General features: G+C 64.0%; 55 protein-coding genes (1 of these 55 only partly in view). 28 read left to right on the plus strand and 27 right to left on the minus strand.

What is annotated here, in order from left to right; genetic code table 11:
- Window positions 1–289: 289 nt before the first annotated feature.
- The 6 genes from AC0CMF_RS14720 to AC0CMF_RS14745 all read right to left on the minus strand — a co-directional run bounded on the left by AC0CMF_RS14720 (window position 290) and on the right by AC0CMF_RS14745 (window position 6,373).
- Window positions 290–1,456 (minus strand): thiolase family protein, encoded by a 1,167-nt coding sequence (locus tag AC0CMF_RS14720; protein ID WP_374631379.1) that lies wholly within the window; start codon window positions 1,454–1,456, stop codon window positions 290–292.
- Between the two features lie 4 nt (window positions 1,457–1,460).
- Window positions 1,461–2,909: an AMP-binding protein gene (locus AC0CMF_RS14725; protein WP_122522662.1), complete on the minus strand. Its 1,449-nt coding sequence runs from the start codon at window positions 2,907–2,909 to the stop codon at window positions 1,461–1,463.
- Complete coding sequence (locus AC0CMF_RS14730) at window positions 2,906–3,466, minus strand: biotin transporter BioY (RefSeq protein ID WP_050474133.1); 561 nt, start codon at window positions 3,464–3,466, stop codon at window positions 2,906–2,908. The genes AC0CMF_RS14725 and AC0CMF_RS14730 overlap by 4 nt, the downstream gene beginning before the upstream one ends.
- 205 nt (window positions 3,467–3,671) lie before the next feature.
- Window positions 3,672–5,048, minus strand: a complete 1,377-nt coding sequence (locus AC0CMF_RS14735) for an ammonium transporter (protein WP_050474132.1) — start codon at window positions 5,046–5,048, stop codon at window positions 3,672–3,674.
- Window positions 5,049–5,060: 12 nt separating this feature from the next.
- The gene (locus AC0CMF_RS14740) at window positions 5,061–5,399 is read right to left on the minus strand and encodes a P-II family nitrogen regulator (protein WP_026355689.1); all 339 of its coding nucleotides are present in this window, start codon (window positions 5,397–5,399) and stop codon (window positions 5,061–5,063) included.
- 401 nt (window positions 5,400–5,800) lie between these two features.
- Complete coding sequence (locus AC0CMF_RS14745; RefSeq protein WP_374631382.1) at window positions 5,801–6,373, minus strand: DUF924 family protein; 573 nt, start codon at window positions 6,371–6,373, stop codon at window positions 5,801–5,803.
- A 141-nt stretch (window positions 6,374–6,514) separates the two neighbouring features.
- Between AC0CMF_RS14745 and AC0CMF_RS14750 the strand changes: the two genes are divergently transcribed.
- Complete coding sequence (locus AC0CMF_RS14750; RefSeq protein WP_122522658.1) at window positions 6,515–6,778, plus strand: sulfurtransferase TusA family protein; 264 nt, start codon at window positions 6,515–6,517, stop codon at window positions 6,776–6,778.
- Here AC0CMF_RS14750 and AC0CMF_RS14755 read toward each other — a convergent pair whose 3' ends face one another.
- Window positions 6,779–7,078 (minus strand): 4a-hydroxytetrahydrobiopterin dehydratase, encoded by a 300-nt coding sequence (locus tag AC0CMF_RS14755; RefSeq protein ID WP_374631384.1) that lies wholly within the window; start codon window positions 7,076–7,078, stop codon window positions 6,779–6,781. It lies immediately after the preceding gene.
- Window positions 7,079–7,259: 181 nt separating this feature from the next.
- On the opposite strand from AC0CMF_RS14755, the gene AC0CMF_RS14760 reads away from it, so the two are divergent.
- Entirely contained in the window at window positions 7,260–7,724 is a 465-nt protein-coding gene (locus AC0CMF_RS14760) for a low molecular weight protein-tyrosine-phosphatase (RefSeq protein WP_374631386.1), read from the plus strand.
- A gap of 6 nt (window positions 7,725–7,730) precedes the next feature.
- On the opposite strand, the gene AC0CMF_RS14765 is transcribed toward AC0CMF_RS14760, so the two are convergent.
- On the minus strand, window positions 7,731–8,588 hold the full coding sequence (locus tag AC0CMF_RS14765) for a phosphatase PAP2 family protein (RefSeq protein ID WP_374631388.1): 858 nt from the start codon (window positions 8,586–8,588) through the stop codon (window positions 7,731–7,733).
- Window positions 8,589–8,781: 193 nt separating this feature from the next.
- Here AC0CMF_RS14765 and AC0CMF_RS14770 point away from each other — a divergent pair, with 193 nt between their 5' ends.
- Window positions 8,782–9,393, plus strand: coding sequence for a 2-hydroxychromene-2-carboxylate isomerase (locus AC0CMF_RS14770; protein ID WP_374630704.1), 612 nt, complete (start codon window positions 8,782–8,784; stop codon window positions 9,391–9,393).
- A 3-nt stretch (window positions 9,394–9,396) separates the two neighbouring features.
- On the opposite strand, the gene AC0CMF_RS14775 is transcribed toward AC0CMF_RS14770, so the two are convergent.
- Together AC0CMF_RS14775 and AC0CMF_RS14780 are read right to left on the minus strand one after the other, a co-directional pair.
- Window positions 9,397–10,284 (minus strand): cation diffusion facilitator family transporter, encoded by an 888-nt coding sequence (locus tag AC0CMF_RS14775; RefSeq protein WP_050474126.1) that lies wholly within the window; start codon window positions 10,282–10,284, stop codon window positions 9,397–9,399.
- A gap of 138 nt (window positions 10,285–10,422) precedes the next feature.
- Complete coding sequence (locus AC0CMF_RS14780) at window positions 10,423–11,166, minus strand: DUF1223 domain-containing protein (RefSeq protein WP_082675908.1); 744 nt, start codon at window positions 11,164–11,166, stop codon at window positions 10,423–10,425.
- Between the two features lie 281 nt (window positions 11,167–11,447).
- On the opposite strand from AC0CMF_RS14780, the gene AC0CMF_RS14785 reads away from it, so the two are divergent.
- From AC0CMF_RS14785 to AC0CMF_RS14820, 8 genes are all read left to right on the plus strand, one after another.
- Window positions 11,448–12,209, plus strand: a complete 762-nt coding sequence (locus tag AC0CMF_RS14785; protein WP_050474124.1) for a GntR family transcriptional regulator — start codon at window positions 11,448–11,450, stop codon at window positions 12,207–12,209.
- A gap of 346 nt (window positions 12,210–12,555) precedes the next feature.
- Window positions 12,556–13,584: a TRAP transporter substrate-binding protein gene (locus AC0CMF_RS14790; RefSeq protein WP_094462516.1), complete on the plus strand. Its 1,029-nt coding sequence runs from the start codon at window positions 12,556–12,558 to the stop codon at window positions 13,582–13,584.
- Window positions 13,585–13,727: 143 nt separating this feature from the next.
- The gene (locus tag AC0CMF_RS14795) at window positions 13,728–14,237 is read left to right on the plus strand and encodes a TRAP transporter small permease subunit (RefSeq protein WP_058898492.1); all 510 of its coding nucleotides are present in this window, start codon (window positions 13,728–13,730) and stop codon (window positions 14,235–14,237) included.
- 7 nt (window positions 14,238–14,244) lie between these two features.
- Window positions 14,245–15,576: a TRAP transporter large permease gene (locus AC0CMF_RS14800; protein ID WP_374630708.1), complete on the plus strand. Its 1,332-nt coding sequence runs from the start codon at window positions 14,245–14,247 to the stop codon at window positions 15,574–15,576.
- Window positions 15,573–16,772, plus strand: coding sequence for a mandelate racemase/muconate lactonizing enzyme family protein (locus AC0CMF_RS14805; protein WP_374630710.1), 1,200 nt, complete (start codon window positions 15,573–15,575; stop codon window positions 16,770–16,772). Before AC0CMF_RS14800 ends, AC0CMF_RS14805 begins: the two co-directional genes overlap by 4 nt.
- 34 nt (window positions 16,773–16,806) lie before the next feature.
- Window positions 16,807–17,568, plus strand: a complete 762-nt coding sequence (locus AC0CMF_RS14810; protein WP_374630712.1) for an SDR family oxidoreductase — start codon at window positions 16,807–16,809, stop codon at window positions 17,566–17,568.
- Window positions 17,569–17,585: 17 nt separating this feature from the next.
- A complete protein-coding gene (locus tag AC0CMF_RS14815) occupies window positions 17,586–18,626 on the plus strand; it encodes an L-idonate 5-dehydrogenase (RefSeq protein WP_374630714.1) in 1,041 nt (346 codons plus the stop codon).
- 44 nt (window positions 18,627–18,670) lie between these two features.
- A complete protein-coding gene (locus AC0CMF_RS14820) occupies window positions 18,671–19,645 on the plus strand; it encodes a 2-hydroxyacid dehydrogenase (RefSeq protein ID WP_374630716.1) in 975 nt (324 codons plus the stop codon).
- Window positions 19,646–19,743: 98 nt separating this feature from the next.
- Here the strand turns inward: AC0CMF_RS14820 and AC0CMF_RS14825 are convergent, their stop codons facing one another.
- From AC0CMF_RS14825 to AC0CMF_RS14850, 6 genes are all read right to left on the minus strand, one after another.
- A complete protein-coding gene (locus AC0CMF_RS14825; protein ID WP_374630718.1) occupies window positions 19,744–20,361 on the minus strand; it encodes a DsbE family thiol:disulfide interchange protein in 618 nt (205 codons plus the stop codon).
- Window positions 20,358–20,543, minus strand: a complete 186-nt coding sequence (gene ccmD, locus AC0CMF_RS14830; protein WP_186393114.1) for a heme exporter protein CcmD — start codon at window positions 20,541–20,543, stop codon at window positions 20,358–20,360. The genes AC0CMF_RS14825 and ccmD overlap by 4 nt, the downstream gene beginning before the upstream one ends.
- Window positions 20,544–20,550: 7 nt before the next feature.
- Window positions 20,551–21,318, minus strand: coding sequence for a heme ABC transporter permease (locus AC0CMF_RS14835; RefSeq protein ID WP_058898484.1), 768 nt, complete (start codon window positions 21,316–21,318; stop codon window positions 20,551–20,553).
- 143 nt (window positions 21,319–21,461) lie between these two features.
- Window positions 21,462–22,133, minus strand: a complete 672-nt coding sequence (gene ccmB, locus AC0CMF_RS14840; RefSeq protein WP_472482056.1) for a heme exporter protein CcmB — start codon at window positions 22,131–22,133, stop codon at window positions 21,462–21,464.
- Window positions 22,130–22,807 carry a heme ABC exporter ATP-binding protein CcmA gene (ccmA, locus tag AC0CMF_RS14845; protein WP_122522689.1) on the minus strand — a complete coding sequence of 226 codons (678 nt, stop codon included), beginning with the start codon at window positions 22,805–22,807 and terminating at the stop codon, window positions 22,130–22,132. Before ccmA ends, ccmB begins: the two co-directional genes overlap by 4 nt.
- Window positions 22,808–23,005: 198 nt before the next feature.
- Window positions 23,006–25,798 carry a bifunctional aconitate hydratase 2/2-methylisocitrate dehydratase gene (locus AC0CMF_RS14850; RefSeq protein ID WP_123195452.1) on the minus strand — a complete coding sequence of 931 codons (2,793 nt, stop codon included), beginning with the start codon at window positions 25,796–25,798 and terminating at the stop codon, window positions 23,006–23,008.
- 518 nt (window positions 25,799–26,316) lie between these two features.
- Here AC0CMF_RS14850 and acnA point away from each other — a divergent pair.
- Window positions 26,317–28,995 carry an aconitate hydratase AcnA gene (acnA, locus tag AC0CMF_RS14855; protein WP_374630721.1) on the plus strand — a complete coding sequence of 893 codons (2,679 nt, stop codon included), beginning with the start codon at window positions 26,317–26,319 and terminating at the stop codon, window positions 28,993–28,995.
- A gap of 272 nt (window positions 28,996–29,267) precedes the next feature.
- Here acnA and AC0CMF_RS14860 read toward each other — a convergent pair whose 3' ends face one another.
- A complete protein-coding gene (locus tag AC0CMF_RS14860; protein WP_374630723.1) occupies window positions 29,268–30,413 on the minus strand; it encodes a hybrid sensor histidine kinase/response regulator in 1,146 nt (381 codons plus the stop codon).
- 236 nt (window positions 30,414–30,649) lie between these two features.
- Here AC0CMF_RS14860 and AC0CMF_RS14865 point away from each other — a divergent pair, with 236 nt between their 5' ends.
- A complete protein-coding gene (locus AC0CMF_RS14865) occupies window positions 30,650–31,615 on the plus strand; it encodes an AEC family transporter (RefSeq protein WP_374630724.1) in 966 nt (321 codons plus the stop codon).
- 2 nt (window positions 31,616–31,617) lie between these two features.
- On the opposite strand, the gene gluQRS is transcribed toward AC0CMF_RS14865, so the two are convergent.
- Together gluQRS and AC0CMF_RS14875 are read right to left on the minus strand one after the other, a co-directional pair.
- A complete protein-coding gene (gene gluQRS / locus AC0CMF_RS14870) occupies window positions 31,618–32,475 on the minus strand; it encodes a tRNA glutamyl-Q(34) synthetase GluQRS (RefSeq protein WP_374630726.1) in 858 nt (285 codons plus the stop codon).
- Between the two features lie 73 nt (window positions 32,476–32,548).
- Complete coding sequence (locus tag AC0CMF_RS14875) at window positions 32,549–37,366, minus strand: NAD-glutamate dehydrogenase (RefSeq protein WP_058898478.1); 4,818 nt, start codon at window positions 37,364–37,366, stop codon at window positions 32,549–32,551.
- An 86-nt stretch (window positions 37,367–37,452) separates the two neighbouring features.
- Between AC0CMF_RS14875 and AC0CMF_RS14880 the strand changes: the two genes are divergently transcribed.
- The 7 genes from AC0CMF_RS14880 (at window position 37,453) to AC0CMF_RS14910 (ending at window position 43,123) form a co-directional block, all read left to right on the plus strand.
- On the plus strand, window positions 37,453–38,022 hold the full coding sequence (locus AC0CMF_RS14880) for a peroxidase-related enzyme (RefSeq protein ID WP_374630728.1): 570 nt from the start codon (window positions 37,453–37,455) through the stop codon (window positions 38,020–38,022).
- Window positions 38,023–38,125: 103 nt separating this feature from the next.
- On the plus strand, window positions 38,126–39,076 hold the full coding sequence (gene argC, locus AC0CMF_RS14885) for an N-acetyl-gamma-glutamyl-phosphate reductase (protein WP_374630730.1): 951 nt from the start codon (window positions 38,126–38,128) through the stop codon (window positions 39,074–39,076).
- A 55-nt stretch (window positions 39,077–39,131) separates the two neighbouring features.
- Window positions 39,132–39,737, plus strand: coding sequence for a 3-isopropylmalate dehydratase small subunit (leuD, locus tag AC0CMF_RS14890; RefSeq protein ID WP_123195458.1), 606 nt, complete (start codon window positions 39,132–39,134; stop codon window positions 39,735–39,737).
- A 150-nt stretch (window positions 39,738–39,887) separates the two neighbouring features.
- The gene (locus AC0CMF_RS14895) at window positions 39,888–41,183 is read left to right on the plus strand and encodes a hemolysin family protein (RefSeq protein ID WP_050474105.1); all 1,296 of its coding nucleotides are present in this window, start codon (window positions 39,888–39,890) and stop codon (window positions 41,181–41,183) included.
- Between the two features lie 146 nt (window positions 41,184–41,329).
- Window positions 41,330–41,596, plus strand: coding sequence for a hypothetical protein (locus tag AC0CMF_RS14900; RefSeq protein WP_050474104.1), 267 nt, complete (start codon window positions 41,330–41,332; stop codon window positions 41,594–41,596).
- Window positions 41,597–41,789: 193 nt separating this feature from the next.
- Window positions 41,790–42,119, plus strand: coding sequence for a hypothetical protein (locus tag AC0CMF_RS14905; RefSeq protein WP_160318762.1), 330 nt, complete (start codon window positions 41,790–41,792; stop codon window positions 42,117–42,119).
- Between the two features lie 113 nt (window positions 42,120–42,232).
- The gene (locus tag AC0CMF_RS14910) at window positions 42,233–43,123 is read left to right on the plus strand and encodes a protein-methionine-sulfoxide reductase heme-binding subunit MsrQ (protein WP_374630734.1); all 891 of its coding nucleotides are present in this window, start codon (window positions 42,233–42,235) and stop codon (window positions 43,121–43,123) included.
- A 4-nt stretch (window positions 43,124–43,127) separates the two neighbouring features.
- Here the strand turns inward: AC0CMF_RS14910 and AC0CMF_RS14915 are convergent, their stop codons facing one another.
- Together AC0CMF_RS14915 and AC0CMF_RS14920 are read right to left on the minus strand one after the other, a co-directional pair.
- Window positions 43,128–43,586 (minus strand): Crp/Fnr family transcriptional regulator, encoded by a 459-nt coding sequence (locus AC0CMF_RS14915; protein WP_208991452.1) that lies wholly within the window; start codon window positions 43,584–43,586, stop codon window positions 43,128–43,130.
- Window positions 43,587–43,653: 67 nt separating this feature from the next.
- Window positions 43,654–44,337: a response regulator transcription factor gene (locus AC0CMF_RS14920; protein WP_050474100.1), complete on the minus strand. Its 684-nt coding sequence runs from the start codon at window positions 44,335–44,337 to the stop codon at window positions 43,654–43,656.
- Between the two features lie 192 nt (window positions 44,338–44,529).
- Here AC0CMF_RS14920 and AC0CMF_RS14925 point away from each other — a divergent pair, with 192 nt between their 5' ends.
- The 4 genes from AC0CMF_RS14925 (at window position 44,530) to ftsY (ending at window position 48,673) form a co-directional block, all read left to right on the plus strand.
- Complete coding sequence (locus AC0CMF_RS14925) at window positions 44,530–45,072, plus strand: L,D-transpeptidase family protein (RefSeq protein WP_374630736.1); 543 nt, start codon at window positions 44,530–44,532, stop codon at window positions 45,070–45,072.
- A gap of 146 nt (window positions 45,073–45,218) precedes the next feature.
- Window positions 45,219–46,139: a diaminopimelate epimerase gene (gene dapF, locus AC0CMF_RS14930; protein ID WP_374630738.1), complete on the plus strand. Its 921-nt coding sequence runs from the start codon at window positions 45,219–45,221 to the stop codon at window positions 46,137–46,139.
- Window positions 46,136–47,404 (plus strand): tRNA (N(6)-L-threonylcarbamoyladenosine(37)-C(2))-methylthiotransferase MtaB, encoded by a 1,269-nt coding sequence (gene mtaB / locus AC0CMF_RS14935; protein ID WP_374630740.1) that lies wholly within the window; start codon window positions 46,136–46,138, stop codon window positions 47,402–47,404. The genes dapF and mtaB overlap by 4 nt, the downstream gene beginning before the upstream one ends.
- Before the next feature lie 33 nt (window positions 47,405–47,437).
- Complete coding sequence (gene ftsY / locus AC0CMF_RS14940) at window positions 47,438–48,673, plus strand: signal recognition particle-docking protein FtsY (RefSeq protein ID WP_374630742.1); 1,236 nt, start codon at window positions 47,438–47,440, stop codon at window positions 48,671–48,673.
- Between the two features lie 419 nt (window positions 48,674–49,092).
- Here the strand turns inward: ftsY and AC0CMF_RS14945 are convergent, their stop codons facing one another.
- Window positions 49,093–49,554 (minus strand): hypothetical protein, encoded by a 462-nt coding sequence (locus AC0CMF_RS14945; protein ID WP_374631440.1) that lies wholly within the window; start codon window positions 49,552–49,554, stop codon window positions 49,093–49,095.
- Window positions 49,555–49,808: 254 nt separating this feature from the next.
- Between AC0CMF_RS14945 and queC the strand changes: the two genes are divergently transcribed.
- The 4 genes from queC to queF are packed head-to-tail and all read left to right on the plus strand — an operon-like array spanning window position 49,809 to window position 52,072.
- Entirely contained in the window at window positions 49,809–50,498 is a 690-nt protein-coding gene (gene queC, locus AC0CMF_RS14950) for a 7-cyano-7-deazaguanine synthase QueC (RefSeq protein WP_082675905.1), read from the plus strand.
- Entirely contained in the window at window positions 50,491–50,877 is a 387-nt protein-coding gene (gene queD / locus AC0CMF_RS14955) for a 6-carboxytetrahydropterin synthase QueD (RefSeq protein ID WP_374631438.1), read from the plus strand. The genes queC and queD overlap by 8 nt, the downstream gene beginning before the upstream one ends.
- Window positions 50,874–51,602: a 7-carboxy-7-deazaguanine synthase QueE gene (gene queE / locus AC0CMF_RS14960; protein ID WP_374631436.1), complete on the plus strand. Its 729-nt coding sequence runs from the start codon at window positions 50,874–50,876 to the stop codon at window positions 51,600–51,602. Before queD ends, queE begins: the two co-directional genes overlap by 4 nt.
- A 2-nt stretch (window positions 51,603–51,604) precedes the next feature.
- Window positions 51,605–52,072: a preQ(1) synthase gene (gene queF / locus AC0CMF_RS14965; RefSeq protein WP_472482065.1), complete on the plus strand. Its 468-nt coding sequence runs from the start codon at window positions 51,605–51,607 to the stop codon at window positions 52,070–52,072.
- A gap of 195 nt (window positions 52,073–52,267) precedes the next feature.
- Here queF and AC0CMF_RS14970 read toward each other — a convergent pair whose 3' ends face one another.
- The 5 genes from AC0CMF_RS14970 to AC0CMF_RS14990 form a co-directional block, all read right to left on the minus strand.
- Entirely contained in the window at window positions 52,268–52,900 is a 633-nt protein-coding gene (locus AC0CMF_RS14970; RefSeq protein ID WP_374631410.1) for a CbiQ family ECF transporter T component, read from the minus strand.
- Between the two features lie 7 nt (window positions 52,901–52,907).
- Window positions 52,908–53,678, minus strand: a complete 771-nt coding sequence (locus AC0CMF_RS14975; RefSeq protein WP_374631412.1) for an energy-coupling factor ABC transporter ATP-binding protein — start codon at window positions 53,676–53,678, stop codon at window positions 52,908–52,910.
- An 83-nt stretch (window positions 53,679–53,761) separates the two neighbouring features.
- Window positions 53,762–54,406 carry a DNA-3-methyladenine glycosylase family protein gene (locus AC0CMF_RS14980; RefSeq protein WP_050474090.1) on the minus strand — a complete coding sequence of 215 codons (645 nt, stop codon included), beginning with the start codon at window positions 54,404–54,406 and terminating at the stop codon, window positions 53,762–53,764.
- Entirely contained in the window at window positions 54,403–55,458 is a 1,056-nt protein-coding gene (locus tag AC0CMF_RS14985; RefSeq protein ID WP_374631414.1) for an ATP-dependent carboxylate-amine ligase, read from the minus strand. The genes AC0CMF_RS14980 and AC0CMF_RS14985 overlap by 4 nt, the downstream gene beginning before the upstream one ends.
- Window positions 55,459–55,503: 45 nt before the next feature.
- Window positions 55,504–55,719, minus strand: partial view of an outer-membrane lipoprotein carrier protein LolA gene (locus AC0CMF_RS14990; protein WP_050474088.1) — the final stretch only. It continues 438 nt past the right edge of the window; only the last 216 of its 654 coding nucleotides appear in the window; the start codon falls outside the window, past its right edge; it ends in the stop codon at window positions 55,504–55,506.

The following is a 55,719-nucleotide window of genomic DNA, read 5'->3' on the forward strand; positions in this document are numbered from 1 at the left end:
TACCGAACTCTCATCCGGCCATCAAAGCCACCCTGTCGGGAAGTCTCGGGAACAGCGTCCCCGCCGCCAGCGACGTTGCCGCCGTCGATGAACAGGCTTATACGCAGCTCCCCTGCCCCCGTCAACAACCTTCTGTCCGATTTTTTTGCAGCCGCTGATTATTTTTGCGGCTCCCGTGTGGATAAGCTGGCTTACAGGCCCGCAAAAGCCGCAGAAATCAGCCGTGAAACGGGAAAAATGTTTATCAACAGGCACTTGCCGCGCCGCGAAAAATTCTTCGCAGGCGCATTCAAACCCGTGTGGACTGCAGAAACAACGCCGTTCCGAGCCCTCCGGCGGCGGCAATCGCAGCCAGTCCTATGCCCTTGCGCGGCCCCCTGGCGAGGATATGGGCGAGCCGGACCGCCAGGATGGCACCGGATGCGCCAATGGGATGACCACGTGCGAGCGCCCCGCCGCCCTGATTGACGCGCAGATCATCAAAGCCAAGGCCGAGTGCCCTGCGGCTCACCATCGCCTGAACGGCGAAGGCCTCCATCAGCTCCACAACAGAGATGTCTTCAAGGCTCATGCCGGTGCGGCGGAAGAGCTCCAGCGCCACCTCATGCGCCCCCGCTGCCGGATTGCCCGGATCGCCGCCGGTCATCACCCCCTGCCCCACGGCAGCCAGAGGCATCAGACCCCGGCGCTCTGCTTCCTTGCGGCTCATCATCACAAGGATCGCAGCTGCATCGGCTTCCACGGCGATGGTCGATGCTGTCAGCCCATAGGTGTTCCCACCCGCAAGCACGGGAAGCCGGGACTGCAGCCTTGCATCAAGCGGACGTGTGAAGGCATCCGCGGCAAGCCCAGACAGCGGAACGGTCTCGGCTGCAAGGTCTCCGGCCGCCTGAGCCCGCAAGGCGGCCTGATGGCTGGCACGGGCATAGGCTTCCTGTGCTTCACGGCTGATTTGCATATGCATCGCCAGCCTGGCTGCGGCCTCTGCCGGATCCGGATCAGGAAACGGCGGCGGCGCAAAGGCCGGGCGGTCATAGGCAACAGGCACGGCGCCCTTCTGCAGCGGGCGGTGCATGCGGACCGGCGCGCGGGAGAAACTTTCAACGCCCCCCGCAATGACCACATCCGCCTCCCCGGCCCGGATGGCGCGGGCTGCGAGGATCACCGCGTCAAGGCCGGAGCAGCATTGCCGGTCGACGGTCATGGCGCTGACGGTTTGCGGCAGGCCCGCGGCCAGGGCCACCAGCCGGGCGGGATTACCGCCCGCGCCCAGCGCATTGCCAAGGATCACCTCGCTGACCGCCTCCACGGGCAGCCCGGCATCAGTGAGGGCTGCCTGCAGCACGGGCGCGCCCAGTTGCGCCAGGTCCAGCCGCGCAAAGGCGGCGCCGCGCGGGGCCACGGGCGAGCGCCGGGCAGCCACAATCACGGGGTCATGCGCCGTTGTGCCGGTCATGGCCTCACCTCGTCTGCAGCCGGGCATGGACAGCCCGTTCCAGCGCCGGAAGATCCGTCTTGCCGCCCGGCGTCAGGGGAAAGGCCTCGAACAGGAGAAAGGCACGCGGACAACGGACACGGCCAAGGGCCGTCAGCACGGCGCGCCGCAGCAGGCCGCCGTCCTTCAGACGGTCAGCGGCCTCCGGTTCCGGCCAGATGGCAGCTACCAACTTCTGCCCGCGCAGGCGGTCCGGCGCGCCGAAGACTGCGGCAGCCGTCACGCCGGGCACGGCGCGCAGCACCTTCTCCACCTCTTCGGGAAAGATATTGAGGCCGGAGCTGTTGATCATCCGCTTGTCGCGGCCGGCGAGATAGAGAAAGCCCGTCTCATCAAGCCAGCCCCGGTCACCGATGGTCAGCCAGCCGTCCTGCCAGCGCACTTCTTCCCCGCCGCCGCAGATATAGCGATCGAACAGCAGCGGGCTGCGCACCCACAGATGTCCGGCCTCTCCTTGTGGCAGGACGCGGCCCTGCCCATCGCGGATCTCCACCTCCACTCCGGGAAAGGGCCGCCCGACGGACGCTTCCGGCGCCGTGCCCTCCTGCAGGGAGATGAAGCTCATTTCGGAGGCGCCGTAGAACTCACAAGTCCGCACGCCGGGCAGACGGCGGGTCAGCATCTGCCGGTCCTCCGGTTGCAGCTTGGCGCCGCTCGACAGGACAAGCCGCAAGGACGGTGCGGCCTCCACTTCGCGCAAGATCAGCTGCAGTTGGGTCGGCGTCGCATAGAGTATGGTGGTGCCGCCTTGCGCCAAGCGGCGGGCCACGACCCTCGGCTGGAAGCGCGGCATGACCTCAACGCCCGCTCCGGCGCAAAGCCCTTCGACCGCCGCATAGAGATGCAGCGAATGCACCAGCCCGCCGCAGACCAGCACCTTGTCCTGAGGTGAGGTGCCGAAGGCAGCAGCGCTCAGGCGGAAACTTTCCATCCAGGAGCGGTGGGTGCGGGCAAAGCCCTTGGGCACACCCGTCGAGCCGGAGGTGAAGCCGGCATAGAAAAGATCTTCCGGCGCGGGAAAGGGCAGCGGCGTCCCTGCCGTTTCCTTCCGTGCCTCCGCCTCTGCCATCAGCGCCGGAAAACCGGCGGCATCAATGACAAGATCAGGCGCAGAGGCGGCAAGGATCTGATCGCACAGGGCACCGGGCCATGTGGTGTCGAGCATCAGGGCAATGCCCCCGGCGCGGCCTGCAGCGAAGAAGGCCAGCAGGGCCTGCAAGGGATCTTCCAGAAAGATACCAATGCGCGGCTGACGGGAGGATGCAGCAGGCAGGCGCCGGTGCAGCTGAAGGGCCAGCGCTTCGACCCGGGCTTGCAGCGCTGCGAAAGTGAGACTTGCCCCGCCGCAGACAAGCGCGGTCTGGCCGGGGCGGGTGGCCGCGTGATGCGCCAGCGCCGCCCCGGTGAAACTCATGGCCGGCTCAGCAGGGCGCGCGGCAGGCCGCGGGCAACCGTCTGCGCCACCACGGCGGTGATCGCGACCTTGATGAGGTCACCCGGCAGATAAATGGCCGTGCCGGCCAAGGCCTTGGCGAAGGGCAGATCGGCCAGGATCATCAGGCCCGGGATGCCGAAGAGATAGACAACGCCAACGCCGCCCACAGCTGCCGAGAGGGCAGCGGCGGCAAGCACCGGCAGATTGCGGCTGCGCTCCATGATGAAGCCGGCCACGAAGGCGCCGATGGGCCAGCCGATGAGGAAGCCTGCGGAAGGTCCGGCAAAGACGGCAAGCCCCCCGCGCCCGCCGGCCAAAAGCGGTGCGCCCAGCGCCACGACGAAGAGGAAGAGCAGCATGGACAGGCCGCCGCGCACGGAGCCCAGCATCACGCCGGCCAGCATCACGCCAAGGGTCTGCGCGGTGATGGGCACACCTGCCAGGAACGGAATGGCGAAGGGCGGAAACTGCCCCAGCACCGCAATCAGCGCCGCATAAAAGGCGATCTGCACCAATGCATAGTCTTTGCTTGCCATGATCCTGGCTCCTCTGCCCGTCAAAACTGCTTATTCACTCACCACCCAGTGACGGGCTTTTTAATGCGGCGGCGGCGCCAGTGCAAATCCGCAGAAGAGAGGATTGCATGCCGGAGGATGAGGAACGCTCACAAAAAAGCCCGGGGCACGTGCCCCGGGCTTGAGGTTTGGCCATATGGCCTGCTCCTGGGAGAGCTGGTCCGGATCAGAGGCGCTGGGAGCCCTGACCGAATTCCGGATAGGCTTCGACGCCGATTTCCACCTTGTCGAGGCCAAGAGCCTCTTCCTCGGGGCTGACGCGGATGCCGACGGTGGCCTTGAGGATCACCCACAGGACCAGCGAGGCAACGAAGGCGAAGGCACCGTAGGCGGCAACGCCGATCAGCTGCGTCACATAGGAGGTCTCGCCATTGGACAGCGGCACAACGAGAGTGCCCCAGATGCCGCAGACGAGGTGGACCGGGATGGCGCCGACAACGTCGTCGATCTTCAGCTTGTCGAGCAGCGGCACCACGAAGACGACCAGCGCGCCGCCGACGGCACCGATGAAGATCGCCTGTGCAACAGTCGGGTTCAGCGGCTCGGCGGTGATGGACACGAGACCGGCCAGCGCACCGTTGAGGGCCATGGTGACGTCGACCTTCTTGTAGAGGATCTGCGTCAGGGCCATGGCGGCGACCACACCACCGGCAGCAGCCATGTTGGTGTTGGCAAAGATGCGGGAGATGTCGGTCACGTCACCGATGGTGCCCATGGCGAGCTGCGAAGCACCGTTGAAGCCGAACCAGCCGAGCCACAGGATGAAGGTGCCGAGGGTGGCCAGCGGAATGGACGAGCCCGGCATCGGGATGACCTGGCCGCTGGAGGTGTACTTGCCCTTGCGTGCGCCGAGGACGATGGCACCGGCGAGAGCCGCCCAGCCGCCGACGGAATGCACCAGCGTGGAACCGGCAAAGTCGGAGAAGCCCATCACCGACAGCCAGCCGCCGCCCCACTGCCAGGATCCGGCAATCGGATAGATCAGGCCGGTCAGGACGACCGTGAACAGCAGGAAGGGCCACAGCTTGATGCGTTCGGCCAGGGTGCCGGAGACGATCGAGGCAGCGGTGGCGACGAAGACCATCTGGAAGAACCAGTCGGAGGCCGTCGAATAACCGGTGTCCAGCGCATTGCCGCCGACCGGATCGAAGGAATAGGGGCCGAAGGAACCCATGAAACCGCCGTCGACGCCGGTGTACATGAGGTTGTAGCCGGTGAGCCAGAACAGGATGCCGGCGATGGAATAGAGCGCAATGTTCTTCAGGCACTGCATCGACACGTTCTTGGACCGCACGAGGCCCGCTTCCAGCATGGCAAAGCCGGCCGCCATCCACATGACGAGGAAGCCGCCCAGAAGGAACAGCAGCGTGTTGAAGATATAGGCCGTGTCGGCGGCCAGGGCATAAGCCGGCGCCTCGGCGGCGGCAGCGGCGGTTTCAGTGGCAGCTTCTGCAGCCGGTGCAGCGGTCTGGGCAAGGCCCGGATCGGCCATCAGACCGAGGACCGCCATGCCGATTGCGGCATAAGCGAAAGACTTCTTCATGTTACTCACCCCTCAAAGCGCTTCTGTGTCGGTTTCGCCGGTGCGGATGCGAACCACCTGATCGATCGAATAGACGAAGATCTTGCCGTCGCCGATCTGGCCGGTCTTGGCGGCGCCGGAGATGACTTCCACGACCTTGTCGACGGACTCGCTGGAAACAGCGACTTCGATCTTGAGCTTCGGCAGGAAGCTCACCGCATATTCGGTGCCGCGGTAGATCTCGGTGTGGCCCTTCTGGCGGCCGTAGCCCTTGACCTCGGTGACGGTGAGTCCCTGGATGCCGATGCTCGTGAGGGCGTCACGCACCTCGTCGAGCTTGAACGGCTTGATGATGGCCATCACAATTTTCATGCTCGTTACCCGTTTCCCCTGCTTGTCACCGGTCCGGGACTGGACCGGTCTGGCCACCTGGCCCGCATCCTCTGCGCTTCAGGTGGAACCTGCGCTGAGGGCGGACCGGGCCGGCTTTCCCCTTCTCTTAAACAAGGACCGTGCCAACTTTGGCCAGGGGCAGGAAAATGCCCGATTTCCGCCAGATTCATGGAAGGGGACGCGGGGGAGACGGGCAGTTGACCGTTCAGGAGGCAAATACAGAGCGGCAGATATGCCTATTTTCTATTCAAATCTCAAAATTTGCACACAATGTAAGCAAAACTGAAAAGCAGAAACGCCACCGCTGCTTTTTAAGGCAGCGGTGGCGTCCTGTTTGAGGAGAAAACTTCTGGATGGAGGCAGAAAGGCGGGGCCTGAGCTCAGGCCGAGAAACCGCCATCGGCCAGATAGGCCGCCTCTTCCGCCGTCGTCTCACGCTCGAGCACATGGTTGCGGTGCGGGAAGCGGCCAAAGCGGCGGATCACGTCGAGATGGACGAGGGCATAGAGATAGAACTCCTTGTCCCCGAGGCGGCGGAACAGATCGACGGATTTCTCCTGCTCGGCCATGTCCTCCGCATGTTCGAACGGCAGGTAGAAGAAGGCCCGGGCATCCTTGGGAAAGGCTTTGTCGAAGCCCCTGGCCAGTGCGGCCGTGGCGATGATCCGGGCTTTTGCGTCCGTTGCGAAGGCGCGCTTGTCCTGCCGGTAGACATTGCGGGGGAACTGGTCGAGCAGCAGCAGCAGGGCCAGCGTGCCATGCGGTGTTTCCTGCCAGTGATCCAGTGCGCCCGAGGCCGCATCATCCATCAGCGGCACGAAATGGCTGCGTATCTCCGCGTCAAAAGCATCACTGCGGGTGAACCAGGCCTCGCTGCCGGCCTCCCACCAGAAGTCAAGAACGGTAACGGGATCAGCGGCGGAGGCTTGGGTGGGAGTGGGGGCGCCGGTCACGGGTGGTTTCCTTCTTGTTTGCAATCTTTCAGGTCTCTTCCAATGTCGGCCATTTCGGCGGTGTTTCAAGCCTTTGCGGCTTGACGCAGTGTTCACGGCAGGACAAGAGCTGAAGCCGGACGAAAAACCGCGCAGGGCATCATGACGGCACCAGACACATCGGAACCGGGACAGCATCTTGACCTCAGGGGCCTCAAGTGCCCGCTGCCGGTGCTGCGCAGCCGCAAGGTGCTGGCGGGTTTGAAGCCCGGTGCAGTGCTTGTGGTCGAGGCAAGCGACCCGATGTCGGTGATCGACATTCCGCATATGTGCAACGAGGATGGGCACGCGCTGCTGGCCCAGGAAAAGCATGATGACGCCCTGCGCTTCACCATCCGCCGGGGCGCACAGAAAAACGCAGGCTGATCAGGTCATCCGCGCGGCGATACGGTCCATTTCCGTGGCCAGCGCAATGTCCAGCGCCGTCAACCCGCCTGCATCGTGGGTGGACAGTGTCACCTCCACCGTGCGGTAGACGTTCGACCATTCCGGATGATGGTTCATCCGCTCCGCCACCAGCGCTACCTGCGCCATGAAGCCGAAAGCTTCGACGAAACCGGCAAAGACAAAGCGGCGGGTGATGGCATCGCGCCCCTCCACCAGCCGCCACCCGGTGAGCTGGTCCAGCGCTGTCACGCGCTCCCCGTCCGTCAGACGTGCCGCCATCTGCATCTCCCGTCTTGAAATCCGCCGCGTCACGGACATCTTCTCCCGCGTCCAACCGAATATAGGCCAGGAGACGACGCTGGCCAGCATTGCATCACACCAAGGCCCGGACGCCGGGCGGGCTTGACCGGATCCCGGTCTGTCAGGCTCATCAGCATTTGGATCACACAGGAGCCCAGCCATGACCTCTGTTCTCTTCGTCTGCCTTGGCAACATCTGCCGCTCACCGCTGGCAGAAGGCGCGTTCCGCAAGGTTGTGGAGGATCTGGGCGCCGGCGGACGGGTGCTCATCGATTCGGCCGGAACCGGCGGCTGGCATCAGGGCGAGGCGCCGGACCCGCGCTCCATCGCCGTAGCGGCCCGCAACGGCATCGACATTTCCGCCCAGCGCGCAAGGCAGGTGGTGAAGGCCGATTTCAGCCGCTTCGAGCACATCCTGGCCATGGACAGCAGCAATCTCACCAATCTGCGCAAGCTGAGCCCGGCAGAGGCCCCAGCCCGCCTCCGGCTGTTTCTGGAAGCAGAGGGAATGGATGTGCCCGATCCCTATTACGGCGGCCCGGCCGGATTCGAGACCGTCTTCCGCATGGTGATGAGAAGCGCGGAGGATCTTGCGGCAGAACTGGGGCTTGGCCGAAGAGGCTGACCCGATTCAGCGGAACTTCGCCACAAAGGCCCGCAGCGCCCGGCCGATTGCAGCCAGAAGCGGCGGCACGGCGCGGCGCAGGCGCAAGCCCGCCGCAGACAGTCCGGCATCAAGGCTCTGATCCTGCGCCCAGCGCGGCGTCTTCACATAGAGCAGCCAGTAGACCGACAGGAGCACCAGGAAGGTCAGTCCCCAGGCCAGCAGCGTGTCGGAGAGAAAGTGACCGCCGAAGGCCACCCGGTTCACCGACAACGCCAGCATCAGCGGCAGAATGGTCAAGACCACCGCCGGGCGCCAGCTTTTCGGCACCACGAAGGCCAGCGCCATCAGCCACATGCTGGCCGAGCCTTCGCCCGAAACAAAGGAACAGTTGGTGCTGCACCAGTCCGTCTTGAGCCACACCGGCATGAAGGGCAGGTCTCCGCCGAACTGCTCCACCATCACCGGGCGCGGACGGCCCCAGTTGTTCTTCAGGATGGTGTTGACCAGGATGCCCGGGCCCAGCACCAGCGTGGAGAGCAGAAACACCGGCTTGCGCAGCGGCATCAGCGGCGGCAGCTCCGGCAGCAGCAGCTTGAGAAGCAGCACAAACCCGCAGATGAGGGCCACCGTCTGCACCAAATAGGGGCCGAGATAACGAAGCTTCTGCAGGAAGGGCGAGGACGCCGCCGTAAAGCCTTCGCCGGGCGTGTAGAACAGGCCGCTGGCCAGAAGATCGAGCCCCGGCACGGCCAGAAACACCAGCGACACCACACCAATGAACGTGAAGGCTGCCCCGAACGGATGAGCGCGGCACCAGCGCACACTGGTGCAAATCAGAGTGCGGGCACGGGAGAAGGCGGAAGGAGCTGCGTGATCAGTCATTCGGGCTCTCTAGCCTATTTTCTCAAGCTCGGCCAATATCTGCTTAACGGCGGGCGCTGTGAACGGACCAGATGTCATACCAACTCTCGATGAGCTTGCCTCATCAAGAGTTGGTCAAGCCTGTGCGGCGCCTGAGCAATTTCAAGGCGTGATGCGTCAGCATCTCAACGCCTTGATATAAGAGGAATTTTCCATGCAGCAACGGCCGAGGCTCGATTTCTGGTTCGAATTTGCCTCCACCTACAGCTACCTCACCGCCATGCGCATCGAGACCGTCGCCAAGGACCGGGGCATCGATCTGGTCTGGCGGCCATTTCTGCTCGGCCCCATCTTCGCCCGGCAGGGCTGGGACACCTCGCCCTTCAACCTGTTTCCGGCCAAGGGCCGCTACATGTGGCGTGAGATGGAGCGCCTGTGCGAGGACATGGGCCTGCCGCTGACCGTGCCCGATCCCTTTCCGCAGAACGGCCTGATGGCGGCGCGCATTGCCCATGCCGGGCGGCTGGAACCCTGGATCGGCAGCTTCGTGCGCGCTGTTTACATGGCGGAATTTGGCGAGGGCCGCGATATCAGCGACGAAGGTCTTCTCGCCGGCATCCTCTTGGATCTGGGACTGGATGCAAAGGCCCTGCTTGCCAAGGCCCAGAGCATCGAGGTGAAGATCGGCCTGCGTGCAGCGGTCGCAGAAGCGGAAGCTGCCGGTGTTTTCGGAGCACCCAGCTTTGTGACGGAAGACGGGGAGCTTTACTGGGGCAACGACCGGCTGGAAGATGCCGTCGAATGCGCCCTGCGCCTCACCCGCTAACCTTCACAGGACAACAATGCCCGAGTGCTTGGCCTTGTGCTCGGGCTCCACATGGATCGTCACCCTGGCGCCGGGCAGCGACTTGCCGATGGCCTGTTCGATCCGGTCACAGATGTCATGGGCGGCATCCACGCTCATTTCACCCGGCACGACGAGGTGGAAATCCACGAAGGTCAGGCGCCCGGCCAGACGGGTGCGCAGGTCATGGGCCTCGATGGCCCCTTCCCCGTGTTCGGAGATCAACCCGCGCAGCATGTCCTGCACATCGGTGGAGGCCGCTTCATCCATCAGGCCGCTGACGGAAGCCTTCATCAGGGTCCAGCCGGACCACAGCACGTTGAGACCGACAAGCCCCGCCAGCAGCGAATCCAGCTGTCGCCAGCCGGTCAGAAACACGAGAATCACGCCTACGAGAACGCCCACGGATGTCACCACATCCGTCATCAGATGCTGGCCATCAGCCTCAAGCGCCGGGGAGCCGTTCTTGCGGCCAAAACGGATCAGCAGCACGGCCCAGCCGCAGTTGAGCACGCTGGCAAGACCGTTCACGGCCAGGCCCTTCACCGTGTAATCGGGCATTTCTGTCGCGTGATAGCCTTCCCAGGCCGCATTGAAGATCGACAGCGCCGCCAGCACGATCATCACGCCCACAAGAACCGCAGCGAAATACTCCGCCTTGTCATGGCCATAGGGGTGATTGGAATCGGCCGGCTTGGACGCATACCAGACGGCCAGAAGGGTGGCGAAGGAGGAGGCCACATTGACGATGGATTCCAGCGCATCCGAATAGAGCGCCACGGACCCGGTCAGCACAAAGGCCAGATACTTCAGCCCCAGAACGGCGGCCCCAACGATGACGCTGCCGAAGGCAACGCGCAGACGCAGGCTCATGGCTACCTCACGGATTGAGGGCGCGGCACTCCGCACGCCCGGTCAGGAGGCGGCGGCCTGGCTGGCACGCCGTCCCGTTCGGGCAAGGCCTTAGGCATGTTTCAGGCTGAACGCAAGGGCGGTGCGCGAGGAGAAGCGCTAGATTCCCGTATCCCACAGGTTGGAGGCGGCGCCGATGATGCGCCCCGGCCCGCTGTCATCCTCCAGCTGAACAATGACCGCGCAGCGCTTTCCGCCCTTTTTCATCGGATGCTGCGGCAGGTTCAGCTCCAGCTGCCCGCCGGACCACATGCCCACCGCTTCCAGCCGCTTCACCACATTGACATAGGTGACCTGCCGCCCCTCATTCTCACCGCGGCCGACCTCCACTGTCTTGGAAGGCATGACATGGAGCAGGTAGACGGTCGCCATCTTCGCCCCTTCGGGCAATGCTCCGTCGATGGTGACTTCCAGCATGTCCGGCGTGGAATGAAGCGTGACCGAGGCCGTCATCTTCGTGGCACGGCCAAGGGCGGCCTTCACCGCCGGCTCGTCGCCCCCCACCACATGCTCGCCACCGTTGATGATGATCTGCGGTGTATAGACCGATCTGTCGCCGCGGCGGGCGGAGTACAGCCGCTGGCGCTCGGAGTTTTCCGGAGTGGCAAGCGTGTCCTTCCAGCCCAGGTAATCCCAGTAGTCGACCGGCAGGGAAAGCGCGAGGACGCCGGCGTCTTTGGAAAGGTCCTGCAGCAGCTTGTCGGCTGGCGGACAGGATGAGCAGCCCTGACTGGTAAAGAGCTCCACCACGACCGGCGGCGCCTTGCCATCCCTGGCAGCCGCTGCCACCGGCAGAGCCATGACGGCAAGGCAAACCGCAGCCGCCAGCCGTGAAATCAGCATTCGCACAGGGCCCATGGCCGGGGAACTCACTCTTGTCTTCCGGATCTTGCTCTCGTCCAAAATACATATTCTGCGCCGCCGCGCGAGTCACGTCGCGGTGAGACAGAGCAGCTGCGGAACGTGTCCTCAGCCGGAAAATGATGCCAATTGGCTTTGACCGGCGGGAAACAATGCCATTTTGACAGATGATGGCACGCAGCTATAAAATATCACGACATTTCATGAAGAGCAGAACATGCGCGGACAGCGTGCACCGCTGCCGGAAGAGGAAACGTCGGAAGATGGCGCGTGCACCCAAAGGCTCCGGACAGACCGGTGACGTGGAGCCCGATCAGGCGAAGCGGCGCAATTCGGTCAATCTGTTTGAACTGGCCTATGAGCGGCTGGAAGACCTGATCGTCAGATGCGAACTGAGCCCCGGCCGGTTCCTGTCGATCCAGGACCTGCAGACCCTGACGGGCATCAGCCGGACACCCGTGCATCAGGCTGTAGGCCGCCTGGCCGAAGATACGCTGATCCACATCCGCCCGCGCCATGGTCTTCAGATTGCGCCCATTGATCTGGCCCGCGAGCGGGTGCTTCTCCGGCTGCGGCGGGATCTGGAGCGGTTCGTCATCAAGCTTGCGGCAGAGAATGCCTCCCCGGCACAGCGAAACCAGATGCTGCATCTGGCCAAGGTCATCCGGGAGCGCCGTGCGACGATTTCGATCGACGACTTCAACACATTCGACCGGCGCATCGACACGCTCATTCTGGCCGCCGGCAACGAGCCTTTTCTCGTCCACACCTTGAGGCCCCTGCATACGATCTTCCGGCGGATCGGCTGGATTCATCACAATCACACCTCAGGCAGCCTTAGTCTCGATGGAACGGTTGACCACCATCTTGCGGTGCTCAATGCCGTGGCAAACCGCCATGTCGAACAGGCGGTGGCAGCCTCTGACGCGCTCATCGAATTCGTCAATTCGATGTTTGACGTGATGGAAAAGGAAATTGATCCCACCCTGCTCGACTGCAGCATCGAGCCGCTCATACCTGCGTAATATCAAGGCACTGAGATACCGGCGCACCACGCCTTGAAAAGGCCCTGGCCCCGCATGGGATTTGGCATAAGACAACTGCCCCCTTTCCTTCGCCCCGCCTTCCCGGCCATCTCTGGCGCTGGATACCGGTCACTGCGGCGCGCAGATGGCAGACCCTTTCCAGACGCGGCAGCCCTGCAGCAGGAAGAAGACATAGCTTAATATTTTCAATCACTTGAACCGGCCTCGGGATGCAGTTTGGCCGGAACCGGATCTGCAGATTGCAGCATTTGAAATTTTGTGATATTTCACGACATATCAATCAGGTCTCCGGGAGGGAGGTCTTGTTGAAATGGGAGGAAATCAAATGACTATTTTCCGCACCGGTCTTGCCGGAGCAGTTGCGCTTGGCCTCACCGTAATAGCGCCAGCAGCCAGCCAGGCCGCAGACGCCACGACACTGCAATTCCAGACGCACCACAGTGCATCATCGCTTCAGGGCCAGGCGCTGCTGCGCTTCGCCGACCTTGCAAACAAGATGTCCGGCGGCACACTGCAGGTTAACATGCTCACGGACTCCTCCGTGGTGAAGGCATCGGAAGCCTTCGAGGCGGCTGCCACCGGCATTATCGACGGAGATGCAACCGGTGCCGGCTATGTCACCGGCAAGAACCCCGCATTCCAGTTTTATGGCGACGTGATGGGTGGCTATTCCACGCCCTACCAGATCCTCGGCTGGTACAAGAATGCTGGCGGGCTGGAGCTTGCCAACGAGCTCTACGAACAGTTCAACATGCATCTGATCGGCACCTTCGTCGCCACGCCGGAGTCGCTGGGCTCGACCACATCGCTCGCCGGCATTGAAGATCTGAAGGGCTGGAAGTTCCGCTCGCCACCGGGCATGGAATCGGAAATCTTCCAGAAGCTGGGCGCCGCTCCCGTGGTCATGCCATTCGGTGAAGTGTTCACCGCCATGACCTCGGGCACCGTGTCCGGTGCCGATGCCTCGACCCTGGCCGTCAACAAGGGGCTCGGCCTCTATGATGTCGGCAAGTTCGCAACCTACCCCGGCTTCCATTCCATGCCGATCGAGCATGTGACGATCAATCTCGACAAGTGGAACTCCCTGACGGACGAGCAGAAGCAGATCCTGCAGTCGGCAATCGACACGATTGCCATCGAGGTGGCCACCCAGTCGGAAATCAATGACAAGAAGGCCGCTGCCGAACTCACCGCCGCCGGGGTCACCCTTCAGGACTGGAGCGAAGCCGACCGCCTGGCCTTCCGCAAGGTGGCTCAGGAAGTCTGGGCAGACTGGGCAACCCGCAGTCCCGAAGCTCAGGCTGCATATGATTCCCACGTGGCCTACATGAAGTCGCTCGGCATCCTCGACTGATCCGCCGCTGACTGCCTCAGAAGAAGCGGGCTGGCGGTTTCACAGTTGCCTCCCAGCCCGCCTCATCCGGTTCTGCCCGGGCCTTGCACAGGCTCAGGCAGACCTTCGCGGCCGCTCTTTGCCTTCAGCCAGACGAGGATATCATGCCGGCTCCATCCGAAAATCCTGATCCAAAGTTCTCCCCGAAGGCGGCGCTGCTGGCCTCTCCCCTGCTCGTGATCGTTGCCATCACGCTTTACGAGGTGGCGGCGCGCTATCTCTTCGGCAGTCCGACGGCCTGGGTCAATGAAATGGCCCTGTTCCTGTCCGCGCTCGTCTATCTGGTGGCGGGTGTCTACGTCATGGCGCTGGATGACCATTTGCGGATCTCGGTCATCTATGACGCGGTTCCGCGCCCCGTCCGCCGCGTCTTCGATGTCATCACCCTGGCCGCAACTCTGGTCTTCTGCGGTGGCCTTGCCTATTTCGGCGCACCGACAGCCTGGCGGGCCCTCGTCACTTTCGAGCGGTTCGGCACCGCCTGGAACCCGCCCATTCCGGCCATCGTCAAGCCCTTTGTCGTCGTTGCGGCGGCCCTGATGGCTGTCCTTGCAATCATCAACTTCCTGCGCGCCAGCCGGCACCCCCGGCCCGGCAGCGGCCGGATCGATTGAGGCTGCCATGACCATTCTGACAATCTCGATCATCCTGCTCCTTGGCATTTTCGCTCTGATGGCCGTGGGCGTGCCGCTGGCCTTTGCCGCCGGCTCGCTGGCCATGGTGGTTGCCTATCTCAAGTTCGGCCTGCCGGTGCTCGCCATTGCGCACAAGACCGTCTACGGCCTTGCGACCGAATACAGTTTCCTCTCCGTGCCGATGTTCATCCTGATGGCATCGCTGCTGGAACGGTCCCGGCTGGCGCGCGATCTCTATGATGCGCTGAACAGTATTTTCGGCCGGATCCGCGGCGGCATCGGCTATGTCACTCTGGTGATTTCCGTCCTTCTGGCGGCGATCAGCGGCATCATCGGCGGCGAGATCGTGCTGCTCGGGCTTGTTGCCCTGCCGCAGATGCTGCGCCTCAAATACGACCGCAACCTTGCCATCGGCATCGTTTGCGCGGGCGGATCACTCGGCACCATGATCCCGCCGTCGATTGTGCTGATCGTCTACGGACTGACCGCCAATGTGTCGGTTCACCAGCTCTTCCTTGGCTCATTCCTGCCCGGCTTCCTGCTGGCGGCCTTTTATCTCGTCTATATCGCCATCCGCTGCTGGCTGGATCCTTCGGCAGCGCCCAAGCCCGCGGAAACCAGACAGGTTCCGTTCTCCTGGCCTGTCTTCCTGCGCGGCGTCCTGCCTACCGCCATCCTCATCTTCACCGTTTTCGGCTGCATCTACGGCGGCATCACCTCGATCACCGAGGCGGCAAACATCGCCGTTGGCATGACGCTGGTGATCATTGCGGTGCGCGGAGAACTGAGCCTGCCCATGCTGGCGCAAGCCCTCACCCAGACGCTGCGCGCCTGCGGCATCATCCTCTGGGTCACCTTTGGCGCCGCCGTCATGGTCGCGATCTACAATCTATCCAGCGGGCAGAGGTTCGTGACGGAGCTGATCCTTGGGCTGAACATCTCTCCGCTTCTCACCATCCTGCTGATGATGACGATCTTCATCGTGCTCGGCATGTTCATGGACTGGATCGGCATCCTGCTGCTGTGCATGCCCATCTTCGTGCCAATCGTTGCTGCGCTCGGCTACGATCTGGTGTGGTTCGGCGTGCTCTTCTCCGTCACCATGCAGGTATCGTTCCTGTCTCCCCCCTTCGGGCCGGCCGCCTTCTATCTGCGCAGCGTCGCTCCCCCCCGGCATCACCCTCCCCGTGATCTACAGGGCTCTGTGGCCATTCATCCTGATCCAGCTGTTCATGCTGGGCCTGCTGCTGGCTTTCCCCGGGATCTCGCTTCTCCTTCCCAATCTCGCACGCTGATGTGCTCCGGAGCTTTCCGATGAAAATAACTGCGATCAAGACCTACCGCCTCGAAGAGTTTGCCAACGTCCTGTGGGTTCATGTCGAAACGGATGCGGGCATCACGGGCCTGGGTGAGACCTTCTATGGCGCGGGTGCCGTCGAAGCCCATATTCACGACACCCTGGCCGGCCGCCTGCTCGGCAAAAACCCGCTGCACATCGAAGCCCTGCACAAGGAAATGGTGTCGCTGCCGATGGCCCAGTCCTCGACCGGCGCCGAGTACCGGGCAGCCTCAGCCGTCGACATTGCCCTGTGGGACATCTTCGGCAAGGTCTGCGGCCTGCCGGTGCACCAGATGCTGGGCGGGCAGTGCTGGGACAAGATCCGCGTCTACAACACCTGCGCGGGCTACCGCTATGTGCGGACCAACAACATCAAGCCGGTCTCCAACTGGAACCTCGGCGATGACGAAGGCCCCTATGAGGATCTCGTCGGCTTCATGACCCGGGCGGACGCCCTGGCGGAGAACCTGCTGGAACAGGGCATCACCGCCATGAAGATCTGGCCGTTCGATCCCCATGCCCAGGAAACCCGCGGCCAGTACATCACCGCCGAACAGATGAAGACCGCCATCGAGCCCTTTGAGAAGATCCGCAAGGCCGTTGGCGACAAGATGGAGATCATGGTCGAGTTCCATTCGCTGTGGAACCTGCCCACCGCCAAGAAGATCGCCAAGGCGCTCGAGCCCTATTCCCCGACCTGGTACGAAGACCCGATCCGGATGAACTCGGCCCAGGCGCTCGGCGAGTTTGCCGCCTCGACGGACGTGTGGACCTGCGCCAGCGAAACGCTGGGCTCACGCTGGCCCTACAAGGACATGCTCGACCAGAACGCCACTCACGTGGTCATGGTTGACCTGTGCTGGACGGGCGGCCTGACGGAAGGCCGCAAGATCGCGGCACTGGCCGAAACCTGGCACCGCCCCTTCGCCCCGCATGACTGCATCGGCCCGGTTGGCTTCGCTGCGGCCATTCACATGTCCTTCAGCCAGCCCAACACGCTCATTCAGGAGTCCGTGCGCGCCTTCTACCGCGGCTGGTACAACGAGCTCGTCACCGCCGTGCCGAAAATCGAAAACGGCTATGTCTATCCGATGGAAGGACCGGGGCTTGGCGTCGAGCTGCTGCCCTCCTTCTTCAACCGCCCGGATCTGAGCGGCCGCACCTCGGCCCTCTGATCCTGACTGCCAGCGTTGCAACACGGAACCTGCCATGACCCTTTTTGACCTGACCGGGCGCACAGCCCTCGTCACCGGCTCTTCCCGCGGCCTCGGGCTCGCCATCGCAACCGGCCTCGCGCAGGCCGGGGCTTCGCTGATCCTCAACGGCGTCGATACGGGCCGCCTTGAGGCCACCGCCGAAACGCTGCGGGCCGCCGGGCACTCTGTCCGCACGGCCGCATTCGATGTCACGGATGAGGCAGCCGTCACCGCTGTCTTCGAGGCCTTCGACCGGGACGGGATTGCGATAGACATTCTCGTCAACAATGCCGGCATCCAGCTGCGCAAGCCGATCGTCGAGCTCTCCACGGCGGAATGGCAGAAGGTGATGGACACCAACCTCACCAGCGCCTTCGTGGTGGGGCGGGAAGCGGCAAAACGCATGATCACGCGCAAGAGCGGCAAGATCATCAACATTGGCTCACTGACCAGTGAGCTGGCCCGGGCAACCGTTGCGCCCTACACGGTGGCCAAGGGCGGCATCAAGATGCTGACCCGCGCCATGACGGCGGAATGGGCCGAACATGGCATTCAGGTCAATGCCATCGGTCCGGGCTACATGCTCACCGACATGAACGAGGCCCTGATCAACAACCCGCAATTCGACGGCTGGGTGAAGGGCCGCACGCCCGCGCGCCGCTGGGGCAAGCCCGAGGAGTTGGCCGGCACCGCCGTCTATCTGGCGTCTGCTGCGTCCAACTACGTCAGCGGCCAGATCATCTATGTCGATGGCGGCATGATTTCGGTCCTCTAGAGCCAGGAAAAACCATCATGCGCGCTATCGTCGCTCATCAGCCCCATGACCTTCGCATCGAGGAGCGGCCTGCCGCAGCAAGGCCTGGAACGGGCGAAGTTCGGGTGCAGATCACCCGGGGCGGCATCTGCGGCTCCGACCTGCATTATTATCACCATGCCGGGTTCGGAACGGTCCGGCTGAAGGAACCGATGATCCTCGGCCACGAGGTTGCCGGGCGCATCGTGGAGACAGGCAGCGGGATTACCTGCGTGGCGGCGGGTGATCAGGTGGCGGTCAATCCGAGCATGCCTTGCGGGCATTGCCACTTCTGCCTGAGGGATCAGCGCAACCAGTGCCTCGACATGCGGTTCTTCGGCAGCGCCATGCGCTTCCCGCATATGCAGGGGCTTTTTCGCGATGAAGTGACGCTGCCGGTAGAGCAGGTCTTCAAGGTTCCGGCAGCGCTCGACCCCGGCCTTGCCGCCTGTGCCGAGCCGTTTGCCGTCTGCCTGCATGCGGTCGCGGGCGCCGGATCGCTCCTCGGGAAATCCGTGCTCGTCTCCGGCTGCGGCCCGATCGGCAATCTGGTGATTGCCGCCGCAAAGCATGCCGGGGCGGCAGAAATCACGGCTACGGACCTTGCCGGTACCCCGCTCGCCATTGCCGCAAGTCTTGGCGCCAGCCGGACCTTGAACCTTGCCGCAGCACCGGAGGCTCTCACCCCCTTTGCGGAACGCAAGGGCCTGTTCGATGTGGTGTTCGAATGTTCCGGCAGCGCCAGGGCGCTGGCCACGGCGCTGGAGGTTGTCCGTCCCGGCGGAACCCTGATCGCCGTGGGTCTTGGCGGCGATATCCCGCTGCCGCTCAACCTCGTTGTGGCCAAGGAAGTCATCCTCAAGGGCAGCTTCCGCTTTGATGCGGAATTTGCCTGGGCCGTGCAGCTCATCTCCAGCGGCGCGGTCGATCTGTCCCCGCTGATATCCGCAACACTTCCCGCCGGAGAGGCCGATGCCGCCTTCAGACTGGCCTCCGACCGCAGTCAGTCGATGAAAGTGCAACTGGCTTTCAACAACTGACCAGCCCCTTGCCATTGCCCATCCGCCAAGAATGGACCCTTCCCATGAAAATCGTGTTCCACGGCCAGAATGCCTGCAGTTTCGTCCCGGGCTTTACCAGCCTGCTCTCTGAAACGCATGAGATCATCCACCTGCCGGATTCTCTGGCGGCAGAGGCAGACCGGCAGGCTTATGCCTCTGCCGATGTGATCATCGGTGTGCAACTGACGGCGGACATGCCCGTTCCGGCCGGGCTGAAGCTCTATCAGCTGCCGGGCGCAGGCTATGACGGCATCGACCTGGGCCAGGTTCCGGAAGGCGCGGCCCTGTGCAATTGCTTCGGTCACGATGCGGCCATCGCGGAATATGTGATGGCCGCCCTGCTGCTGCGCCATGTGCCGCTGGCCGATGCGGACCAGCGTTTGCGCAAGGGGGACTGGGCCTACCGCTCCGGCGGGACAGATGCGCTGCGCACCGAGCTCGGCGATCAGACCATCGGCCTGATCGGCTTCGGCCACATCGGCAAGACGATTGCCGCCCGCGCCAAGGCTTTCGGCATGGAGGTCATCGTCGCCAACCGGTCCACACCGCAGGACACAGACCTGTTCTGCCGCCACTATCCCCTGTCCGCACTGGCTGAGTTTGCAGGCGCGGCGGATGTGATCGTCAACACCCTGCCCTTCACACCGCAGACGGCAGGTCTGGTCGATGCGTCCGTCATCGGCGCGATGCGGCCGGAGGGAGTGATCGTCAACGTCGGGCGCGGCCCGGTCATTGACGAAAAGGCTCTCTATGACGCCCTCGCGGAACGGCGAATCGGCGGTGCCATCATCGACACATGGTATGTCTATCCGGACGGCAGCACGCCCAATCCACACCCCTCAGCCTATCCGTTCCATGAGCTGGCTAACGTGGTGATGACGCCGCACATGTCCGGCTGGACCCATGGCACGGTCAACCGCCGCCGCGTGTCCATGGCAGACAACATCAACCGGCTGACCGCAGGCAAGCCGCTGGAAAACACCATCCCTATACGGTGAGACAGAGGCAGCAGAACCTGCGTTCCCCGCCGCGGACACACCAACGCCGCCCCAGCTAACCGGCAGCGGGCGGCGTTGGTGTGATCAAAACACTGGAATCAGCTGCCGCCGGCCAGAACCCGTTCCAGCTGCGGCAGGAACACGCGCTCGTAGCTTTCGGGCGAAAGCGGGCCGATGAACTTGTAGCGGATCACGCCCTTGCCATCGATCACATAGGTCTCTGGCACACCATAGACGCCCCATTCGATGGCCGCGCGGCCACCGGCATCGGCGCCCACCTTGTCGTAAGGGTTGCCGAGCGCGCCGAGGAAGCGGCGGGCGTTTTCGGGCTGGTCCTTGTAGTTGATCCCGTACATCCGGAAACGGCCATCCTTCGCCATTTCCTCCAGCACCGGGTGCTCCTGACGGCAGGGCACACACCAGGAGGCGAAGACATTGACCACGGACACGCCGCCATCCAGATCAGCCGCCGCGATGCCGGGCACGGGCACGCCCTTGTCCATCAGGCCTTCCACCGCAGGAAGTTCCATGCGGGGGGCCGGCTTGTTGAGCAGGGCCGAAGGCAGTTCGGACGGATCGCGCCCGAAGAACATCTGGAACAGGAACAGCACCGCCAGCGCGGCGAAGACCACCAGCGGCAGCAGTGCGAAAACGGGAATGCGGCGGCGCGGGCCCGCATCCGGCTTGACGGTGGAAGACTGGTCCGGCGCGCTCATTGGCCCTGCGTCCCTGCTGCCGTGCGGCGGCGCACCCCTTGCGCCTCCAGCGCCCTGAGATCCGCATTCAGCCGCCGCCGGTCCAGCCACACCCAGCCGGTGAGGCCGAGCACAACGCCAAGGCAAATGACGAAGGAGGCAATGATGAAGCCCGCGTGGGGGCCAAGGTCGAAGGCAGCCATGCTCACCTCACTCCGCCGCGACAGGGGTTGCGGCGCTGGCGCCCGCCGGGCGCACGGCGGCAGCCCGCATGCGCAGCGCCCGCACCCGCCGCCGCAAGATTTCGTTGATCATCGCATGGGCATGCAGCACCAGGAACAGCAGCGTGAAGGCTGCCGCCATCACCATCAGCGGCCACAGCAGATCCGGATGGATCGTCGGCCCGTCCATGCGGATGACGCTGGCCGGCTGGTGCAACGTGTTCCACCAATCGACGGAGAATTTGATGATGGGCAGGTTGATGACCCCGGCCAGTGTCAGCACGGCCGCCGCCTTGCCCGCCCGGATCGGATCATCCATCGTCCGCCACAGGGCCATGAGACCCAGATACATGATGAAGAGCACCAGAACCGAGGTCAGGCGCGCATCCCACACCCAATAGGTGCCCCACATGGGCTTGCCCCAGAGCGAGCCGGTGATCAGCGCCATGAAAGTGAAGGCAGCCCCCAGTGGCGCTGCCGCCTTGGCCGAGACATCGGCCAGCGGATGCTTCCACACCAGCGTGCCGAGGGAAGACAGGGCCATGACCGAATAGCACATCATCGACAGCCAGGCGGCCGGTACGTGGATATACATGATCCGCACCGTGTCGCCCTGCTGGTAGTCCTCCGGCGCCACGAAGAAGGTCATGTAGAGCCCGATGGCAAACAGCAGCACACACAGGCCCGTTGCCCAGGGCAGGATGGCCCGGGCAAGGCTCATGAAACGGGTCGGGTTCGCCAGATCAACAAGTGCCATGGAATGGTTCTAATCCCTCTCACCCGCCGCTGCAATGCAAGGCCGCAGGTCCGCTCTCTATGCCTCAAGGGTTTTCGCATTGCCTTGCGCTGGGTCAAGCCCCCATCTGACCGCAATCACGAAAGCGTCATGCCCTGACGGGTTCAGTCCGCCGCAAAGCGCAGCGCCGCCGCCGCTGCTACAGGGCCGAGAACGGCGGAGAACAGCGTCAGCGCGCAGAGGATGAGGAACGGCGTCATGAAGGGCACCGGGTCATTCACGGCTGCGTCCGCCGCGCTCACGCCGAAGATCAGCACCGGGATCGTCAGCGGCACCACCAGCACCGCGAGCAGCAGCCCGCCCCGGCGCAGCGACACGGTCAGCGCAGCGCCAATGGCTCCGATCAGGGTCAGAGCCGGCGTCCCGGCCAGCAGCGTCAGCGTCACCGCCCCCATGGCCACCGGCCCGAGATTGAGGAAGACGGCCAGCACGGGCGCTGCCACCACCAGCGGCAGGCCGGTCGCCACCCAATGGGCAAGGCACTTGCCCAGCACCACCAGTTCCAGCGGCTGGCCGGCCATCAGCATCAGATCGAGCGAGCCGTCATCCCGGTCGGCCTGAAACAGCCGGTCGAGCCCCAGCAGCGCCGACAGCAGCGCGCCGATCCAAAGGATCGCCGGGCCGATGCGGGACAGGAGATTGAGATCGGGCCCGACGCCAAAGGGAATGACCGTAACCACGGCCAGAAAGAACAGCACGCCGATCAGCGCCCCGCCGCTAACCCGGATGGCCAGGCGGAATTCACGGGCAACGAGGGCAAGGAACCAGCCGCTCATGCCTCTTCTCCCTCATCTGCGGTCTCATCACCCTGCTCCGGCCCCAGCTCTGGCGCAGCCAGATGCAGCGCATCGGCGGGATGCAGCGCAAGCTCGGAATGGGTGGCGGTGATGATCTGACCGCCTGCGGCCAGATGCGCGTTCATGAAACCGAGAAGCTGCGCTTCGGAGGCCTTGTCGAGGGCCGAGGTCGGCTCATCCATCAGCCAGATGGGGCGCGGCGTCACGAACAGCCGCGCCAGCGCCAGCCGCCGGGTCTGGCCCGCCGACAGATAGGCCGCGGGCAGGTTCGCGGTGTGGCCGATGCCGAGCCGGTCGAGAATATCCAGCGGCTCCAGCACCTCGCCGTCAAAGCCCTCCGGCCGGGCCGGGGCCATGAAGCTGCGCCAGAACTCAAGGTTTTCCAGCACGCTCAAGGCGCGCTTCACCGCGCTTTCATGGCCGAAATAATGCGCGTGTTCGGCCAGGCTGCGCTCGCTGGCACCGCCTTCCAGCGTCAGCTTGCCCTCGCTTACCGGCACAAGGCCCGCCAGTGTGCGCAGCAGCGTCGACTTGCCGACACCATTGGCCCCGGTGATGACCAGCGCCCGGCCCGCCTCAAGCTCAAAGCCCAACCCGGCAAACACCCGGCGCCCGCCCCGGTCCACGGCAAGTTTGTCGGCAATCAGTTTCAGGGGACAGCTCCGCGCTTCATTCCGGTCCTTGTTAGGATGCCCCCCGGACGATGGCAAGAAGCTAGAACTGCGTAGTGCTAGGCAGAGCTGCCCCTCACAATGCAACGGCCGCCCGTCCGGGTCAGATCCATCAGGATCCTCACCGGACAGGCGGCCGCTGGAAGTCAGGCCATCAGAGGCTCAGATGGCTCCGGTGGCTCAGAAGTGAACCGAGCGCGCCGTTGCCAGCTTTTCGACCGGCGGGGAGAACTTGGTCAGGTCAATCCCTTCCACGGCCTGCTTGTACTCGTCCACGTTGGGCGTGCGGCCCAGAACGGCGGCGAGCACCACCACGGGGGTGGAGGCGAGCAGGGATTCGCCCTTCTTCTCGGTGCTGTCTTCCACCACGCGGCCCTGGAACAGGCGGGTGGAGGTGGCCAGAACCGTGTCGCCCTTCTCGGCCTTTTCCTGGTTGCCCATGCAGAGGTTGCAGCCCGGACGCTCCAGATAGAGGATGTTTTCGTACTGGGTACGGGCCTTGTTCTTCGGCGCGCTGTCGTCGAATTCGAAGCCGGAGTACTTCTGCAGCACTTCCCAGTCACCTTCGGCCTTCAGCTCGTCGATGATGTTGTAGGTCGGGGCTGCCACCACCAGCGGAGCCTTGAACTCGACGGTGCCATGCACCTTTTCGAGGTTCTTCAGCATCTGCGCGACGATCTTGATGTCGCCCTTGTGCACCATGCACGAGCCAACGAAGCCGAGATCGACCTTCTTCTCGCCGCCGTAATAGGACACGGGGCGGATGGCATCGTGGGTGTAGCGCTTGGACACATCCGGGTTGTTGACATCCGGGTCGGCGATCATCGGCTCATCGATCTGGTCGAGATCGACAACGACTTCGGCGAAGTACTTGGCGTTCTCGTCCGGAGCCAGCGCCGGCTTTTCGCCGGAGCGGATTTCGGCGATGCGCTTGTCGGCCTTGGCGATCAGGCCCTTCAGAACCTGAGCGTCATTGTCCATGCCCTTGTCGATCATCACCTGGATGCGCGACTTGGCCAGTTCCAGCGAGCCGATCAGCGTCTCGTCATCGGAGATGCAGATGGAGGCCTTGGCCTTCATTTCTGCGGTCCAGTCGGTGAAGGTGAAGGCCTGGTCGGCCAGCAGCGTGCCGATATGCACTTCGATGACGCGGCCCTGGAAGACGTTGTCGCCGAACTGGCTCAGCATCTGGGCCTGGGTGGCATGCACCACATCGCGGAAGTCGACGTGATCCTTCATGGAGCCCTTGAAGGTCACCTTGACGGAATCGGGGATCGGCATGGTGGCTTCGCCGGTGGCAAGAGCCAGCGCCACGGTGCCCGAGTCAGCACCGAAGGCAACGCCCTTGGACATGCGGGTGTGGCTGTCGCCGCCGATGATGATGTCCCAGTCATCCACGGTGATGTCGTTCAGCACCTTGTGGATCACGTCCGTCATGGAGTGATAGACGCCCTTCGGGTCACGGCCGGTGATCAGGCCAAACTTGTGCATGAAGCTCATCAGTTTCGGGATGTTGGCCTGTGCCTTCAGATCCCAGACCGAAGCCGTGTGGCAGCCGGACTGATAGGCGCCATCCACCAGCGGCGAAATGACGGTGGCCGCCATCGCTTCCAGTTCCTGCGCGGTCATCAGGCCGGTGGTGTCCTGCGAGCCGACGATGTTGACGCGCACGCGCACGTCGGAACCGGCATGCAGCACCTTGCCCGGCGCAACGCCAACCGCATTGCGGTTGAAGATCTTCTCCACCGCCGTCAGGCCCTGGCCCGGATGGGAGACTTCCTTGGCCGGAGAGAACACCAGCGGTGCTTCAACGCCCAGCGTTTCGGCCGCAAAGGTCTGCAGCTTCTTGCCGAAAACGATGGCATAGGAGCCACCGGCGCGCATGGATTCCATCTTCTGCGGACGGAAGGACGCGGACAGATCGGCCAGCTCTTCCTTGCCGTCTTCGCTGTAGAGCTTCTTGGACTTGCTGTTGATCTTCAGCACGGTGCCGGTGTCGACCGAGTACTTCTGCACCAGAATCGGGTTGCCGGCATTGTCGATGACCGGCTTGCCCTCGTCATCCAGCTTCTTGACCCAGTTCTTCAGGTCGACGCCGATGCCGCCCGTCACGTCGACGGTGGTCAGGAAGATCGGCGAGATGCCGTTGGTGCCGGCCACGATCGGGGCAATGTTGACGAAGGGAACATAGGGGCTCGCCTGCTTGCCGGTCCACAGCGCCACGTTGTTGACGCCCGACATGCGGGAGGAGCCGACGCCCATCGTGCCCTTTTCGGCGATCATCATGACGCGCTTGTCCGGATGCTGCGCCTGCAGGGCGCGGATCTCGGCCTGGGCGGCTTCGGAGATCATGCACTTGCCGTGCAGCTCGCGGTCCGAGCGCGAATGCGCCTGATTGCCCGGCGACAGCAGGTCGGTGGAGATATCACCTTCCGCGGCGATATAGGTGACGACCTTGATCTCTTCCTCGACCTCGGGAAGCTTGGTGAAGAACTCGGCCTTGACGTAGCTCTCCAGAATGTCCTTGGCGACCGGATTGCCGGCCTCGAAGGCGGCCTTCAGACGGTCGGTGTCGGCGGCATAGAGGAAGACCTGGGTCTTCAGAACTTCGGCAGCGTCACGGGCGATGGAGGCATCCTCGCCCAGCGCCAGATCCAGAAGCACGGCGATGGACGGGCCGCCCTTCATGTGGGACAGCAGCTCGAAGGCGAAAGCGCGGGAGATTTCCGGCACCACCTCGGTTCCAAGGATGATTTCCTTCAGGAACCGGGACTTTTCGCCAGCAGCGCTCGTCGTGCCGGGAATGGTGTTGTAGATGAAGAACTGCAGCGAATCGGCGCGGTGCGCGCTGCCCGTGTCCTTGATATTGGCAATCACCTCGGCGAGGAGCGCGGCATCCTCGATCGGCTTGGGGTGAAGGCCCTGACCCTTGCGGGCTTCGATCTCGGCGAGATAGTCGGTGTAAAGGCTCATGGTGATCCCGGAATCCCTTGTTGGTCAGTGCCAACCTCCGGATCGCGGTCACTTCTGGCGGGCCGGGGCAAGCGGGCTGAGTGTTATTTTTCAGCGCGGTATACAATAGTATGCAATGTCATTCAAGCGCTTTCGATCACCCATAAACTGAATGCGGGCCTTTGTCCTTGACCCCTGTTGCCCTTTGAAAAATAAACCCAATATCTGATGTCAAAGCCTTTCACTGCGAGGCGCCCCGAAGGCCGGTGCAAACGGTTGAAACAACACCTGGGAGACCGGTTCCAGTTGCAGATGCTGCGGGCATGACTCGCCGCAAAAGCCAAAACCGGCTATAGGGGCAGCATACAGCGGCCTCCGGCCTGCCCGCCTGCGGGCAGCGGCGGGGACTGTGCGGCACCAAAGGCGAGGCCCGGCAAGAGGCCAGTCAGATCCGGCAACGGCCGGGACCAGAGATCTTTAATCCTCCGGGCAGGCACCATCCCCCCGCCGCGCCCGGTCTTGAGAGGAGAGTGCTCGACGTGACCCAATCCCTCGACAGCTTCAAGTCCAGGAAAACCCTTGAAGTCAACGGCCAGACCTACACCTATTTCTCCATTCCGGACGCCGAGAAGAACGGCCTTGAGGGCGTCTCCCGCCTGCCGAATTCGCTGAAGGTGGTGCTGGAAAACCTGCTGCGCTTTGAAGACAACCGCACGGTGACCGCTGATGACATCCGCGCGGTGGCGCAGTGGCTCGTCACCCGCACCTCCGAACACGAAATCTCCTACCGCCCGGCCCGCGTGCTGATGCAGGACTTCACCGGCGTTCCGGCCGTGGTCGATCTTGCCGCCATGCGCGATGCGGCGGTGAAGCTGGGCGGTGATCCGAAGAAGATCAACCCGCTGGTGCCGGTGGATCTCGTCATCGACCACTCGGTGATGATCGACTATTTCGGCACAAAGGATGCATTCTCGAAGAACGTGGAGCTGGAATACCAGCGCAACGGCGAGCGCTATGAATTCCTGCGCTGGGGCCAGTCGGCCTTCGACAATTTCCGCGCCGTGCCGCCCGGCACCGGCATCTGCCATCAGGTGAACCTCGAATATCTGGCCCAGACCGTCTGGATCAGGGAAGAGAACGGCGAAACCATCGCCTATCCGGACACGCTGGTGGGCACCGATTCCCACACCACCATGGTCAACGGCCTTGCGGTCCTCGGCTGGGGCGTTGGCGGCATCGAGGCGGAAGCGGCCATGCTCGGCCAGCCGATTTCCATGCTGATCCCGGAAGTCATCGGCTTCAAGCTGACCGGCAAGCTCAATGACGGCATCACCGCGACCGACCTTGTGCTGCGCGTCACCGAGATGCTGCGCAAGAAGGGCGTGGTCGGCAAGTTCGTTGAATTCTACGGCCCCGGCCTCGACAACCTCAGCCTTGAGGATGCCGCCACCATCGCCAACATGGCCCCCGAATATGGCGCAACCTGCGGCTTCTTCCCCGTCGACCGCGAGACCCTTGCCTATCTGAAGGCCACCGGCCGCGATCCGCAGCGCGTTGCTCTTGTCGAGGCCTATTCGAAGGCACAGGGCATGTTCCGCGATGCAGCTTCCCCCGATCCGGTCTTCACCGACACGCTGGAACTCGACATCTCCACCGTCGTGCCCGCTCTCTCCGGCCCCAAGCGCCCGCAGGACCGCATCAACCTCGATGCCGTCGCCGCAGGCTTTGCCAAGACCATGGCCGACGAGTTCAAGAAGGCGGACGAGCTGTCGCGCCGCGTGCCCGTCGAAGGCCGCAGCCATGACCTTGGCCATGGCGATGTGGTCATCGCCGCCATCACCTCCTGCACCAACACCTCGAACCCGAGCGTGCTGATCGGCGCGGGCCTCGTCGCCCGCAACGCCCGCAGGAAGGGTCTCAAGGTCAAGCCCTGGGTGAAGACCTCGCTGGCACCCGGCTCGCAGGTGGTGACGGATTACCTCCTCAAGGCCGGGCTTCAGGATGATCTCGACGCCCTCGGCTTCACCCTCGCCGGCTATGGCTGCACCACCTGCATCGGCAACTCCGGGCCGCTGGCGCCGGAACTGTCGAAGGCGATCTCGGACAATGACCTCGTCGTCAGCGCCGTGCTCTCGGGCAACCGCAACTTCGAGGGCCGCGTCAACCCGGATGTGCGCGCCAACTATCTGGCCTCGCCGCCGCTGGTCGTGGCCTATGCGATTGCGGGCAACATGAACGTCAATGTTGCCACGGACCCGCTGGGCGAGGATCAGGACGGCAAGCCGGTCTACCTCAAGGACATCTGGCCCTCGACGGAAGAAATCACCCAGATCATCCGCGCCTCGATCGACGATGACATGTTCCGCAAGCGCTATTCGGACGTGTTCAAGGGCGACGAGCACTGGCAGGCGATCAAGGTGGAAGGCGGCATGACCTACAAGTGGCCGGTCTCCTCCACCTACGTGGCCAATCCGCCCTATTTCGAGGGCATGACCATGGAGCCCAAGCCCCTGACGGACATCGAGGGCGCCGCCGTGATGGGCCTGTTCCTCGATTCCATCACCACCGACCACATTTCTCCGGCCGGCAACATCAAGGCCAGCAGCCCGGCGGGCACCTATCTGTCCGAGCACCAGGTTGCCGTTACCGACTTCAACTCCTACGGCGCGCGGCGCGGCAATCACCAGGTGATGATGCGCGGCACCTTCGCCAACATCCGCATCAAGAACCAGATGGTTCCGGGCGTCGAAGGCGGCTTCACCATGAAGGACGGCCAGCAGAAGTGGATCTATGACGCCTGCATGGAATATCAGGAAGCCGGCATCCCGCTGGTGATCTTCGCGGGCAAGGAATATGGCACCGGCTCGTCCCGTGACTGGGCCGCCAAGGGCACCACGCTGCTCGGCGTACGCGCCGTCATCGCCCAGTCCTTCGAGCGCATCCACCGCTCCAATCTTGTCGGCATGGGCGTCATTCCGCTGACCTTCAAGGAGGGCGAGAGCTGGCAGTCCCATGGCATCACCGGCAAGGAGCGGGTGACGATCAAGGGCATCGCAGACATCACTCCGCGCCAGATGATGAACGTGGAAGTGACCTACGAGGACGGCACGGTGAAGAACATCGAGTGCCTGTGCCGTGTCGATACGCTGGACGAGCTGGAATACATCAAGGCCGGCGGCATCCTGCACTACGTCCTGCGCAACCTCGTGCGCAGCTGATCTGGTGTAAACGCAAAACGGAAAGGGCCGCTCCGCATGGGGCGGCCCTTATCTTTGCGCCGCCCCTCCATCGTCATACCGGACGCAGCGAAGCGGAGATCCGGTACCGGTGAGTCGAGGCCTACCGGTTCGAACGCAAACTTGGATGCGAACACCTTATGCGGTGAAAGGCTCAACCCGCCAGCCAAGCCAACTTGCACCCCGGCTCACCGGTCCCGGCTCGCGCTTCGCTTGGCCGGGATGACGAAGGAGAGAAATGGTACCACTCCCCCCTACCCCGCCCTCTCCTCCAGCCGCAGCTTATGGCGGGTGCGGGCGAGGTTGAGGGTCTGGTAGAGCTGCGAGGGGGAGATGGGCTTGGGCAGCACGTCATCGAACCCGGCCTGCCGCAGCTTGCGGTCGCCCACCGATTCCAGCGCGGCCGTCACGGCAATCAGCGGCAGACGCGTGCCATCCGGCCCGAGGCGCAGGGCGGCGGCGGTTTCGATGCCGTCCATGCCGGGCATGTGCAGATCCAGCAGCACACCGTCATAGGCGGTTGCTGCCGCCATGTTCACGGCCTGCTGGCCGGTGCCGGCCGCATCACTGGTCATGGCAAAGGATTCCAACAAGGCCGCGAGCAGGCGCCGGTTGGTTTCGTTGTCATCGACGATCAGCACATGCGGCCCCGGCTGGGCAGTGCCGCCCTCCGGAGCCCCGCTCCCGCCCGGCAGCGGCAGATGCACGGAGAAACGGCAGCCGCCGCCCGGCGCATCGTCCAGATCCAGCCGCCCGCCAGCTGCCTTCACCACCTCCGCAGCCCCCCAAAGGCCAAGGCCCGAGCTGCTGCCATCCCCGGCACGGCCGGCCGTCCCGCGCGTGAAAGGGCGGAACAGACGGCGGCGCTCCATCACGCCGATCCCCGGCCCCGTGTCGGTGATCTCGAGCAAAAGAGTACCCGCCTCCTCGCGCAGCACCGCGCGCACCTGCCCGCGCGGGGTGTAGCGGATGGCATTGTCGAGGAGCACGGTTGCCGCACGGCGCAGGGCCAGCTGCAGCTCCGGCGGACAGAAAAGCGGCGTCTCCGGCACGCTGACGGCAAGAGGCAGGCCTTTGGCCTTGGCTAGAGGCTCGAACAGACCGGCGATTTCCAGCACCATCCGCCCGGCATCTGCACCTTCCGGCTCGGCCTGCGCAGCCTTTGGCAAGGGTGCAAGACCGGCTGCCGCGCGGCCCTCGTTCAGCACTCCGGCGGTCATGTCTGCGAGGCCATCGATGGCAGCAATGAGCGTTGCCAGGCGTACCTGCTGCAGGGGGCTCAGCGGCTCCATGCCGATCAGCTCCGCCGTCAGCCGCATGGCATTGAGCGGCGTGCGCAGGTCATGGGCCATCAGGGCGAGCCGCTGGCTTTCCGGACTGCCCTTCTCCTTACCCGTCATGCTGTTCCCCTGCTGCCAGCTTCACAAGGGCTTCCGGTTGACCGGCAAGCCGTGCCTCTTCTACAGTTGTGCTTGTGATGCGGCTGCGCCGCCCGCCTGAATCGCGCTGTATCATCCCATTGTGTCACGGTGCCCTGGGCTGGTCCATGCGCCGTGCACCCGCCGTCCTGCCTTGTCCGCAGCCCTCTGCTGCGCGCCGCTCTGAAATCCGTCCCGGATGCATTCTGGAACCCACCATGTTCGAGCAGATCCTGACCATCGTTGTCCCCGTTTTCGTGCTTGTCGGGCTCGGCTATCTGGCAGCACGCACGGGCCTGCTGTCCCAGTCCGCGGGCGAAGGGCTCGGCCAGTTCGTCTTCGTGGTGGCGATCCCCTCGCTCATCTTCAAGACGCTGGCAACGGTCTCGATGGATCACGGCTTTCCCTGGGCGCTGTGGGCCGCCTATTTCAGCGGCGTTGCCCTCACCTGGGCCATCGCCACGCTGATCGTGCGCAAGATTTTCGCCCGTGATTCGCGCGCCGGCGTGATTGCCGGCGTTTCCGCCGCCTTTGCCAACACCGTGATGGTCGGCATTCCGCTCGTGTCTTCCGTGCTGGGCCCGGATGGCCTGCTGCCGCTGGTGCTGCTGATTTCCGTGCATCTGCCGGTGATGACCATCGTCATTGCCGTACTGATGGAGCGGGCGGCCGCCGCCGATGGCGCAGGCGGGTCCCAGTCACTCCCGGTACTTCTGAAAAAGATCCTCGCCAGCCTGATGACGAACCCGATCGTCATCGCCATCCTGGCCTCGCTGGTGTGGCGGGTGTTCTCCCTGCCGCTCACGGGCATCCCGGCGGATGTGATCAACCGGCTCTCCTCCACCGCCCTGCCCGTCGCCCTGTTCTCGCTGGGCATGAGCATGGTGCTCTATGGCATCCGCGGCAATCTGGCCCCCGGCATCATCCTGAGTGTGCTGAAGGTTCTGGTGATGCCCGCCATCGTGCTGGTGCTCTGTGCCTATGTTTTCGCCCTGCCGCCGGTCTGGACAGCGGCCATGACGCTGACGGCCGCCTGCCCGACCGGCGTCAATGTCTACATCTTCGCCACCCGTTACGGCACGGGACACGCCATGTCGGCCAATTCCATCACCCTCACCACCGCCGCAGCCGTTGTCACCTGCGGGCTGTGGGTGCTGGCGCTGGACATGCTGGGACTGATCTGACTTCAGATGCCGATCCGGCGGCGCACGTCGTCCACCGTCCACCCGGCAGCGCGCAATTCCCGCAGGGCCGTATGGCCTTCCGATTTCGACAATTTGCGCCCGTCCGCCCCCAGGATCAGCCGGTGATGGTGATAGCGCGGCTCCGGCAGGCCGAGCAAAACCTGCAGCAGCCGGTGCACGGCAGTGGCGTGGAACAGATCCTGCCCCCGCACCACATGCGTCACCCCTTGCAGGGCATCATCCAGCGTGACGGAAAGGTGATAGCTCGTCGGCGTGTCCTTGCGGGCAAGGATGACATCGCCCCAGGCAGCCGGATCAGCCGCAACCGTGCGGCCCTGCCCTTCTTCCTGCCAGAACAGCGGCCCCCTCAGAAGGCTCACCGCCTTGCGCATGCCGAGCCGGAGCGCAAAGGGCGCGCCGGATGCCCGGCGGCGGGCAATCTCCGCCTCATCCAGCAAGGCTGCATCGCCGGGATAGAGCGGTGCCCCGTCCGGATCCCGCGGCCAGGGTTTTCCCTGCGCTTCCGTCTCTGCAACGAAGTCCCGGATCTCCGCACGGGTCAGATAGGCCTCATAGATCAGCCCCATCCCCTGCAGCCGGGCAAGAGCTGCGGCATATTCGCCGAAATGCCCGGACTGGCGGCGCGGCGGCTCTTCGTAGGCAAAGCCGATCCAGTGGAGATCCTCCAGCATCGCCGCTTCCAGTGCGGGCGTGCAGCGGGCGGTGTCGATGTCCTCGATCCGCAGCAGCATCCGCCCGCCCGCCGCTTGCGCAAGCTGCCGGTTGAGCAGCGCCGACAGGGCGTGCCCCAGATGCAGATAACCGTTGGGGGAAGGCGCGAAGCGGAAAACAGCGGTCATGACGCGTTATGGCAGGGATGCCGAACCGGGAAAAGCCGGTCCGGGCAGATAGCCCGAACCGGCGAAGTTTAGCTTAGCGCGCGATTTCCGCGAGCAGGCTTGCAGCGACCGAGAACTTGGAAACGCTGATCGTGCCTTCCAGAATCTCGCCCACCGAGCGGGTGGTGCGGGCAACGATGGCCTCATGCCCGGCCAGCCAATGGGCAAAGCCACCGGCCCTCAGCGCTGCCGCCGTCAGCTGGCGGTGCGCATCGGAGAGGGTCGCCAGGGCCCGGTCGAGCGCCAGCCCGTCGTAATAATCCGCGACCACCAGGTTTCGTGCCCGGATAGCCATTTCGGCAATACCGAAATGCGCCGCCACCTCGAAGAAGGTGGAGGCTGCCGCATCCAGTTCCGCACCCGTGTCACCGGCGATGAGCACGATATCCGGAATGGTTGCTTCCACCGGCAGCCAGGTGATGCGGCGGGCCAGCGGCTCCGGCACTCCCTTGGACACGTTCTCTTCCACCGCGGCGGCCAGAAGCGCTGCCTGTGCGGGCGTGACGGCCTTCTCAAGATGCGGCCGCATCGCGTCAATCCCGGCCCGGAACCGCTCTACCACCGCCGCAATACCGTCCTTGAAGGAGACATGGCGGCGGAACCAGACGACCTGATCCAGGAACATGTTCTGCACCTCGGCATAAAGATCGAGCTGCACCTTGCCGTCGATCCTGGTGTCGAGCGCGTCGATTTCCTCGTTGAGGTCCGTCAGGCCGTAGCTGTTGCGCACGGCAACGAAACCGCAGGCAATCTCGGCGGCGCTGGCGCCCGTCTGGTCGGCAATGCGGGTGATGAAGGTCGGCCCGCAGCGGTTGACCATGGAGTTGGCCAGCATCGTGGCGATGATTTCCCGCCGCAGCCGGTGGCCCCGGATTTCCTCGGCATAGGCGTCCGCCATCTGGTCCGGGAAGTAGCGGAAAAGTTCGCGCGCCAGATAATCGTCATCCGGCACGCCGCTTTCCAGCAGCGCGTCATAGAGCGTGATCTTGGCATAGGCCAGCAGCACGCCAAGCTCGGCGCGGGTGAGGAACAGCCCGGCCTTTTCCAGCTCGGCCAGCGCCGCATCATCGGGCAGGAATTCCACCTGCCGGTCGAGATGGCCTGCCTGCTCCAGCTGGCGCATCATCCGGCCCTGATAGCCGAAGTCCTCCAGCCCGCGCTGCTCCGTCATGGAGATGGCGAGGGACTGCAGGTAGTTGTTGCGCAGCACCAGCTCCGCCACCTCGTCGGTCATCTGCGCCAGAAGCACGTTGCGGGCGGGAATGTCGAGCTTGCCCGACTGGACGGCCGCGCCAAGCGCGATCTTGATGTTCACTTCCATGTCCGACGAATTCACGCCGGCGGAGTTGTCGATGGCGTCCGAGTTGGAGCGCCCGCCCCGGCGGCCGAACTCGATCCGGGCGCGCTGGGTCATGCCGAGGTTTGCGCCCTCGCCGATGACCTTGGCCCGGATCTCGCGCGCGGTGACGCGGATGGCGTCGTTGGCCTTGTCGCCCGCATCCGCATCCGTTTCCGTGCTGGCGCGGATATAGGTGCCGATGCCGCCGAACCACATCAGATCAACGTTGAGCTTCAGGATGGCGGTCATCACCTCCTGCGGCGTGGCCTTGGCCCTCGGAATACCAAGCAGCTGCTGGGCTTCCTCACTGAGCGGAATGGACTTCAGCTGGCGCGAGAACACGCCGCCCCCGGCGGAAATCAGGCTCTTGTCATAGTCCGCCCAGGACGAGCGGCCCATGTCGAACAGGCGCTTGCGCTCGGCAAAACTGGAGGCCGCATCCGGCGTGGGATCAATGAAGATGTCGCGGTGATCGAAGGCGGCCACCAGCCGGATTTCCTTCGACAGCAGCATGCCGTTGCCGAAGACGTCGCCCGACATGTCGCCCACACCGGCCACGGTGAAGGGCTCGCTCTGGATGTCGCGGTTCATTTCGCGGAAGTGGCGCTTCACCGCTTCCCAGGCGCCGCGTGCGGTGATGCCCATCTTCTTGTGGTCATAACCTGCCGAACCGCCCGAGGCGAAGGCATCGCCCAGCCAGAAATCCCGGCTCGTCGAAATGCCGTTGGCCGTGTCGGAGAAGGTTGCCGTGCCCTTGTCGGCGGCCACCACCAGATAGGGATCATCCTCATCATGGCGCACCACTTCCAGCGGCGGCAGGATCTGGTCACCCTTGAGGTTGTCGGTCACGTCCAGCAGCGAGCTGACGAAGATCTTGTAGGCTTCCGTGCCTTCGGCGAACACCGCCTCACGGTCACCGCCCACAGGCAGACGCTTGGGCACGAAGCCGCCCTTGGAGCCAACCGGCACGATCACCGCATTCTTCACCTGCTGCGCCTTCACAAGGCCCAGCACTTCGGTGCGGAAATCCTGCGGCCGGTCGGACCAGCGCAGGCCGCCGCGCGCCACCTTGCCGAAGCGCAGATGCACGCCCTCGACACGGGGGCTGTAGACCGAGATCTCCCGGAAGGGCTTGGGCTGCGGCATGTCGTCGATGCGGCGGGAATCGATCTTGAAGGCGAAGGTCGGCTTCGGCTTTCCGTCCGCATCCAGCTGGAAGAAGTTGGTGCGCAGGATCGCGTCGATGACATTCTGGAAACGCCGCAGGATGCGGTCATCGTCCAGGCTGACAACCGCATCGAACTCGGACGACAGCTCGTTTTCGATCCGCGCCGCATTGAGCGTGCGGTCTGCCTCGCTGAGCGCCGGATTGAAGCGCACATGGAACAGCTCGACCAGCTTGGCGGCAATGGCCGGGTAGTTGTTGAGCGTGGTCCACATGTAGTCTTCGGAATAGCGGATGCCCACCTGGCGCAGGTATTTCGACAGGGCGCGCACCATGGCGATGTCGCGCCAGCCGAGGCCGGCCGTCAGCACCAGCGCGTTGTAGCCGTCGCTTTCCGCCTGCCCCAGCCACACGGCCATGAACAGGGCTTCGAGACGGCCCTTCAGATCGGCCGAAAGCTCGATGCTGCCGCCCTTGGCCGCTTCCAGCGTCATTTCATGCAGGTAGCAGAAGGGCATGCCGGCCGGTGTGATCCGGTATGTGCGCTCGTTGATGACCTTGAAGCCCATGTTTTCCAGCAGCGGCACGCGGGCCGACAGCGGGATCGGAGCTTCCAGATGGAACACCTTCAGCGACAGGCGCGTATCCGGCGCGCCGGAGCTGCGGAAGAAGGTGATCGTCGCTTGGCGGCCCTCCGACAGGCTTTCGATCTTCTGCACGTCCGCCAGCGCATTTTCCGCGTTGTAGACTTCCTTGTAGCCGCCGTGGAAGGCGAGCGCATAGCGGTCCGACAGGCGCTCGGCCACTTCCGGGCTGAAGTGTTCCTTGAAGGCATCCATCAGCCCGTCCGGCCAGGTGCGGATGATGGAGGCAACGGCCTTTTCCAGCTCGTCCTGCGCCACCGAAGGCGTCTTGCCGCTGGAGCGGCCGATGATGAAATGCACCCGCGCCATCGGGCCTTCCGGATAGGTCACATACCAGGCGGACAGGTGGCCATCGAAGACATGGGCAAAATAGGTGCCGATGTTGAGGCGCACTTCCGTGGTGTAGCGGTCACGCGGCACGTAGCAGAGGATCGAGACGTAACGGTCGAACTTCTCCGGCCGGGCCAGCACGCGGATGCGCGGGCGCTCATCCAGCTGCAGGATCGCCATGGCGAAGTCGTAAAGCGTTTCGTGATCGATCTGGAACAGCTCGTCCCGCGGGAAGGTTTCCATCACGTTGGTGAGGGCGCGGCCCGAGTGGCTGTCGGAATCAAAGCCCGCCTTGGCCAGAACGCTGCTCACCTTGCGCCGCAGGAAGGGGATCGTGCCCGTCGGCTCGTTATAGGCGGTGGAGGCAAACAGGCCGACGATGCGCAGCTCTCCGGTCATCTTGCCGGCGGCGTCAAACATCTTGGTGCCGACATAGTCCATGTAGACGCGCCGGTGCACACGGCTCTTCACATTGGCCTTGGCGATGATCAGCGGGTCCGGGCGCATCAGGAACTCGCGGATCTCCGGGGTGATCTGCACGAATTCACCGCCGCGGCGCAGGACGCGCATGTCCGGATCGGCCAGAAGCCCGAGGCCGGTGCTGTCGATCGGCGTCAGCTCGCCCTCGCCCGCGCCGCCGTCAAAGGTATATTCGCGCATGCCGAGGAAGATGAAATTGTCATCGGCCATCCATTCAAGGAACTGGATCGCTTCCCACAGCTCGTTGCTGGAGCCGTCGGCCTGCGCGGTCTTGTAGGTGTTCACCGCCTTGGTCAGGCGCTTGCGCATGGCCTTCCAGTCGGCAACAGCGGCGCGCACGTCATCCATGATGCGTGTCAGGCGCTGCTCCAGCCCGGCGCGGGCCTCCTCATTGACGATGCGGCTGACGTGGATATGGATCACGCTTTCCTGATGGTCCTCCCGCGCGGCGCCGCCCTTGTGGCCGCTGAAAGACACGAGCTCGCCCTGCGCGCCGCGCTCCACGTTGTAGATCGGGTGCAGCACCAGATGGACGGTCAGCTTGCTGTCATGCAGCTCGGCCATGACCGAATCCACCAGGAAAGGCATGTTGTCATTGACCAGTTCGATGACCGTCACCTCACCGGCCATGCGTCCCTTGGTCTTGAAGGACGGGTTCGTCACGCTGATCCGGCTGGTGCCCCTCGGGTGGGACCTGAAGTCCTGGAACGTGGCACGCGCGAAAGCGGCCAGCTCGTCCGCCGAGTAGGCGACAAGATCTTCTGCAGCACCCTGCTGATAAAGTTCAGCGGCAAAATCCGCGAGGCCGGCCCCTGCCGTCTCCGCCTTTGACGTCAGAATTTTGCTCACCTCTTCAATGAGCTTTGCCTTCTGGATTTCCCGTGCTTGCGCCATCTCTGTCCTCCTGACCCGCGAATCAGCGGCGGCATGCTAGGCTGCCAATGCCGCTTAAAAAATGGCATTCGGGAGGATTCACTAAAATGACGAACAAAGATGTAATGGCGCTAAATTTGCCGGTCGAAGGCGAGTTGAGCGAAGCGACGCAGGGATACTTTGCAAAGTGTGAGGAAAAAATAGGATTTATTCCAAATGTGCTGCGCGCCTACGCCTTCAACGACACAAAATTGCGCGCCTTCACCGACATGTATAACGATCTGATGCTGGGCCCCTCAAGCCTCTCCAAGCTGGAGCGGGAAATGATCGCCGTGGCCGTGTCGAGCGTGAACCGCTGCTTTTATTGCCTCGCCGCCCATGGCGCCGCCGTGCGCCAGCTGTCCGGCGATCCGGTGCTCGGCGACATGCTGGTGATGAATTACCGGGTTGCGGATCTGACGGCAAAGCAGCGGGCCATGCTGGACTTCGCCGTGCATCTGACCGAACGCCCCGCCGAAGTGGTGGAAGCCGACCGGCAGGTGCTGAGAGATGCGGGCTTTACCGACCGGGACATCTGGGACATTGCCGCCCTTGCGGCCTTCTACAACATGTCGAACCGCATGGCGGCAGCCACCGAGATGCGGCCGAATGATGAGTATCACTCAATGGCCCGTTGAGAACGCCGACAGCGGCCAGGCCCCGCTTGCCCGTGACAGGCTGGCGGAATGTGTGTAAAACCCGCTCCATTCTTCTGTCCTTGCAAATGAGGGAGCGGGCGCAATGGTGGCGCGGATTTTCATTGATGGCGAAGCCGGCACGACGGGTCTGCAGATCCGCGAGCGTCTCGCTGTACGCCGCGACATCGAGCTGCTGTCCATCGCCCCGGAACAGCGCAAGGACATGTCGGCCCGCGCAGACATGCTGAACAGCGCCGATGTGGCCATTCTCTGCCTGCCCGACGATGCGGCGAAGGAAAGCGTGTCGCTGATCACCAACGGCACCACCCGCGTCATCGACGCCTCCACCGCCTATCGCGTGGCGGATGGCTGGACCTACGGCTTTGCCGAGATGGACAAGGGCCAGAGCGCGGCGATTGCCGCCGCCCGCTTTGTCTCCAATCCCGGCTGCTGGCCGCAGGGCGTCATTGCCGCGCTGCGCCCGCTGGTGGCCGCAGGGCTCGTTCCGGCGGATTTCCCCGTCACGGTCAACGGCATCTCCGGCTATTCCGGTGGCGGCAAGTCGATGATTGCCGACTATGAGGCCCAGGGCGATGCGGCCAACGCGTTCCTGCCCTATGGGCTGGCGCTTGGCCACAAGCACCTGCCGGAGATGAAGACCTATTCGGGTCTGACTGACGCACCGCTGTTCGTTCCGGCGGTCGGCAACTACTACAAGGGCATGATCACCAGCGTGCCGCTCAATCTGGCGCGCCTGCCGAAGGTGCCCACGGGCGCTGAGCTGCATGCCGCCATTGCCGATCACTTTGCCGGTCAGGTGAAGGGTTTTGTCGAGGTCGCGCCGCTGTCGCCGCTCGACAGGGCGTCGGAGCTGAACCCGCAGGCCCTCAACGGCACCAACATGATGCGCGTCTATGTCTTTGCCAATGACGCACGCGCGCAGGCCGTGGTCATCGCCGTCTATGACAATCTGGGCAAGGGCGCCTCGGGCGCTGCCGTCCAGAACCTCAACATCATGCTGGGCGCAGACCCGGCAGAAAGCCTTGCCGCCTGAGCGCGGCAGGGCACAAGAACAACAACATATTCAGAGAGCCTTTGGAGAGACCGCCTTGCAGAAGTTCACCTCCCTCACCGGTGTTGCGGCGCCCCTGCCGATCATCAACATCGACACCGACATGATCATCCCGAAGCAGTATCTGAAGACGATCAAGCGCACCGGCCTCGGCACCGCGCTGTTCTCGGAACTGCGCTACAACGAGGATGGCTCGGACAACGCCGAATTCGTGCTGAACAAGCCGTCCTACAAGGGTGCGACGATCCTTGTTGCGGGCGACAACTTCGGCTGCGGCTCTTCGCGTGAGCATGCCCCCTGGGCGCTGCTCGATTTCGGCATCCGCTGCGTGATCTCCACGAGCTTTGCCGACATCTTCTACAACAACTGCTTCAAGAACGGCATCCTGCCGGTCGTCGTCACCCGCGAAGAGCTGGACAAGCTGCTGGACGACGCCTCGCGCGGCGCCAACTCCACCCTGACGGTGGATCTGGAGGCCCAGGAAATCCGCGGCCCGGATGGCGGCGTCATCTCCTTCGAGATCGACCCCTTCCGCAAGCACTGCCTGATGAACGGCCTCGACGACATCGGCCTGACCATGGAAAAGGCTCCGTCGATCGACCGTTTCGAAGGCGCCACGTCTGAAAGCCGCCCCTGGGCATAATCGCCCGCAGCATGGCAAGATGATCCGGAAGGCCGTCCGCAAGGGCGGCCTTTCTTCATTTGGCAAAGGCTCCACTTCCGCCCGCCACGGTTCCACCCATATAATGGTGGCCGGGTGCCCGTAAGATACGAGCGCCCTTTTCTGTTATGTATGGACCGGGCCCCCGTGTATTTCGAAATTGCCATCGTCGTCTGCCTCACCCTGCTCAATGGCGTTCTGGCCATGTCGGAACTTGCCGTTGTCTCGTCACGGCCCGTGCGGCTGAAGCTGCTGGCCGATCAGGGCAGCCGGGGGGCAGCTGTGGCGTTGCGCCTGTCGGAAGATCCGGGGCGCTTTCTCTCCACCGTGCAGATAGGCATCACGCTGGTGGGCGTTCTGTCGGGCGCCTTCTCCGGCGCAACGCTGGGCGCGCGCCTCTCCGGCTGGCTGCTGACGCAGGGCCTGCCGCCCGCTGCGGCCGATGCACTGGGTGTCGGATCGGTCGTCGTCGCCATCACCTACATGTCGCTGATCGTGGGCGAACTGGTACCCAAACGGATCGCCCTGCGCGCACCCGAAAGCGTTGCCGCCCGTGTGGCACCGTCCATGCTGATGCTGTCCAAGATCTCGGCGCCGCTCGTCTGGCTGCTCGACCGGTCGGGCCGTGGCGTGCTGCGGCTGCTGGGCCAGCAGGACAGCGCGGGGGAAACGGTAACGGATGAGGAAATCCGCACGGTTCTGGCCGAGGCACACAGTGCGGGCGTCATCGAGGACGAAGAGTCCGAGATGATCTCCGGCGTCATGCGCCTTGCCGACCGGACCGCGCGCGGCCTGATGACACCGCGCCGCGACGTGGAGGTGCTGGACCTTGCGGACAGCCCGGAGGACATTCGCGCCAGGCTGCGCGCAACCGCCCGCTCGCGCCTGCCCGTCCGGCAGGGGAGTTCCGACGAGATTCTGGGCGTTGTCGCCGTCAAGGATGTGCTGGGTGCCTATCTGGATGCGCCAGATGCAGCCATTGAACCGCTGATGCGCAATGCTCCGGCCGTATCCGACCGGGCAGGCGCGCTGGCCGTCATCCAGACCTTGCGCAAGGCCCCGGCCCACATGGTTCTGGTCTATGACGAATACGGCCATTTCGAAGGCATCATCACCCCCGGCGACGTGCTGGAGGCCGTGACCGGCGTCTTCGAGCAGGGCGAAGAGGAAGAGCCTGCGCTGTTTCAGCGCGAGGATGGGTCCTGGCTGGTCGCCGGCTGGATGCCGGTGGACGAATTTGCTGCCGAAATGGGTTTTCCGCTCGATCCGGACCCGGATTACGAAACCGTCGCAGGCTTCGTTCTCGACACGCTCAAGTATCTGCCCAGCCTCGGCGAAAGCTTCACCGCCAAGGGCTGGCACTTCGAAGTCCTCGACCTTGACGGCCGCCGCGTCGACAAGCTGCTGGTTCGCAAGCTGGAGGCGTGAGGCGCCTTTCACGCACCAGAGGCAACCAAAGGTAGAAATAAGAGACTGTTGCATGCTTTTGCGGCCAAATGTTAGAATGACCAGATGAAAGCTTGTTTGCCTGTGTTCACTCAGAGCTATCTGGCGCAAGGAACGGGTGTAAGGACATGCAGCTGAAGGACGAAGTACGGGTTGCCGTTGATGAAATCATCCGCAATCGCTTCGCGGGAAAAGTTGAAGATATCAAGTTCGAGGCTTTGGAAGATGATCTCGGCGAAGAGCTTCTGTTGATCCGGGTCATGATGTCACCCGACACGACCGGCAAGGATTTTGCAGGCCGTTTTTTCGGCCTTACGGGGCTCGTGCGTCACGCACTCGGCGAAGACATGCGGAATGTTTTCCCAATTATCCGCCCGGTAGAGGCGCATGCCTGACATTACGCTGGCGAAGGGGCTGATAGCTTCGGCAAAAGCACTTTGCCCCGCCAGCAGCCGGCGCAAACCACGGCAGGCAGACCTGCGCCGGGCAGTCAGTGCAGCCTACTATGCGGTTTTCCACGAACTGGCACGCACATGTGCCGATGCACTCGTTGGCGCGACAAAGGCCCGGCGTCCCAACAGGGCATGGGTGGAAGTTTACCGGGGACTGGACCACGGCACTGCCAAAAACGCATGCAATGGCGCCTCGAATGTCACGTTCCCCCAAGAGATCCGAAACTTCTCTGATGCCTTCAAGCAGCTGCAGGCCGCAAGGCACAGCGCCGACTATGATCCGATGATCCGGCTCGACAAAATCGAGGCACTTGGCTTCATCACATTGGCTGAAGACAGCATCGCAGCGCTGAAAGGCGTCAGGGCCATCGACAAGATTGCCTTCGCGACATGGGTCCTGATTGCCAGCAAAGGCGCCAACGAAGCCCGGAGCAGGGTCAAGGAAGGACGGATCCGGCAAGTCTGACACCAGATCCGTCAAGCTGCCACCTTTCACGCAAGCTTGAAAAATCCTGAGGCGCAGGTGTTGCGTAAAAAGGTACAAGTCTGCGTCGGGACTTTGTGGAGCGATCAGCAATCATGAGCGTGATATCAGGCCTCCGCCCGGTGGCGGCGTTTCTGCCCTGGACGGACCGGCAGGGGCGGCTGTCGGGTCTGAAGCTTGCGGTCTTCCTGATCGCCATCGCTCCGGCGCTCTGGTATCTCACCCGTGCGGCCATGGGGCTGGTGCAGCCGGAACCGGCGCGCCAGCTCGTCTTTGTCAGCGGTGACTGGGCCATGCGCTTTCTCGTGGCAACGCTGGCTGTCTCGCCGCTGCGGCGCATCACCGGCTGGGGCAAGCTGGCAGGCATCCGCCGCATGCTGGGCCTGACGGCTCTGGCTTACGGGCTCGCCCACCTGACGCTCTATGTGATCCGTGAAAATCTCGACCTGTGGCGCGTCACGTCCGAGATCGTGCTGCGCTTCTATCTCACCATCGGCTTTGCCGCGCTGGCAGCACTTGTGGCGCTTGGAGTGACCTCAACGGACAGCGCCATCCGCCGCATGGGGCCGCGCTGGCACCGGCTGCACAAGCTGGTCTATCCGGCCGCTGCGCTGGCCGCCTTTCATTATTTCCTGCAATCCAAATCAGATGTGAGCCAGGCCACTCTGCTGGCGGGGCTGTTCCTGCTGGTGATGATCTACCGGGGGGCCGCACGCCTGAAATTGCCGCTCGCCTCACCGCTGCTGCTGGCCGGGCTGGCCCTGCTGGCTGGCCTTGGGACGGCGGGCATCGAATATCTCTGGTATCACCTTGCCACGGGCGTTCCGGCGGAGCGGGTGTTCCTCGCCAATTTCAACTGGCAGCTCTTCACCATGCCCGCGCAGATCCGGCCGTCCTGGTGGGTGGTGCTGGCCGGCCTGTTGACCGCGCTGCTGCCGCTGATCAGCACAAGGCTGCTGCCGCAACCGGTGCGGCGGCGGAACTGAAAGCCTATTCGCCTTTCACGCGGGCCTTCAGCTCATCCATGATGGTGTTCAGTTCAGCCATTTTCTCGCCGATGGGCACAAGCCCTGCGACCGTGGTCTGATAGCGCGCGGCATAGCTGTCGAAGAGGCGGCGGGCAAGTTCCGGGAACTCCTGCACCATGCGCTTGAACAGGGCACGGCGGATGCGGATGACGCGCACCGGGCCGATGCAGACCGCACGGGCCGGGCGGCGGGTTTCCACCAGCATGGCGGTTTCGCCCAGCAGCACGCCGGGACCCGCCATTTCCACTTCCATGAAGCCGTGGGTGCTCTTGCGCTGCAGGCTGACGTTGCCCTTGGCAATGACGATGCCGCTGTCGGCCCGCTCGCCCTCGTCGAAGACGAAGGACCCGGAAATCAGGTCCATGCCCTCGGCGCTGAAGGCAAGCAGGCGCAACTGGTCGTCGGAGAAATCCGACAACATGGGAATCTGCCGAAGAATCGCGATGTCCTGAACGAGGCTCATGCCTCAGTGTTATGCCGCAAATGGCTCACGGCACAAGCTTATATCCACCGGCTTCCGTCACCAGAAGCTCGGCATTGGAGGGGTCACGCTCGATTTTCTGCCGCAGACGGTAGATGTGGGTCTCCAGCGTGTGGGTGGTGACGCCGGAATTGTAGCCCCAGACCTCATGCAGCAGCACGTCGCGGGTTACCGCCCGCTCGCCCGCCCGGTAGAGGAATTTCAGGATCGAGGTTTCCTTTTCCGTCAGCCGCACCTTGCTGCCGCGGTCATCCACCATCAGCTTGGCGGCGGGGCGGAAGGAATAGCGGCCGATGGTGAAGGTCGCGTCCTCGCTCTGCTCATGCTGGCGCAGATGGGCGCGCACCCGGGCGAGCAGCACGGCGAACTTGAAGGGCTTGGGCACATAATCGTTGGCCCCGGCCTCAAGGCCCAGGATCGTGTCGCTGTCCGTGTCATGCCCGGTGAGCATGATCACAGGCGCCTTGAACCCGGCCTTGCGCAGAAGCTTCACCCCCTCGCGCCCGTCGAGATCCGGCAGGCCCACATCCATCAGCAGCAGATCAACCTGCCCGGCCTTGGCTGCGGCAATGCCATCCGAGGCGGTGGAGGCCTGCTGCGTGGTGAATTCGTCATAGAGTGAGAACTGCTCGACCAGCGCCTCGCGCAGGTCATTGTCGTCATCCACGATGAGAATGGTGCGTGCGTTCATTTGCAGTCCTCGTTCCCTTGCAGCATTTTTGGCCGGATCGGTTGCGGCCCTTATGTGCTTTTCATGCAATGACGGATAGGTGGGAAAAAATCATCGTGATTTTTAGTCTCTGCCGTCAATTCTGCTTCACATCCACTTTACATCCGGTTGATGGCACTGGATCAACGGTACGTTATGCAATTGGGACTGACCATGACCTCTCCTGCCTCCTCCGCGGACAAGCGCCTCACCGTGCGTCCCCTGCCGGGCCATCCTTCACGCGGCACGCTGACGCTGGGAAGCCTGACCGTGCCCTGTGCTCTCGGCAAAGGGGGCCTGACGCTGCGCAAGCGCGAAGGCGACGGCGCAACGCCCGTTGGCCGCTTTGCCGTGCTGGGCGTGTTCTACCGGCCCGACCGGGGACGGCGGCCGGAAACGGCCCTGCCCGTCACGGCACTGAGCCCGGACGATGGCTGGTGCGATGACCCGCGCCACCCGCGCTACAACGCCCCCGTCCGTCTGCCCTTTGCCGCCAGCCACGAGAAGATGTGGCGGCAGGACGGGGTCTATGACATCGTCGTGGTGCTGGATTACAACCTGACGCCCGCCGTCAAGGGCAAGGGCAGCGCCATCTTCTTTCACCTTGCCCGGCCCGGCTACACGCCGACCGAAGGCTGCGTGGCGGTGGCAGAACCTCACATGCGCCGCCTGCTGAAGGCCCTGCGCCCCGGCGCGGTGATGGAGATCCGCCGTTAAGCCCTGTTGGCCGAAGCTACAGGTCGAAACTCTGGCAATCCGCCGCCATTTCCGCCATATAAGGGAAAACGGGGTCCGCTGACCCCGGACCTCCCGGCACAAACCTTCTGCAGCACGGCTTGCAGAACCTGACAGGCACAGCGCCGATGCGCAGACCGTTTTTGAAGATGAATGGCCTTGGCAACGATTTCGTTGTCTGGGATGCCCGCGAGGCACCGCTGCGGCTGAGCCCGGAGGTGATTGCCGCGCTGGGAGACCGTACGTCCGGCATCGGCTTTGACCAGATGATCACCGTCGAGCGCTCACCCTCGGGCGCAGATGCCTTCATGCGCATTCACAATTGCGACGGATCGGAAGTCTCTGCCTGCGGCAATGCCACCCGCTGCATCGGCCGCCTGCTGATGGAGGAAAAGGGCGTTGATGCGGTGAGCATCGAGACCCGCGCCGGGTTGCTGCTTGCCCGCAAGGTGGAAGACGGCCCGCGCTCCGTCACCGTCGACATGGGCGAGCCGCGCTTCAACTGGACCGAAATCCCGCTCGCCGAGGAATTTGCCGACACCCGCGCGGTGGAACTGCAGATCGGCCCGATTGATGATCCCATCCTGCACACGCCCGCCGTGGTCAGCATGGGCAATCCGCATGCGGTCTTCTGGGTCTCTGATGTGGACGCCTACGATCTTGGCCGTATCGGACCACTGCTGGAACATCACCCGCTGTTCCCGGAAGGGGCCAATATTTCGTTGGCGCAGGTGATATCCCGCAAGGAGATCCGGGTGCGGGTGTGGGAGCGTGGCGCAGGCCTCACCCGCGCCTGCGGCACCGGTGCCTGTGCCGTCGCCGTGGCCGCTGCCCGTGACAACCGCGCCGACCGCACCTCCACCGTGCATCTGCCCGGCGGGCCGCTGACGATCAGCTGGCGCGAGAGCGACAATCACGTGCTGATGACCGGCATGACGGAAGTTGAATACGAGGGTGAAGTGGACTTCGAGGCCATGACCTTTACCCGCACCGGACCGGGGGATGCAGAGCTGGATGCCGCTGCCCCCGCCATGGAGACCGCACTGTGAGCATTGATGTCGTCACCTTCGGCTGCCGGCTGAATTCCTATGAATCGGAAGTGATGAAGCGCGAGGCGGAAGCTGCGGGCCTCAAGGATGCCATCCTGATCAACACCTGCGCGGTCACCTCCGAAGCGGTGCGTCAGGCGCGTCAGGCCGTGCGCAAGGCCCGCCGCGACAATCCGGAAGCCAAGATCATCGTCACCGGCTGCGCCGCCCAGACCGAAACGGCCAAGTTCTCCGAAATGGAGGAAGTGGATCTGGTTCTGGGCAACTCGGAAAAGCTGGAGCGCGCCTCTTATGGCCGCATCGCCCAGTTTGGCCTTGATGCCAGCGAGAAGGTGCGCGTCAACGACATCATGAGCGTGCGCGAAACCGCCGGTCACCTGATCGACGGGCTGGAAGGCCGTGCCCGCGCCTTCGTGCAGGTGCAGAACGGCTGCGACCACCGCTGCACCTTCTGCATCATCCCCTATGGCCGGGGCAATTCGCGCTCCGTGCCCATGGGCGTCGTCGTTGATCAGGTGCGCCGCCTCGTGGAAAACGGCTACCGCGAAATCGTCATCACCGGGGTGGACATCACCTCCTATGGTTCGGATCTTCCCGGCACGCCGCGCCTTGGCTCGCTGGTGGCCAAGATCCTGAAACTGGTGCCGGAGCTGAAGCGGCTGCGGCTGTCATCCATCGATTCCATCGAGGCCGATGACGAGCTGATGCGCGTCATTGCCGAAGACGAGCGGCTGATGCCGCATTTCCACCTGTCGCTGCAGGCAGGCGACGACATGATCCTGAAGCGCATGAAGCGGCGGCACCTGAGGGCCGACACCATCCGCTTCTGCGATGAGGTGCGGCGCCTGCGCCCGGATGTGGTCTTCGGCGCCGATATCATCGCCGGCTTCCCGACCGAGACGGAAGAGATGTTCGCCAACACGCTGGCGATTGTCGATGAATGCGGGCTGACGCATCTGCATGTCTTCCCCTTCTCGCCCCGTCCGGGCACCCCGGCCGCGCGCATGCCGCAGCTGGCCAAGGGCCTCATCAAGGAGCGCGCCGCCCGGCTGCGCCTCAAGGGCGAGGCGGCGCTGGCGGCTCACCTCAGTGCCGAAGTCGGCCTGCTGCGCCCCATTCTGCTGGAGCGCGAGGGGCTGGGGCGGACCGAGCAGTTCACACAGGTCGAGGTGGATGGCGGCGAGGCCGGGCAGATCATCGAAACCCGCATCACCGGCCACACCGGGCGCCATCTTCTCGGCGCGCTTCTTTCACAGGCCGCCTGAGGGCGGGACAGACTTCAGCGGCAGGACAGGTTCATGAGCGACAAGAAGCGCGGCTTTCTGGGCCGTTTGTTCGGCGGCAAGGACAGCGCCGGCACGGCTGCCGGAGAGCTGAAGCCGGAAACGGAAATCCTGGCAGGCGAGGATACCGCCGCACCAGCCCCTGAGGCTGAGCTTGAATCTCCTGCCGAAGTGACCGTTGAGGCGGCTAGCCCTGAAGAACAGCCGGAAACGGCCATCGAAGCAGAACCCGAACTGGTGGATGAGCTTGAGGATGAGCCGGCGGAAGAGGCAGCGCCCTCCGCTCCCGCCGCCGTTCCTGCGCCGGTTGCCATGACTGAGCCGCAGGAAAAGCTGTCCTGGTTCCAGCGTCTGCGCAAGGGCCTTGCCCGCTCGTCTTCGGCGCTGACCGAAGGCATTTCGGCGATCTTCACCAAGCGCAAGCTGGATGCGGGGATGCTGGAGGATCTGGAGGACATTCTCCTTCAGGCGGATCTGGGTCTCGAGACGGCCGGCGCCATCACGGAGCGCCTGTCGGAAGGGCGCTTCGACAAGGAAATCTCGCCGGAGGAAGTCCGCAAGATTCTGGCCGAAGAGGTGCGCAAGGTGCTGGAGCCTGCCGCCCGACCGCTGGACCTTGACCGGGGCCACCGCCCGCATGTGGTGCTGATGGTGGGCGTCAACGGCACCGGCAAGACCACGACCATCGGCAAGCTGGCAGCCAAGCTCTCCGCCGAAGGCAAGACGGTGATGCTGGCGGCGGGCGACACGTTCCGCGCCGCCGCTGTCGAACAGCTGAAGATCTGGGGCCAGCGCACCGGTGCCGAAGTAGTGGCCCGGGAAGCGGGCGCGGATGCCGCCGGACTTGCCTTTGATGCCCTGCAGGCAGCGAAGGACAAGGGCGTGGACGTGCTCCTGATCGACACGGCCGGCCGGCTGCAGAACAAGGCCGAGCTGATGGCCGAACTGGAAAAGGTGGTCCGCGTCATCCGCAAGCAGACCCCCGACGCCCCGCATGACGTGATCCTGACGCTGGACGCCACCACGGGCCAGAACGCCATGAACCAGGTGGAGATCTTCGGCAAGGTGGCGGGCGTCACCGGCCTCGTCATGACCAAGCTGGACGGCACCGCCCGCGGCGGCATCCTTGTCGCCATCGCCGCAAGGCACCAACTGCCGGTGCATTTCATCGGCGTCGGCGAAGGCATCGACGATCTGGAGCCCTTCTCCGCCGAAGACTTTGCCGAGGCAATCGCCGGACTGGCGCGGTAAGGACCGAAGTTTGACCGCTTCGGCACGGCTTCTCCACCCCTCTCCCTTGTGGCTACCGGTTTCACACATCAGGTTCGGACACTGCCCGCAATGATGCATCTGATTTGTGGCAGGGCCTCGCCGCCCCCCTCCCCCTCGTGGGGAGGGGTAAGGGGTGGGGGGCTCTGAGCCTGCAAGGGTTTGAAAAGCAGAACTTTTCCTGAAGAGGCTGGCGAGGAGAAACTATCTGTAATCAATGGATACTCTGCCAGCCGGAAAGGCCCTCCCCCCACCCCTAACCCCTCCCCACCAGGGGGAGGGGAGCTGAAACGCCTTGCCAAAGGAGCAAAACCGCCACCAGCTGCCATGCTGCGAACGGCTTCAGGCATAATGTTTGAAGCCAGCTCCTCAAGGCGGAAAGCCCCTGAGCCTCCCACCCCTCACGTCGCTACGTTGACGGCGTGATGCTCGATCTGGCCGCCGTGGTCCTCGTAGGCGTGGCGGACGACGGCGGGGGGCTGATGGTCGCGGGTGGCGCGCTGCGGCAGGGAGCGGCTGGCCGGAAGGGCGCTGTGCGGCCCGGCCGGCTGGCGCAGGGCCCGTTCGGCAGCGGCCCTGTAGGCGGCAATGCCATCCAGCGTATGGCTGACTTCCTGATTTGTCTCGACCAGAACGGCCGGTTCCTCGGCCTGCGGTCCGGCACCGGCGTCAGCCAGCAGATTGCTTTCGCCCGTCAGAGCCTCTTCAAAGCCCTCGCCAGACTGCTGCTCGCCAGACTGCTGGTCGTTGTGCTGCTGTTCGTTGTGCTGCTCGTGTTCCCGCTCGCGGCGGCGCTGATCGCTATGCTCGGTGGCATGAACGATACCGGATGGCGGTAACACCCGTTCCAATCCTGATGACATGGGGCCCTCCTGGCCTTTCTGCTGCCTGTGGCGGCCTGCCGGGCCTTCTGGCCCTCCGTCTCTGCCCCTTTTCAGCGGGGCATGGCCGAATCATCTCAACAAAGAGTTAACGATTCTTTACGCAAGGTAAACGGCAAAAACCGGGCGCTTTGCCCTTCCCTTTTGCAGAACTGCTGCTAAAAGGCCCCGTTCGCCCTTCGGGCGGTCAACCGGTCGCAGCCTACCCGGTTCTAGCGAAAACAAGGGACACATCTTTGAAAACGCTTGTCGTCTGTTCCGGCGGAATGGATTCCGTCACCCTTGCGCACAAGGTTGCGCAAGAACACGAGCTGGTCGGGCTCGTTTCCTTCAACTACGGCCAGAGGCACCTCAAGGAGCTGGATTTTGCCAGAGCCTGTGCGGAGGATCTGGGCGTCGAGCACATCGTCATCGACATTTCCGGCATCGGCCGCCAGCTTTCCGGCTCGGCCCTGACGGATGACGTGGCCGTTCCCGATGGCCACTATGCCGAAGAAACCATGCGCATCACCGTGGTGCCGAACCGCAATGCCATCATGCTGGCCATTGCCTTCGGCATTGCCGCCGCGCGCGGGGCCGAGGCGGTGGCAACTGCCGTCCACGGCGGCGATCACTTCATCTATCCCGACTGCCGCCCCGGCTTTACCGAGGCCTTCGAGACCATGCAGCGCCAGGCGCTGGCCGGTGTCGCGGATGTGCGGCTCTACACGCCCTATGTCCACACGGACAAGGCCGCCATTGCGGCTGAAGGCGTGCGTCTTGGCGTCGACTACACCCGCTCCTGGTCCTGCTACAAGGGCGGGGAGATCCACTGCGGGCGTTGCGGCACCTGCGTGGAGCGGCGCGAGGCCTTCCATATGGCGGGTGCGGAAGATCCCACCACCTATGCCGACCCGGATTTCTGGAAGGAGGCCTGCGGTGTTTAGGATCGCCAAGGAGTTTCACTTCTCCGCCTCCCACCAGCTCTTCGGCCTGCCCGATGACCATCCTTGCGCCCGGCTGCATGGGCACAATTATGTGGTCGAGGTGGAGCTGATGTCCGAGACGCTGGACAGCGTTGGCTTCGTGCGGGACTACCGGGAGCTTGCGCCCTTCAAGACCTGGCTCGATGACACTCTCGACCACCGCCACCTCAACGATGTGCTGGGCAACGACAATGTCACCGCCGAGCGCATGGCCAGGCTCTTCTACGACTGGTGCAAGGCGCGCTGGCCGGAGGTGAGCGCCGTGCGCGTGCGCGAGACGCCCAAGACCATGGCCGAATACCGTCCAAAAGGCAGCTGCGGCTGCGGGTGCGGCGCATGAGCGGCGAGATCTTGCGCATCAGCGAGATCTTCGGCCCCACCATCCAGGGCGAAGGCGCGCTGATCGGCATGGCCACCGTCTTCGTGCGCACCGGCGGCTGCGATTTCCGCTGCTCCTGGTGCGACACGCTGCATGCGGTGGACAGCGCCTACCGGGACACCTGGACGCCCATGAGCGCGGACGCCGTGATGGACGAGGTGCGGCGCCTGTCCGGCGGCGAGCCGCTGATGGTCACCGTTTCGGGCGGCAACCCGGCCATCCAGCCGCTGGGCCGGCTGATTGAACTGGGCAAGCGCGAAGGCTACCGTTTCGCGCTGGAAACGCAGGGCAGCCTGTCGCGGGACTGGTTTGCGGCACTCGACGTCCTCAGCCTCAGCCCCAAGCCGCCGTCCAGCGGCATGGCGTTTGACCGCAAGGCGCTGGCGGATGCGGTGGCCGCCGCTGGCCCCAATACGGCGATTGCGCTGAAATTCGTCGTCTTTGACGAAGCAGATTACGGCTTTGCCAGAGAGGTGGCGCGCGCCTATCCGCATCTGCCGGTCTATCTGCAGCCCGGCAACCACACACCGCCGCCTGCGGATCAGGAGGATGCGGTGATCGACATTCCCGGCATCATGGCGCGGCTGCGCTGGCTGATTGACCGGGCCGCCAATGACCGCTGGTTCGAGGCCAGCATCCTGCCGCAGCTTCATACCCTCATCTGGGGCAACCTTCGCGGAGTGTGACCATGAGTGACAAGACCATCTATCAGAACCTGACCCAGCTCGGGTCGTCCACCGCCCTGCCCCAGAGCCCGGAAGACGCCGTGCTGGAGCGCGTGCCCAACCCGCAGGCGGGCACCGGCTACATGGTGCGTTTCGTGGCGCCCGAGTTTACCTCGCTCTGCCCGATCACCGGTGCACCGGATTTCGCCCATCTGGTCATCGACTATGTGCCCGGTGACTGGCTGGTGGAAAGCAAGTCGCTGAAACTCTTCCTCGGCTCCTTCCGCAACCACGGCGCCTTCCATGAGGATTGCACCCTGTCGATAGGCAAGCGGCTGGTGGAGTTCCTCTCACCGCAGTGGCTGCGCATCGGCGGCTACTGGTACCCGCGCGGCGGCATCCCGATCGATGTGTTCTACCAGACCGGCCCGGCACCTGAGGGCGTGTGGATCCCCGAGCAAGGCGTGCAGCCCTACCGCGGGCGGGGGTGACGGAGCATTGCCCCTCCACTCCGTCATGCCATGACTTGATCATGGCATCCACGCCGTTACGCTCCTGAACTGGAAATAACCAAGATAATATAAGGCCTTATCAAAGCCATCACTGCGCGGACAGGTCATGGAATGGATGCCATGATCAAGTCATGGCATGACGAATACGGAGAGGGCGGCGAAAATTTCGAACCACTACCCCCGCCTCTTCCCCCGCTCCGCAGCACCAAACCCGTCGGCACCGCCCCGGGCAACAAGGGCTTCGCCCACGTGGTCGGCCATGGCGAGGGCCTGAAGGGCAAAGGGGGCGAGCAGCCGCCAGCTGCTGCGCTTGCCGGTGCGGGCCTGATAGGCTTCCCGCTGGGCAGCGCTCAGCGCCAGCAGCACCGGCACGAAGCGCAGGACCAGCGTGACGGCCAGCGCCGGGCGGCGCGGCGAAACGCCAAAGAAGGCCAGCGGCCGGAACAGGGGCGAAATCGCCTCCAGCATGTCATCCATGCGCGTCGTCATGGTGACGAGATTGGCCAGCATCACCAGCAGCAAGAGCCGTAGCAGCACGATGACACCGCCCATGAGCGAGCCGGACAGCCAGTGCAGCGCCAGCAGAACGGCAAACAACGGCAGCAGCGGGCGCAAGAGCGAAAGCTGCCGCAGGGCCGCCCGGCCCAGCGCCGCATAGACGGCCAGCACCGCGCCGCAGCCAGCCGCCAGAACAACGGAACTGTCCACGGGGAAGAACATCAGGCTGGCGGCAGCCAGACCGAGGAGTTTCGCTCCGGCAGGCAAGCGGTGGAGAAGGCTGGTTCCGGGCAGATAGAGCGAGATCACGCGTGCCTCACAACAGGCCGGAGACGGCGGCGCGCCGCTCGATATCATCCACATAGGCGGGCAGCACCGCACCGGGCTCGCCGTCCATGCGGATCTGGCCGTCCTGCAGCCACAACACCCGGTCAAAATCGCGGATCAGCTCCAGATCATGGCTGACCATGATCAGCTTCTGCTCCAGCCCCCGGATCAGCGACATGATCTGACGGGTGGCGAGGCCATCAAGGCTGGAAAAAGGCTCGTCAAAGACGATCAGCCCCGGCTGCATCACCAGCACCGCCAGAATGCAGATGAGCTGCTTCTGCCCCTCGGACAGATCGAGGAAAGGCCGCTCCGCCAGATGGGCGCAGCCATGAGCCTCCAGAAAACGCCGGGCATTGGGCCGGGCATCCTGCCGGGGCTGGCCAAGCTGGGTCAGGCCGAAAGCGATCTCCTCCTCCACCGTCGGGAAGATCGCCTGATGGTCCGGGTTCTGGAAGACAAAGCCCACATGGCGCGGCAGGTTCGCCCGCGCCTGCCGCGTGTCCGCGCCGTAGATCTGCAAGCTGCCGCTGTCCGGCAGCAGCAGGCCGTTGAGCAGGCGCACAAAGCTGCTCTTGCCAGACCCATTGAGCCCGATCAGCGCAATCCGGCGCTCGCTCAAGGTGAGATTCAGCCCGTCCAGCACGGTCTTGTCCCCGCGCTTCAGGCTCACCTGATCAAACACGGCATAGTCAGCCCGGCGCGGGTCGCAAGCCGTCTCCGTCTTGCCGCTGCCGGGTTTGAGGCGCCAAAAGGCCATGGGCGGTGATCCGTTCCCTCTGTTGCGGCCTGCATATTCCCCGCCGCTGCGGCAATGTCAAAGGCTGATGCCAGTTCCAGCTTCTAAAGCGGCTGGCTGTCGCGCCCCTCGCGGGCGGCCTTGTACCAGGCCCAGAACAGGCGGGCGGCGACACCGCGCCAGGGAGCCCAGGCTTCCGCCAGCTCATCCAGCGCACGGGGGCTGGGGCGGTCCGGCAGAGCAAAGGCATCGCGCACCGCATTCTGCAGGGCAATGTCGCCGCTGGGGAAGATATCCGGATGGCCGGCGCAGAAAAGCAGATAGATATCCGCCGTCCAGCGGCCGATTCCCTTGACCTGGCACAGCTCTTCCCGCGCCACATCGGCCGGAACACTGGCCAGTGCCTGAAGATCCAGCCCGCCACCGACGGCATCCGCCAGCGCCCGAACGGCGCGGATCTTGGGCCGGGACAGCCCCGCGCCGCCCAGCGCCTCCTCTGTGTGGGACAGCAAAACATGCGCTTCCAGCGGATTAACGAGAGCGGCGAGCCTTGCGCCGATGGCATTGGCGCTGGCGACGGACACCTGCTGCGAGATGATGATCTGCACCAGCGCCGCAAAGCTCGGCGGCCGGCGGCGCAGGGGCACTTCGCCAGCAAAGGAAATCACGGCAGGCAGACGCGGATCGGCGGCGGCCAATGCGGCAAGGCCAGCAGCGATATGCTCCGGCGTTTCGATGATCACGCTCATGGCTTCGTTCCTGCCCTGATCCCTCGTGTCAGCGCGTCGAAGATCCTTGCATAGATTTCTTCCACGCGCAGCGCCTCCTGCGGGCCGAGCCGGTGAAAATGGCTGAGGCCCGGTGCCGCATTCACCTCAAGAATGGCATAGGAGCCGGAAGATGAGGAGATATCCGGGCAAAGGAGATCGAGGCCATAGAGCCGCAAGCCCACAGCCTCGCCCGCCTTACGGGCTATCTCTGAAAAATACGGACTGATCGCGCCGGTCACATCCACTGCACTGCCGCCGGAAGAAAGGTTCGCGTTGGGCAGCAGCGCCACGGCTGTGCCCGCTTCCGGCACGTGGGTGAGATCAAGGCCGCTGGTGGCGAGAAAGGCGAGAATGCGCGGATCATCCGCCGCAATCTTCGAGCCCTTGCCGCCCGCGGCAAAGCCCTGCGTTGCCCGCGTGATCAGCACCCGGAGGGAAGAAACACCATCGCCTGTCACCGAGAAGGGCCGCCGCTCGAACACGGCCAGCACCTCCCCATCCAGAACCAGCACCCGGTAGTCGCGCCCCCTCACCTCTTCCTGCACCAGAATCCGGTCGTAAGAGGCGCCCAGGATCGTGAGCGCGGAGGACAGCCCCTGTTCGTCCTGCACCCGCAGGATGCCGCGCCCCTCCGAATCGTCATTGGGCTTCACGAACAGCGGAAAGCCCGCCTCCCGGGCAAAGGCGAGCGCTTGCGTCTCCCCGTTCAGCCTTGCGGCAACGGCCGGGTTCTTCACCTCGATGTCGCGGATGAAACGCTGCGCACTGATCAGCACTCCGCGCGGCACACGGAGGCCGGCCGCCTCCAGAAAGAAGGCGCCATAGGCCTTGTCGCGGGCGATGGCGGAGGCGGCGGCGGGATTGAGATCAAAGCCCGCCCCCTTGAAGAAGGCGCGGCGCCCGCCCGGTGCCTCCACGTAGCCGGCATAGCCATAGGCGGGTTCGGCAAAAACGGTCAGCCCATGCTCTGCCGCATGGCGCCGCAGAAGCACCAGCGCCAGAGGCTCACGGCGGGAAGGATCGGAAGTCATGCTGCGGCGGCGCCCTGAAGCGGGCAGCCGCTGCGCGCGGCCGGATCAGTTCCGGCTCTGGCGGGCGGCTGCCAGATAGTCGATGACGAAGAGCTTCGGATTCGAAGGCCCGTTCGCGGTCACATTATAGATTGCCACCGACGTGTCCATGCCTTGCGAATCCGTCACGGTCCACTGCTTCAGATCGAAGGTCTGGGCATCGAAGATCAGCGTCAGCTTGCCGGAATTGAAGGTGGTGCGGTCCTCGACCACAACAGTCAC

This window comes from Pannonibacter sp. CBAS1226 (assembly GCF_055685825.1).

Bases quoted from the DNA above. Each gene is read 5' to 3' on its own strand.
- AC0CMF_RS14880 (WP_374630728.1), top strand. From the start codon at position 37,453: ATGACGAACAAAGATGTAATGGCGCTAAATTTGCCGGTCGAAGGCGAG.
- AC0CMF_RS14750 (WP_122522658.1), top strand. From the start codon at position 6,515: ATGACGGCACCAGACACATCGGAACCGGGACAGCATCTTGACCTCAGG.
- ccmD (WP_186393114.1), bottom strand. From the start codon at position 20,543: ATGGCTGCCTTCGACCTTGGCCCCCACGCGGGCTTCATCATTGCCTCC.
- AC0CMF_RS14795 (WP_058898492.1), top strand. From the start codon at position 13,728: ATGCCGGCTCCATCCGAAAATCCTGATCCAAAGTTCTCCCCGAAGGCG.
- AC0CMF_RS14780 (WP_082675908.1), bottom strand. From the start codon at position 11,166: ATGCTGATTTCACGGCTGGCGGCTGCGGTTTGCCTTGCCGTCATGGCT.
- AC0CMF_RS14800 (WP_374630708.1), top strand. From the start codon at position 14,245: ATGACCATTCTGACAATCTCGATCATCCTGCTCCTTGGCATTTTCGCT.
- AC0CMF_RS14765 (WP_374631388.1), bottom strand. From the start codon at position 8,588: ATGACTGATCACGCAGCTCCTTCCGCCTTCTCCCGTGCCCGCACTCTG.
- AC0CMF_RS14925 (WP_374630736.1), top strand. From the start codon at position 44,530: ATGACCTCTCCTGCCTCCTCCGCGGACAAGCGCCTCACCGTGCGTCCC.
- AC0CMF_RS14865 (WP_374630724.1), top strand. From the start codon at position 30,650: ATGTTCGAGCAGATCCTGACCATCGTTGTCCCCGTTTTCGTGCTTGTC.
- AC0CMF_RS14875 (WP_058898478.1), bottom strand. From the start codon at position 37,366: ATGGCGCAAGCACGGGAAATCCAGAAGGCAAAGCTCATTGAAGAGGTG.
- AC0CMF_RS14805 (WP_374630710.1), top strand. From the start codon at position 15,573: ATGAAAATAACTGCGATCAAGACCTACCGCCTCGAAGAGTTTGCCAAC.
- AC0CMF_RS14735 (WP_050474132.1), bottom strand. From the start codon at position 5,048: ATGAAGAAGTCTTTCGCTTATGCCGCAATCGGCATGGCGGTCCTCGGT.
- gluQRS (WP_374630726.1), bottom strand. From the start codon at position 32,475: ATGACCGCTGTTTTCCGCTTCGCGCCTTCCCCCAACGGTTATCTGCAT.
- AC0CMF_RS14975 (WP_374631412.1), bottom strand. From the start codon at position 53,678: ATGGCCTTTTGGCGCCTCAAACCCGGCAGCGGCAAGACGGAGACGGCT.
- AC0CMF_RS14900 (WP_050474104.1), top strand. From the start codon at position 41,330: ATGCAGCTGAAGGACGAAGTACGGGTTGCCGTTGATGAAATCATCCGC.
- AC0CMF_RS14725 (WP_122522662.1), bottom strand. From the start codon at position 2,909: ATGAGTTTCACCGGGGCGGCGCTGGCGCATCACGCGGCCACCCGCCCC.
- AC0CMF_RS14740 (WP_026355689.1), bottom strand. From the start codon at position 5,399: ATGAAAATTGTGATGGCCATCATCAAGCCGTTCAAGCTCGACGAGGTG.
- AC0CMF_RS14720 (WP_374631379.1), bottom strand. From the start codon at position 1,456: ATGACCGGCACAACGGCGCATGACCCCGTGATTGTGGCTGCCCGGCGC.
- AC0CMF_RS14915 (WP_208991452.1), bottom strand. From the start codon at position 43,586: ATGTTGTCGGATTTCTCCGACGACCAGTTGCGCCTGCTTGCCTTCAGC.
- AC0CMF_RS14760 (WP_374631386.1), top strand. From the start codon at position 7,260: ATGACCTCTGTTCTCTTCGTCTGCCTTGGCAACATCTGCCGCTCACCG.
- queE (WP_374631436.1), top strand. From the start codon at position 50,874: ATGAGCGGCGAGATCTTGCGCATCAGCGAGATCTTCGGCCCCACCATC.
- AC0CMF_RS14775 (WP_050474126.1), bottom strand. From the start codon at position 10,284: ATGAGCCTGCGTCTGCGCGTTGCCTTCGGCAGCGTCATCGTTGGGGCC.
- AC0CMF_RS14985 (WP_374631414.1), bottom strand. From the start codon at position 55,458: ATGACTTCCGATCCTTCCCGCCGTGAGCCTCTGGCGCTGGTGCTTCTG.
- AC0CMF_RS14860 (WP_374630723.1), bottom strand. From the start codon at position 30,413: ATGACGGGTAAGGAGAAGGGCAGTCCGGAAAGCCAGCGGCTCGCCCTG.
- argC (WP_374630730.1), top strand. From the start codon at position 38,126: ATGGTGGCGCGGATTTTCATTGATGGCGAAGCCGGCACGACGGGTCTG.
- ccmB (WP_472482056.1), bottom strand. From the start codon at position 22,133: ATGAGCGGCTGGTTCCTTGCCCTCGTTGCCCGTGAATTCCGCCTGGCC.
- AC0CMF_RS14755 (WP_374631384.1), bottom strand. From the start codon at position 7,078: ATGGCGGCACGTCTGACGGACGGGGAGCGCGTGACAGCGCTGGACCAG.
- dapF (WP_374630738.1), top strand. From the start codon at position 45,219: ATGCGCAGACCGTTTTTGAAGATGAATGGCCTTGGCAACGATTTCGTT.
- AC0CMF_RS14945 (WP_374631440.1), bottom strand. From the start codon at position 49,554: ATGTCATCAGGATTGGAACGGGTGTTACCGCCATCCGGTATCGTTCAT.
- AC0CMF_RS14895 (WP_050474105.1), top strand. From the start codon at position 39,888: ATGGACCGGGCCCCCGTGTATTTCGAAATTGCCATCGTCGTCTGCCTC.
- ftsY (WP_374630742.1), top strand. From the start codon at position 47,438: ATGAGCGACAAGAAGCGCGGCTTTCTGGGCCGTTTGTTCGGCGGCAAG.
- AC0CMF_RS14850 (WP_123195452.1), bottom strand. From the start codon at position 25,798: ATGAGCCTTTACACCGACTATCTCGCCGAGATCGAAGCCCGCAAGGGT.
- AC0CMF_RS14770 (WP_374630704.1), top strand. From the start codon at position 8,782: ATGCAGCAACGGCCGAGGCTCGATTTCTGGTTCGAATTTGCCTCCACC.
- AC0CMF_RS14980 (WP_050474090.1), bottom strand. From the start codon at position 54,406: ATGAGCGTGATCATCGAAACGCCGGAGCATATCGCTGCTGGCCTTGCC.
- queF (WP_472482065.1), top strand. From the start codon at position 51,605: ATGAGTGACAAGACCATCTATCAGAACCTGACCCAGCTCGGGTCGTCC.
- AC0CMF_RS14835 (WP_058898484.1), bottom strand. From the start codon at position 21,318: ATGGCACTTGTTGATCTGGCGAACCCGACCCGTTTCATGAGCCTTGCC.
- AC0CMF_RS14920 (WP_050474100.1), bottom strand. From the start codon at position 44,337: ATGAACGCACGCACCATTCTCATCGTGGATGACGACAATGACCTGCGC.
- AC0CMF_RS14910 (WP_374630734.1), top strand. From the start codon at position 42,233: ATGAGCGTGATATCAGGCCTCCGCCCGGTGGCGGCGTTTCTGCCCTGG.
- AC0CMF_RS14810 (WP_374630712.1), top strand. From the start codon at position 16,807: ATGACCCTTTTTGACCTGACCGGGCGCACAGCCCTCGTCACCGGCTCT.
- AC0CMF_RS14790 (WP_094462516.1), top strand. From the start codon at position 12,556: ATGACTATTTTCCGCACCGGTCTTGCCGGAGCAGTTGCGCTTGGCCTC.
- AC0CMF_RS14820 (WP_374630716.1), top strand. From the start codon at position 18,671: ATGAAAATCGTGTTCCACGGCCAGAATGCCTGCAGTTTCGTCCCGGGC.
- AC0CMF_RS14730 (WP_050474133.1), bottom strand. From the start codon at position 3,466: ATGGCAAGCAAAGACTATGCATTGGTGCAGATCGCCTTTTATGCGGCG.
- AC0CMF_RS14815 (WP_374630714.1), top strand. From the start codon at position 17,586: ATGCGCGCTATCGTCGCTCATCAGCCCCATGACCTTCGCATCGAGGAG.
- AC0CMF_RS14785 (WP_050474124.1), top strand. From the start codon at position 11,448: ATGGCGCGTGCACCCAAAGGCTCCGGACAGACCGGTGACGTGGAGCCC.
- AC0CMF_RS14825 (WP_374630718.1), bottom strand. From the start codon at position 20,361: ATGAGCGCGCCGGACCAGTCTTCCACCGTCAAGCCGGATGCGGGCCCG.